Annotated in this window: 39 protein-coding genes; 25 read left to right on the top strand and 14 right to left on the bottom strand. The window is 72.7% G+C overall.

Annotation, left to right across the window (positions count from 1 at the left end; translation table 11 throughout):
* Window positions 1–263: 263 nt before the first annotated feature.
* Together ACFVUY_RS41745 and ACFVUY_RS41740 are read left to right on the top strand one after the other, a co-directional pair.
* Window positions 264–671, top strand: a complete 408-nt coding sequence (locus ACFVUY_RS41745) for a YciI family protein (RefSeq protein ID WP_359908576.1) — start codon at window positions 264–266, stop codon at window positions 669–671.
* An 8-nt stretch (window positions 672–679) separates the two neighbouring features.
* Window positions 680–1,837: an RNA polymerase sigma factor gene (locus ACFVUY_RS41740; protein ID WP_387737166.1), complete on the top strand. Its 1,158-nt coding sequence runs from the start codon at window positions 680–682 to the stop codon at window positions 1,835–1,837.
* 45 nt (window positions 1,838–1,882) lie between these two features.
* On the opposite strand, the gene ACFVUY_RS41735 is transcribed toward ACFVUY_RS41740, so the two are convergent.
* From ACFVUY_RS41735 to ACFVUY_RS41715, 5 genes are all read right to left on the bottom strand, one after another.
* Window positions 1,883–3,193, bottom strand: a complete 1,311-nt coding sequence (locus ACFVUY_RS41735) for a DUF58 domain-containing protein (protein ID WP_387737165.1) — start codon at window positions 3,191–3,193, stop codon at window positions 1,883–1,885.
* Window positions 3,194–3,298: 105 nt separating this feature from the next.
* Window positions 3,299–4,309, bottom strand: a complete 1,011-nt coding sequence (locus ACFVUY_RS41730) for an AAA family ATPase (RefSeq protein ID WP_387694793.1) — start codon at window positions 4,307–4,309, stop codon at window positions 3,299–3,301.
* Entirely contained in the window at window positions 4,306–5,526 is a 1,221-nt protein-coding gene (locus ACFVUY_RS41725; RefSeq protein ID WP_387737164.1) for a DUF4350 domain-containing protein, read from the bottom strand. Before ACFVUY_RS41725 ends, ACFVUY_RS41730 begins: the two co-directional genes overlap by 4 nt.
* Complete coding sequence (locus tag ACFVUY_RS41720; RefSeq protein WP_359908566.1) at window positions 5,523–6,224, bottom strand: DUF4129 domain-containing protein; 702 nt, start codon at window positions 6,222–6,224, stop codon at window positions 5,523–5,525. Before ACFVUY_RS41720 ends, ACFVUY_RS41725 begins: the two co-directional genes overlap by 4 nt.
* Before the next feature lie 5 nt (window positions 6,225–6,229).
* Window positions 6,230–7,429 carry a hypothetical protein gene (locus tag ACFVUY_RS41715; protein ID WP_387737163.1) on the bottom strand — a complete coding sequence of 400 codons (1,200 nt, stop codon included), beginning with the start codon at window positions 7,427–7,429 and terminating at the stop codon, window positions 6,230–6,232.
* 320 nt (window positions 7,430–7,749) lie between these two features.
* Between ACFVUY_RS41715 and mtrA the strand changes: the two genes are divergently transcribed.
* From mtrA to ACFVUY_RS41700, 3 genes are read left to right on the top strand one after another with little or no spacing between them, the layout of a single operon-like run.
* The gene (gene mtrA, locus ACFVUY_RS41710) at window positions 7,750–8,427 is read left to right on the top strand and encodes an MtrAB system response regulator MtrA (protein WP_030247322.1); all 678 of its coding nucleotides are present in this window, start codon (window positions 7,750–7,752) and stop codon (window positions 8,425–8,427) included.
* A 1-nt stretch (window position 8,428) separates the two neighbouring features.
* Window positions 8,429–10,540 carry an MtrAB system histidine kinase MtrB gene (mtrB, locus tag ACFVUY_RS41705; RefSeq protein ID WP_387694790.1) on the top strand — a complete coding sequence of 704 codons (2,112 nt, stop codon included), beginning with the start codon at window positions 8,429–8,431 and terminating at the stop codon, window positions 10,538–10,540.
* Entirely contained in the window at window positions 10,515–12,404 is a 1,890-nt protein-coding gene (locus tag ACFVUY_RS41700) for an LpqB family beta-propeller domain-containing protein (protein ID WP_387737162.1), read from the top strand. The genes mtrB and ACFVUY_RS41700 overlap by 26 nt, the downstream gene beginning before the upstream one ends.
* Window positions 12,405–12,481: 77 nt before the next feature.
* Here the strand turns inward: ACFVUY_RS41700 and ACFVUY_RS41695 are convergent, their stop codons facing one another.
* Window positions 12,482–13,210 carry a ComF family protein gene (locus ACFVUY_RS41695; RefSeq protein WP_387737161.1) on the bottom strand — a complete coding sequence of 243 codons (729 nt, stop codon included), beginning with the start codon at window positions 13,208–13,210 and terminating at the stop codon, window positions 12,482–12,484.
* A 369-nt stretch (window positions 13,211–13,579) separates the two neighbouring features.
* Here ACFVUY_RS41695 and hpf point away from each other — a divergent pair, with 369 nt between their 5' ends.
* A complete protein-coding gene (gene hpf / locus ACFVUY_RS41690) occupies window positions 13,580–14,275 on the top strand; it encodes a ribosome hibernation-promoting factor, HPF/YfiA family (RefSeq protein ID WP_359908558.1) in 696 nt (231 codons plus the stop codon).
* 195 nt (window positions 14,276–14,470) lie between these two features.
* Complete coding sequence (locus ACFVUY_RS41685) at window positions 14,471–15,223, top strand: response regulator transcription factor (RefSeq protein ID WP_359908555.1); 753 nt, start codon at window positions 14,471–14,473, stop codon at window positions 15,221–15,223.
* 12 nt (window positions 15,224–15,235) lie between these two features.
* On the opposite strand, the gene ACFVUY_RS41680 is transcribed toward ACFVUY_RS41685, so the two are convergent.
* The gene (locus ACFVUY_RS41680) at window positions 15,236–16,438 is read right to left on the bottom strand and encodes a winged helix-turn-helix domain-containing protein (RefSeq protein ID WP_387694786.1); all 1,203 of its coding nucleotides are present in this window, start codon (window positions 16,436–16,438) and stop codon (window positions 15,236–15,238) included.
* A 91-nt stretch (window positions 16,439–16,529) separates the two neighbouring features.
* Window positions 16,530–17,087 carry a GNAT family N-acetyltransferase gene (locus ACFVUY_RS41675; RefSeq protein ID WP_380357171.1) on the bottom strand — a complete coding sequence of 186 codons (558 nt, stop codon included), beginning with the start codon at window positions 17,085–17,087 and terminating at the stop codon, window positions 16,530–16,532.
* A 265-nt stretch (window positions 17,088–17,352) separates the two neighbouring features.
* Between ACFVUY_RS41675 and secA the strand changes: the two genes are divergently transcribed.
* Entirely contained in the window at window positions 17,353–20,115 is a 2,763-nt protein-coding gene (gene secA, locus ACFVUY_RS41670; RefSeq protein ID WP_387694785.1) for a preprotein translocase subunit SecA, read from the top strand.
* A gap of 101 nt (window positions 20,116–20,216) precedes the next feature.
* On the opposite strand, the gene ACFVUY_RS41665 is transcribed toward secA, so the two are convergent.
* The gene (locus ACFVUY_RS41665) at window positions 20,217–20,684 is read right to left on the bottom strand and encodes an Rv3235 family protein (protein WP_387694784.1); all 468 of its coding nucleotides are present in this window, start codon (window positions 20,682–20,684) and stop codon (window positions 20,217–20,219) included.
* A 334-nt stretch (window positions 20,685–21,018) separates the two neighbouring features.
* Between ACFVUY_RS41665 and ACFVUY_RS41660 the strand changes: the two genes are divergently transcribed.
* The 14 genes from ACFVUY_RS41660 (at window position 21,019) to ACFVUY_RS41595 (ending at window position 39,386) form a co-directional block, all read left to right on the top strand.
* Complete coding sequence (locus tag ACFVUY_RS41660) at window positions 21,019–22,170, top strand: patatin-like phospholipase family protein (protein WP_387737160.1); 1,152 nt, start codon at window positions 21,019–21,021, stop codon at window positions 22,168–22,170.
* A gap of 146 nt (window positions 22,171–22,316) precedes the next feature.
* The gene (locus ACFVUY_RS41655; protein WP_359908538.1) at window positions 22,317–22,826 is read left to right on the top strand and encodes a DUF6912 family protein; all 510 of its coding nucleotides are present in this window, start codon (window positions 22,317–22,319) and stop codon (window positions 22,824–22,826) included.
* Window positions 22,827–22,873: 47 nt separating this feature from the next.
* A complete protein-coding gene (locus ACFVUY_RS41650; RefSeq protein WP_387737159.1) occupies window positions 22,874–23,530 on the top strand; it encodes an HAD family hydrolase in 657 nt (218 codons plus the stop codon).
* A 183-nt stretch (window positions 23,531–23,713) separates the two neighbouring features.
* Window positions 23,714–25,339, top strand: a complete 1,626-nt coding sequence (gene pruA, locus ACFVUY_RS41645) for an L-glutamate gamma-semialdehyde dehydrogenase (protein ID WP_387737167.1) — start codon at window positions 23,714–23,716, stop codon at window positions 25,337–25,339.
* 284 nt (window positions 25,340–25,623) lie between these two features.
* Window positions 25,624–30,570 (top strand): NAD-glutamate dehydrogenase, encoded by a 4,947-nt coding sequence (locus tag ACFVUY_RS41640; RefSeq protein ID WP_387737158.1) that lies wholly within the window; start codon window positions 25,624–25,626, stop codon window positions 30,568–30,570.
* Window positions 30,571–30,990: 420 nt separating this feature from the next.
* Window positions 30,991–32,277: an ATP-binding protein gene (locus ACFVUY_RS41635; protein WP_387694780.1), complete on the top strand. Its 1,287-nt coding sequence runs from the start codon at window positions 30,991–30,993 to the stop codon at window positions 32,275–32,277.
* Complete coding sequence (locus tag ACFVUY_RS41630) at window positions 32,274–32,675, top strand: roadblock/LC7 domain-containing protein (protein WP_359908526.1); 402 nt, start codon at window positions 32,274–32,276, stop codon at window positions 32,673–32,675. Before ACFVUY_RS41635 ends, ACFVUY_RS41630 begins: the two co-directional genes overlap by 4 nt.
* Window positions 32,672–33,046, top strand: a complete 375-nt coding sequence (locus ACFVUY_RS41625) for a DUF742 domain-containing protein (protein ID WP_387694779.1) — start codon at window positions 32,672–32,674, stop codon at window positions 33,044–33,046. Before ACFVUY_RS41630 ends, ACFVUY_RS41625 begins: the two co-directional genes overlap by 4 nt.
* Window positions 33,021–33,611 (top strand): ATP/GTP-binding protein, encoded by a 591-nt coding sequence (locus ACFVUY_RS41620; protein WP_359908521.1) that lies wholly within the window; start codon window positions 33,021–33,023, stop codon window positions 33,609–33,611. The genes ACFVUY_RS41625 and ACFVUY_RS41620 overlap by 26 nt, the downstream gene beginning before the upstream one ends.
* Window positions 33,612–33,684: 73 nt before the next feature.
* Window positions 33,685–35,061, top strand: coding sequence for a cytochrome P450 (locus tag ACFVUY_RS41615; protein WP_387694778.1), 1,377 nt, complete (start codon window positions 33,685–33,687; stop codon window positions 35,059–35,061).
* 262 nt (window positions 35,062–35,323) lie between these two features.
* Complete coding sequence (locus ACFVUY_RS41610; RefSeq protein ID WP_387694798.1) at window positions 35,324–36,595, top strand: cytochrome P450; 1,272 nt, start codon at window positions 35,324–35,326, stop codon at window positions 36,593–36,595.
* Entirely contained in the window at window positions 36,592–37,554 is a 963-nt protein-coding gene (locus tag ACFVUY_RS41605) for an enoyl-CoA hydratase/isomerase family protein (protein ID WP_387737157.1), read from the top strand. The genes ACFVUY_RS41610 and ACFVUY_RS41605 overlap by 4 nt, the downstream gene beginning before the upstream one ends.
* Before the next feature lie 120 nt (window positions 37,555–37,674).
* Window positions 37,675–38,481 (top strand): hypothetical protein, encoded by an 807-nt coding sequence (locus ACFVUY_RS41600; RefSeq protein ID WP_387737156.1) that lies wholly within the window; start codon window positions 37,675–37,677, stop codon window positions 38,479–38,481.
* Window positions 38,482–38,552: 71 nt separating this feature from the next.
* Window positions 38,553–39,386 carry a hypothetical protein gene (locus ACFVUY_RS41595; protein WP_387737155.1) on the top strand — a complete coding sequence of 278 codons (834 nt, stop codon included), beginning with the start codon at window positions 38,553–38,555 and terminating at the stop codon, window positions 39,384–39,386.
* A gap of 255 nt (window positions 39,387–39,641) precedes the next feature.
* On the opposite strand, the gene ACFVUY_RS41590 is transcribed toward ACFVUY_RS41595, so the two are convergent.
* Both ACFVUY_RS41590 and ACFVUY_RS41585 read right to left on the bottom strand, forming a co-directional pair.
* Entirely contained in the window at window positions 39,642–40,478 is an 837-nt protein-coding gene (locus tag ACFVUY_RS41590; RefSeq protein ID WP_387737154.1) for a hypothetical protein, read from the bottom strand.
* A gap of 278 nt (window positions 40,479–40,756) precedes the next feature.
* Window positions 40,757–41,230, bottom strand: a complete 474-nt coding sequence (locus tag ACFVUY_RS41585; protein WP_387737153.1) for a DNA-binding protein — start codon at window positions 41,228–41,230, stop codon at window positions 40,757–40,759.
* 216 nt (window positions 41,231–41,446) lie between these two features.
* Between ACFVUY_RS41585 and ACFVUY_RS41580 the strand changes: the two genes are divergently transcribed.
* Window positions 41,447–41,686, top strand: a complete 240-nt coding sequence (locus ACFVUY_RS41580; protein ID WP_387737152.1) for a hypothetical protein — start codon at window positions 41,447–41,449, stop codon at window positions 41,684–41,686.
* 192 nt (window positions 41,687–41,878) lie between these two features.
* Here the strand turns inward: ACFVUY_RS41580 and ACFVUY_RS41575 are convergent, their stop codons facing one another.
* From ACFVUY_RS41575 to ACFVUY_RS41565, 3 genes are all read right to left on the bottom strand, one after another.
* Entirely contained in the window at window positions 41,879–42,424 is a 546-nt protein-coding gene (locus ACFVUY_RS41575; RefSeq protein WP_387737151.1) for an NUDIX hydrolase, read from the bottom strand.
* Window positions 42,425–42,560: 136 nt separating this feature from the next.
* Complete coding sequence (locus ACFVUY_RS41570) at window positions 42,561–42,752, bottom strand: DUF397 domain-containing protein (protein ID WP_380359432.1); 192 nt, start codon at window positions 42,750–42,752, stop codon at window positions 42,561–42,563.
* Window positions 42,749–43,579, bottom strand: coding sequence for a Scr1 family TA system antitoxin-like transcriptional regulator (locus ACFVUY_RS41565; protein WP_387737150.1), 831 nt, complete (start codon window positions 43,577–43,579; stop codon window positions 42,749–42,751). Before ACFVUY_RS41565 ends, ACFVUY_RS41570 begins: the two co-directional genes overlap by 4 nt.
* 197 nt (window positions 43,580–43,776) lie before the next feature.
* Between ACFVUY_RS41565 and ACFVUY_RS41560 the strand changes: the two genes are divergently transcribed.
* Together ACFVUY_RS41560 and ACFVUY_RS41555 are read left to right on the top strand one after the other, a co-directional pair.
* Window positions 43,777–44,211: an ATP-binding protein gene (locus tag ACFVUY_RS41560; RefSeq protein WP_387737149.1), complete on the top strand. Its 435-nt coding sequence runs from the start codon at window positions 43,777–43,779 to the stop codon at window positions 44,209–44,211.
* Window positions 44,212–44,226: 15 nt separating this feature from the next.
* Window positions 44,227–44,621, top strand: a 395-nt coding sequence (locus ACFVUY_RS41555) for a hypothetical protein (protein WP_387737148.1), incomplete at its 3' end; no start/stop codon positions are given.

The raw sequence follows: 44,621 nt of genomic DNA, 5'->3' as shown, positions 1-44,621 counted from the left end.
GCGCCGATGGTACTGCAGGGGGGACCCTGTGGGAGAGTAGGACGCCGCCGAACAATTATTCAGAAGAACCCCCATCCGGGATCCGGATGGGGGTTTTTCGCGTTTCCGGGCTCAACGGGCCCAACGAGGCCAACAGGCCCGACAGGCCGGCCGCGGGGAGGGCCGAAGAAATCTCGGCCGGCCGTGTCGAGAACCCGTGCCCGGCACCGTCCCCGGGGTGAACGCGGCCAGAATGGGTCGCACCAAGCTCCGAGGAGACGACGATGGCCAAGTACCTGCTGCTGAAGCACTACCGGGGTGCCCCGGACGCGGTCAACTGCGTGCCGATGGACCAGTGGACGCCGGAGGAGGTCACGGCGCACATCACCTACATGCAGGACTTCGCGGACCGGCTGGAGAAGACCGGCGAGTTCGTCGACGGTCAGGCGCTCGCACCCGAGGGGACGTGGGTCCGGTACGACGGCGAGGGGCGTCCGCCGGTCACCGACGGTCCGTTCGCGGAGACCAAGGACCTCATCGCCGGCTGGATGGTGATCGACGTCGACAGCTACGAGCGCGCCGTCGAGCTGGCGGGGGAGCTGTCGGCCGCGCCCGGGGCCGGGGGGAAGCCGATCCACGAGTGGCTGGAACTGCGCCCGTTCCTCGCCATGCCGCCGACCATCACGGAGTGACCTGCCCGATGAACGAGGCCCTGTTGAGGAGCCTCACGCCGAGCGTCATCGGTGTCCTCGTCCGCCGCGGAGCGGATTTCGCGGCGGCCGAGGACGCCGTGCAGGAGGCGCTGGTCGAGGCGGTCCGGGTCTGGTCCGCCGGGCAGCCGCGCGATCCCAAGGGCTGGCTGGTCACCGTGGCCTGGCGCAAGTTCCTGGACGCGGCCCGGTCGGAGGCCGCCCGGCGCCGTCGGGAGGACCTGGTCGAGCAGGAGCCGGGGCCGGGGCCCGCGGCCGGTACGGACGACACGCTCCAGCTCTACTTCCTGTGCGCCCACCCGTCGTTGACGCCCTCTTCGGCCGTCGCGCTGACCCTGCGCGCGGTGGGCGGGCTGACCACCCGCCAGATCGCCCGGGCCTATCTGGTGCCCGAGGCGACGATGGCGCAGCGGATCAGCCGGGCCAAGCGCACCGTCTCCGGCGTCCGGTTCGATCAGCCCGGGGACGTCGCCACCGTGCTCCGGGTGCTCTACCTGGTCTTCAACGAGGGATACTCCGGCGATGTCGACCTCGCGGCCGAGGCGATCCGGCTCACCCGTCAGCTCGCGGCGGTGATCGATCACCCCGAGGTGGCGGGGTTGCTGGCCCTGATGCTGCTGCACCACGCCCGGCGGGCCGGCCGGACCGGGCCCGACGGCGCGCTGGTGCCGCTGGCCGAGCAGGACCGCGCCCGCTGGGACACCGGACTGATCGCCGAGGGCATCGGGATCCTGTACGGGGCCCTGGCCCGGGACCGGCTGGGCGAGTTCCAGGCCCAGGCGGCCGTCGCGGCGCTGCACGCCGACGCCCCCACCGCCGAGGAGACGGACTGGGCGCAGATCGTCGAGTGGTACGACGAGCTCGTCCGGCTGACCGCCAGTCCGGTGGTGCGGCTCAACCGCGCGGTGGCGGTCGGCGAGGCCGACGGTCCGCGCGCCGGGCTGGCGGAGCTCGCCGAGCTGGACGACGCGCTGCCCCGGTACACGGCGGTGGCGGCGTACCTCCACGAGCGCGACGGGGACGCGCCGACGGCGGCGCGGCTGTACGCGGAGGCGGCGCTCAAGGCGTCCAACCTCGCCGAGCGCGAGCACCTGACCCGTCAGGCGGCCCGGCTCAACGCGGGGTTGAGGGGGCGGACCCAGGAGTGACGGGACGTCGGAACCGCCTGGGCGGCATCCGGAGGGGCGAGCGGCTCAGAGCCGGCCGGCGGCCTTCAGCGCCAGGTAGGTGTCGGCCAGGGCCGGGGCGATCCGGGCCGGCGGGGCGTCCAGGACGGTGACGCCGTGACGGGTGAGGCGCTCGGCGGTGGCCCGGCGGTCGGCGCGGGTCTGTTCGGCGGCCGCCGCGCCGTAGACCGCGTCCAGGGTGCCCCGCCCGGCGGCGAGGACGTCCAGCTGGGGGTCGGCGACGGAGGCGAGGACGACCTCGTGGCGCTTGGTGAGCATGGGCAGCAGCGGGCGCAGCCCGTCCTCGACCGGGGCCGCGTCGAGGCCGGTGAGCAGCACGATCAGCGAGCGCTGGGGGGCCATCTTGAGTGCGGTGGCCACCAGCGAGCGCATGTCGGTCTCGTGCAGGGCGGGTTCCAGCCCGGCCATCGCGTTGGTGAAGGCGGGCAGGACCTCGTGGGCCGAGCTGCCGGCCACGGTGACGCGCTTGCGGGAGTCGTGGGCGAGCAGGTCGACCCGGTCGCCGGCCCGGGTGGCGAGGGCGGTGAGCAGCAGCGCGGCGTCGAGGGCGGCGTCGAGGCGGGGTGCGTCGCCGACCCGGCCGGCCGAGGTGCGGCCGGTGTCGAGGACGACGAGGATGTGCCGGTCGCGTTCGGGGCGCCAGGTGCGGACGGCGACGGTGTTCCGGCGGGCGCTGGCGCGCCAGTCGATGGAGCGGACGTCGTCGCCGGGCAGGTACTCGCGCAGGGAGTCGAACTCGGTGCCCTGGCCGCGGGTCAGCACCGAGGTGCGGCCGTCGAGTTCGCGCAGCCGGGCGAGCCGGGAGGGCAGGTGCTTGCGGCTGGCGAACGGGGGCAGTGCGCGGACCGTCCAGGGGACGAGGTGCGAGCCCTGGCGGCCGGCCAGGCCGAGCGGGCCGAGCGAGCGGACCGTCACCCGGTGGGCGTGGTGGTCGCCGCGGCGGGTGGGGGTGAGCACGGTGGTGATCCGGCGCCGTTCGCCGCCGGGGAGGGTCAGGGCGTGCCGGGAGGCGGCCTCGGCGGTGCCGGGGCGCCAGGCGGACGGGGCCCAGGCGTCGCGGACCAGGCCCCGGAGCAGTCGGCCGGACGGGTTGGTGACGGTCAGTTCGACCGTGGCGGGTTCGCCGAGCCGCACGGTGGTGTCGCCGCTCCGTCCGAGCCGCAGGCCGCGGACCGGGGCGGCGAGCACCAGGTCGACCGCGACGGCGACCAGCACCGCACCGGTGACCAGGCCGATCCCGGTCCAGGACGGCAGCAGCAGGCCCACGACGAGCGCGCCGAGTGCGGCGAGCAGGGCGGTTCGCCCGGTGAGGGCCATGCGGTGCGCTCCTTCGGAAGCCCGTGAGTCGGTAGCCCGTGGGCCGGTACCCCGTGGGGCCGGAAACGGGTGTGGTGCGGTGGGGTGCGGTGGGGTGTGCCCGGGTCAGCGGGGTGCGGGCGTCTGGGCGAGGACGGCCTGGATGACGGAGTCGGCGGTGACGCCCTCCATCTCGGCCTCGGCGCGCAGCGCGACCCGGTGCCGCAGGGTGGGCAGGGCGAGCGCCTTGACGTCGTCCGGGGTGACGTAGTCGCGGCCGGCCAGCCAGGCCCAGGCGCGGGAGGCGGCGAGCAGGGCGGTGGCGCCGCGCGGGGAGACGCCGATCGACAGCGACGGGGACTGCCGGGTGGCCCGGCAGAGGTCGACGATGTAGGCGAGGATCTCGGGGGAGACGGTCAGCTTGGCGATCTGCTCGCGGGCGGCGACCAGGTGCTCGGGCCCGGCGACCGGGCGGACGCCGGCCGCGCGGAGGTCCCGCGGGTCGAAGCCGGCGGCGTGCCGGGAGAGCACCTGGAACTCCTGGTCGCGGTCGGGCAGCGGCAGGATCAGCTTGAGCAGGAAGCGGTCCAGCTGGGCCTCGGGCAGCGGGTAGGTGCCCTCGTACTCGACCGGGTTCTGGGTCGCGGCGACCAGGAACGGGACGGGCAGGGCGCGCGCTTCGCCGTCCACCGTGACCTGGTGCTCCTCCATGGCCTCCAGCAGGGCGGCCTGGGTCTTCGGAGGGGTGCGGTTGATCTCGTCGGCGAGCAGCAGGTTGGTGAAGACCGGGCCGGGCTGGAAGGAGAACTCGGCGGTGCGGGCGTCGTAGACGAGCGAGCCGGTGACGTCGCCGGGCATCAGGTCGGGGGTGAACTGGATGCGCTTGGTCCCCAGGCTGAGCGCGGTGGACAGGGTGCGCACCAGCAGGGTCTTGGCGACGCCGGGGACGCCCTCCAGCAGTACGTGGCCGCCGCAGAGCAGGGCGACGACCAGGCCCGTGACGGCGGCGTCCTGGCCGACCACGGCCTTGCCGATCTCGGCGCGCAGGGCGGTCAGCGCGGTGCGCGGGTCGGTGGCGGGGGTAGCGGGTGCCGTGCCGGGGACGGAGCGGAGCTGGGCGGTTGCCTGGTCGGTCACGGGTTCCGTACCTGCCTTTCGAGGGCGTCGAGGTCGTCGGCGAGCCGCAGCAGTGCGGCGTCGTCGGTCGGGGGCGGGCCGTACAGCAGGGCCCGGACGTCCCCGGCGGGCCGGGCGGGAAGCCGGTCGGCCACGGCGACGCAGAGCGCGTCGGAGTCGGGTGCGCCGGCCCGGAGCGGGACGCCCAGGGCGGGGGCGAGGCGGTGGGCGGTGGCGCCGCGCAGCGCCTCGGCGGCGCGGCCGCGGGCCCTGGCACGCCGGTACAGGCGGGCGCGGCCCTCGGTGGTCTCGGCGGCGCGGACCACCACGGGCAGGTTCTCGCTGACCACCGGGCCGAGCCGGCGCCCGCGCCAGAGGGCGGCGAGCACGGCGGCGACGGCGAGCTGGTAGGCGGCCCAGTGCCAGCCGCTCGGCAGGAAGTCGCCGAAGGTCTTGGTGCGGGCGTCCTCGGGGAGCGGGGCGGAGTAGTCGGGCAGGTGCCAGGTGAGGCGGGGCTGCGAGCCGAGCAGGCCGAGGGCGAGGGAGGCGTCGCCGTCCTTGGTCAGTTCGCCGTTGTGCAGGAAGGTTCCGCTGCCGAGCACGATGACGTCGTGGTCGCCGTCGCCGGCCGGGAGGGCGACCAGCGGGTAGCCGTGGCCGCGGGAGTAGCAGCCCTCGCCGCGGCTGCCGCTGGTGTAGAGCATGCCGCCCTGCTGGGCGCTGCCGGCCCGGACGGCCTCGGTGAGCGAGCACTCGGCGGGGGTGGAGCGGACGGAGGCGTAGGCCGGTCCGCCCGCGTCGTCGGACAGCCGGATGCCGGGGGCGAGCGCGGTGAGCGCGGCCGGGCCGGGGGCGACCAGGACCAGCCGCCGGTGCCGGGCGGCGGCGACGGCGCGCAGCTGGGCGGGGTCGAGGAGGTCGGGTTCGGGCAGCACGAGGGTGTCCGGTCCGGCCGGGGTGGTGGTCGGGTCGGTGCTGAACTCGGCCTTGATGCCCTGGCGTTCGAGCAGGGCGACGACGGCGTGGGCGCCGTCGCGGTCGTACGAGCGCGGGTCCAGCGGCGGGTAGCGGCGGTCCTGGTCGAGGGCGGACACGGCGGCGGCGCCGATCAGCAGGGCGGCGAGGACGGCCAGGTACCAGCGGGCCCGGCGCCACAGGCCGCGCGTGGTGGGGGTGAGGCTGGTCGGGGCGCCGGGCGCCTCGGTGCCGGGCGGGGGCGTGGGGACGGTACCGGTCATGCCGCTCCTCCCGGGGTCGGGGCGGGGACGGCGGCACCGGCGGTGTCGGGCGCGAGGACCGGGCGGGTGCGCTCCAGGGTCCGGTCGAGCTCGTGCAGCAGCCGGTAGGCGTCCTGGTCGGCGGTGCGCTCGCCGTACGCGATGTCGTCGAAGGTCCGGGCGGCCGCGGCCAGTGCGGCGGCGTGCTCGGGCAGTGCCCGGCCGGCCTCGGTGGCGGCCTCGTCGGCGGTGCGGCCGGGGCGGATGTCGAGCAGGGTGCGCTCCTCCAGGCTGCGCACCAGGGCGCGCATCTGCTCGCGGACGGCTTCGGTCCAGCGTCCGGCGGCGGCGTGCCCGGCGGCGTCCGCCCGGTACTGGTCGGCGCTGCGCGGGCCCTCGGCGCCGTAGACGTCCGGGACGGTGCGGGCGGCGCGGCGGGGTGCGCCGAGGCGCCACCAGAGCGCGGCGCCGATCAGCACCGCGACGATCAGGAAGAGGATCAGTCCGGTGGTGCCGGTGGTGCCGTCGCCGGAGATGCTGTCGAGCGCTCTGGCGATGTGGTCGTAGATCCAGTCCGTGATCCGCTGCAGCACGGACGGGTCGTGCTTGTGGTACTCCGCGTCGAGCAGTTCGTCGCGGGCGGCCTCGCGCGCCGGGTCACGCGGCACGGTGACCGGTGCGCCGCCCGCGGCGAGCAGCCCTTCCCCCCAGTTCGGCATCCGGCTCAGCGCCTCGCTGACGTCGGGTCGCCCGGGCCGCCCCAGCCGGTGCCGCCGTGCTCGGGCAGGCCGGCCGCGCGGGCGAGCTCGATGTCCAGGGCCTCGCGGCGGATCCGCTGGTCGATGTAGACCAGCACGCCGACGGCGGCGATGAACGGGGTGGTGAAGGTGCCGGCGATGATCCCGGCGACCGCCAGCAGGAGCAGCATGGCGATGCCCTGGTCGGCGGCGTCGGGCAGGCCCTGGCGGCTGAGCTTCTCGAAGCCCAGCATCAGTCCGATGAGCTGGGCCGGGACCACGACGACCATCGCGACGACGAACGCCAGCACGTAGCCGAGCACGGTGATGCCGAGGACCCGCCACCAGGCGCCGCGGACCAGGCGCCGCGAGCGCGACAGCGCTGTCAGCACGCCCTGCTTCTCCAGCATCAGGGTCGGGGCGGCGAGGCTGAAGCGGATCCACAGCCAGGCGGCGACCGGCAGGGTCAGCAGACCGAGCAGGCTCAGCAGGCCGGTGACGGCGGCGGAGCCCTGGCCGGCGAGGCCGTACCCGACCATGGGCGCGAAGCCGAGCAGGACCACACCGGGGCCCAGCAGGGCGGTGAGCAGGGTCAGCCCGAGCAGCTGGAGCAGCCGGGGGCGGGCGTCGCGCCAGGCCTCCCCGGCGGTCACCGACCGGCCGAGGACGGCGCGGCTGACCACGATGGTGAGCAGCGCGGTGGCGAACACGTTGAGCAGCAGCTCCAGCGGCAGCCCGGCCAGCATCCGCAGGGTCTGGGTGGACTCGCCGGTCTTCCCCTTGACCAGCAGGTTGACCACGACGGAGCCGGCCTGGGAGAGCACAGCGAGGCCGAGCGAGAGCGCGAGCACGGTGCGCCAGTGCCGGCGGACGGTGGTGACGGCACCGTCCAGCAGTTCGCCGAAGCTCAGCGGGCGCAGCGGGATGACGCCCGGCTTGGGGCTCGCCGGGGCGCCCCAGCCGTACGGGCGGTGGCCGCCGGGAGGCTGCTGCCCCCACTGCTGGCCCCACTGCTGTCCCCACTGCTCTCCGGGCCGGGGGGCGCCGGCCGGGCCGGGGCGGTCCGCGGTGGCCTGTGGTGGTGCCGACGGCCCGGGCACGGCGGCGGGCGCGTCGGCCGGGGGCCGGGCGTCGTCGCGGGGCGGCTCGGACGAGCTGGGCGAGGCCCAGCCCGGGGTGTCGGTCATCACTGCTCCTCGGAGGGCGTCACGGGCGCGACTGCGAACGGATCTTCCGCCCGCGCGCAGCGCCCATCGTGCCATGGGGCCGGAAACCAGCCCCATGGCGATCCGGTTGCTGATCGGCAACGGTCCCCGGCGGCGGGTCGGGTGGTGGTCCGCAGCGGGTCCGGAGGGGGTCCGCGGTGGGTCCGGAGGCAGTCCGGGGGCGTTCCCGGCAGGCACATTCGCCCGGTATGGCCGGAATGCACCGGTGGGGGAGTTGGCCGTTCTGGAGCATTGGCACTGCTGTGCGGCAGGTCACAATCCGGTAATGAGAAGATGGACGCATGAAGGGACGCGTCCTCGTCGTTGATGACGACTCCGCACTGGCCGAGATGCTCGGCATCGTGCTGCGGGGTGAGGGTTTTGAGCCGTTTTTCGTCGCGGATGGGGACAGGGCGCTAGCTGCGTTCCGGGAGACCAAGCCGGACCTGGTCCTGCTGGACCTGATGCTGCCCGGTCGGGACGGCATCGACGTGTGCCGGCAGATCCGGGCGGAGTCGGGCATCCCGATCGTGATGCTGACCGCGAAGACCGACACGGTCGACGTGGTGGTGGGTCTGGAGTCCGGCGCCGACGACTACGTCACCAAGCCGTTCAAGCCCAAGGAGCTGGTGGCCCGGGTGCGTGCGCGGCTGCGCCGCGCCGAGGAGCCCACGCCCGAGCAGCTGACCATCGGCGACCTGGTGATCGACGTGGCCGGTCACTCGGTGAAGCGGGACGGCCGGGGCATCCCGCTGACCCCGCTGGAGTTCGACCTGCTGGTCGCGCTGGCCCGCAAGCCCTGGCAGGTGTTCACCCGCGAGGTGCTGCTGGAGCAGGTCTGGGGCTACCGCCACGCGGCGGACACCCGCCTGGTCAACGTCCATGTGCAGCGCCTGCGTTCCAAGATCGAGAAGGACCCGGAGCGCCCCGAGATCGTGGTGACCGTCCGCGGCGTCGGCTACAAGGCCGGACCCAGCTGACGTGACGGACCGGGCAGACGACACCCCGCCGGGCTCCGCGGCCGGCGGGGCCGGTGCCGTGCGCGGCGACGTGCTGAGTTCGACCACCCGCCGCCGGCGAGGCCCTTCCGCCGTGGTCGCGCTGGTGAAGCGTCAGCTGCGCCGCCCCGTGCACCGGGTGGCCACGCTCTACCGCCGGTCGATCCAGCTGCGCGTGGTCGCGGTGTCCCTGCTGGCGTCCATCGCGGTCGTCCTGGTGCTGGGTGTGGTCGTGGTGGCGCAGGTGCGCACCGGCCTGCTCGACACCAAGATGGACGCCGCCCGCGCGCAGGCCCGGATCGGCTTCCAGGTCGAGCAGAAGAAGATCGACGAGGCCCGGGACCAGAAGCTGCGGGGCACCGCCGACCCGACCGTCGACGAGACCGGCACCTGGCTGCTGCGGCAGGTCAACGACCTGGCGGGGAGCGGGCAGACCGTCTACTCGGTGATCGCCATGGCCCCCGGCACCGGCGCCGTCGTCCCCGACACCGCCGGCTTCGCGCCGCGCTACTCGGGCGACATCCAGCCGATCAGCATCCCGGACGCCCTGCGGGCCAAGCTCGCCTCCGAGCCCGGCCAGATGTTCGACCAGCCGACCCGGATCCACCGCTCGCCCGAGAGCGGCGGCAAGTCCGAGCCCGGGCTGGCCCTCGGCATGCAGTTCGTCGGTCCGGCCGCGGCCGGGAACAGCTACCAGATGTTCTACGTGTTCTCCTTCGGCCAGGAGACCGACACCCTCAACCTGGTCACCGGCACCCTGGCGACCGCCGGGGTGTTCGTGGTGATCCTCATGGGCGGCATCGCCTGGGTCGTGGTGCGCCAGGTGGTCACCCCGGTCCGGATGGCCGCCGGAATCTCCGAGCGGCTCGCCGACGGCCACCTGGAAGAGCGGATGAAGGTCACCGGGACGGACGACATCGCCCGCCTCGGCGAGTCCTTCAACCGGATGGCCAACGCCCTCCAGGCGCAGATCCGGCAGCTGGAGGAGCTGTCCCGGGTGCAGCGGCGGTTCGTCTCGGACGTCTCGCACGAGCTGCGCACCCCGCTGACCACGGTCCGGATGGCCGCCGACCTCATCTACGACAGCCGCGAGGACCTGGACCCGATGGCGGCCCGCTCGGCGGAGCTGCTCCAGGGCCAGCTGGACCGCTTCGAGTCGCTGCTCGCCGACCTGCTGGAGATCAGCCGCTTCGACGCCGGCGCCGCGATCCTGGACGCCGAGCCGGTCGACCTGCGCGAGATCGTCGCCCGGGTGGTCGAGGCCGCCGAGCCGCTCGCCGAGGCCAAGGGCAGCGCCGTGGTGATCCGCGGCGACGGCGAGCCGGTGCTGGCCGAGGTGGACTCCCGACGGATCGAGCGCATCCTGCGCAACCTGGTGGTCAACGCCCTGGAGCACGGCGAGGGCCGTGACGTGGTGGTCCGGCTGGGCTCCGCGGACGGCGCGGTCGCGGTCGGCGTGCGCGACTACGGCATCGGACTCAAGCCGGGCGAGGCGTCCCGGGTGTTCCACCGCTTCTGGCGGGCCGACCCGTCCCGGGTGCGGACCACCGGCGGCACCGGTCTCGGCCTGTCCATCGCCGTCGAGGACGCCCACCTGCACGGCGGCTGGCTGCAGGCCTGGGGCGAGCCCGGCGGCGGCTCGCACTTCCGGCTCACCCTGCCGCGCACCCGCGGCGGCGAGATCGCCCGGGCGCCGTTCCGGCTGGAGCCGGAGGACTCCCGCAACAACCGGGGCCTGGGCGCGCAGGGCACGCCGTACCGGCGGGCGATCAGCCCGTCCGGGGCGACGGCGACGGCCGCGGTCGAGGACCAGGCGGAGACGCCGGAGGCCGTGGGCAGCAGCCTCGGCAGCGGGCTCGGCGGGGTGCTGAACATCGGCCCCGGGCTGGGCCGGAGCCGACTGCCGGAGGGGCCGCGCGCGGACCCCTCGGGCGTGTGGACGGCCGCCGGGTACGGGGCCACCGGCGCTCAGGTCATGGTGGACCCGACGCCCGGACGGCCGTCGGTGGCACAGCGGACGGCGGAGCCGGACGTGACGGGCGGGACGACGGACGCGGAGGGGTCGCAGCGTGCGAGGGACGAGCAACAGGACTGAGCCGAGGCTCCTCGCGGCGGTCGGCACGCTGGTCGGCGCCCTGGTGGTGAGCGGCTGCGCGACCATGCCGGATTCCGGCGGCATCGCCCGGGTGGAGCTGCCCCAGGGGTCGGCCGACAAGAACCTGCAGGCCCGGGTCTATCCGGTGGCACCCGGCCGGGGCGCCAAGCCGCGCGAGCTGCTGACCGGGTTCCTGGACGCGGTGACCGCCGACGAGGGGTACGACACCGCGCGCAAGTACCTCACCGAGAGCGCCGCCGCGGAGTGGAAGCCCGAGGCGGAGATCCGGGTGCTCTCGTCCACGACCATCCCGGGCGGCCAGGACGTCACCGACGCGGACACCACGGTCTCGGTGCCGGTGAGCGGGCAGTTGGTCGCCACCGTCGACGAGAAGCACTCGTACCAGCTGGTCGCCGGGCAGAACAACGTCTCCTCCGACTTCACCTTCGTCCGGGAGAAGGACGAGTGGCGGATCGACAAGCTGCCGACCGGCGTGATCATGAACGAGACCAACTTCCGGAACAGCTTCCGGCAGGTCGCGCGGTTCTTCTACACCGCGCCCGACCCGTCGGCGGTGGCCTCCGGGAACGTCGGCCAAGAGGTGCTGGTCGCCGACCCGGTCTACCTGCGGCGCCGGATAGACCCGCTGGCCACGGCGGCCCAGGCGGTGGCCGACGGGCCCTCGACCTGGCTCTCGCCCGTGGTCCGGACGGCGTTCCCGAGCGGCGTCAGGGTCGAGCGGGTGACCATCGACGACGGCAGGGTCGCCCACCTGCAGATCGGGGGGGCCGACCTCGGCGAGCCGATGGCCTGCCGGCGGATGGCGACCCAGTTCTTCTACACCCTCGCCGACCAGGGCAAGGGCCAGGTCGAGCGGCTGGAGCTGAAGGGGCCGCACGGCTCCTGCACCGTCGGCCGCGGCGACGAACCGCCCACCGGCCCCGGTGCGCTGGCCGGGCCGACGCCCGGGAAGCAGTACTACCAGCGTGCCGACGGCGCCCTGGTGGCGACCGACGAGGGGGGCCCCGGCGATCCGGTCCGCGGCGTCCTCGGCAAGCCGCAGTCGAACACCAAGCCGCCGCTCGGTGCCGTCGCGGTCGGCCGCAGCGGCACCCAGGTCGCGGCGATCAGCGAGGACGGCCACCAGGTCTACTCGGTGCCGCTGTCGGACAGCGCGGTGACCATGGGCGAGCCGGTGCTCAGCTCGCCAGCCAAGGGCGGCGACAAGGAGGACGGCTTCGCCTCGCCCACTTGGGACGGCCGCGGCGACCTCTGGGTGGTGGACCGCAACAAGCAGGCCCCGCGGGTGGTGATGGTGCGCGGCGCCAAGTCGTACACCGTGCCGGTCGAGGGGCTGACCGGGCAGACCGTGCAGTCGCTGAAGATCTCCTCGGACGGCGTCCGGGTCGCCCTGGTGGCCAGGACCCCGGGCTCGGCCGTCCGCTCGCTGTGGTTCGGACTGGTGGTGCACGACGGCACCCCGCAGGCGCCGACCGTGAAGATCACCGGGCTGCGCCGGGCCGCGCCCACGCTCACCGACGTCGCCTCGGTGTCCTGGGCGGAGACCGACCAGCTGCTCGTGCTCGGCAAGGAGGCCGACCGGACCCAGCAGCTGTACTTCATCAGCACCGACGGCTCGCAGAGCACGGACACCCAGCTGCAGAGCGCCGAGAGCATGACGACCGTCGCGGCCTCGGAGTCCCGGGGGGACAGCCTGACCCAGGCGCCGCCGGTGCTCGCGATGGGCGAGGTCAAGCAGGCGGACGGCAAGCCGAGCGAGATCAAGGCCTTCCGCCTGGTCAACCACCAGTGGCGGGAAGCCTCGCTGATCGACAAGCCCCGGTCCTTCCTCTACGCGGGCTGACGGCGCGTCCGGGCGGGCCGACGGGCCTTCCCGGGGGCCCGCCGCGGGAGCTGACGCGCGAGCTGATGCGGCGGCGGTCAGCCGGCCGGGCGCGCGGTGGCCGCGACCGTGGCCCCGGCCCGGGCCGGCAGGCCGGCGTCGGCCAGCGCCCGGGCGGCCTCGGCGAGGCTGGCCCCGGTGGTCACCAGGTCGTCCACCAGTACCGGGTGACGGCCCGCGAGGCCCGTGGGCCCGGTCCGGGCGCGCGGCAGCACGGTCAGTGCTCCGCGCAGGTTGCGGCGCCGCTCGGCCGCGTTCAGCCCGGCCTGGTCGGCGACCGGCCGGGTGTGCCGCAGCAGCGGCGCGGCCCGGACGTCCAGGCCGGTCCGGCGCAGTGAGCGGGCGGCCGCCCCGGCCAGCCGCAGCGTCGGATCGTGCCCGCGGGCGCGGACGGCCGAGCGGGCCGAGGGCATCGGGACCAGCAGCAGCGGCGCGGCCCCGGCCCGTGCTCCCAGGGCTGAGCGCACCGCCCGTCCGAGGGCCTCGCCGAGCGGCCCGGCCAGCCGCAGCGCGCCCCGCTCCTTGTGGGCGAGCAGCAGTTGCCGGACCGCACCGGTGTACGGCGCGGCGGCGTGCGTCCAGGGCAGCAGGGTCGGGGCCGGCCGTGCGGTGGCCAGCAGGCGCCGGCAGGCCGGGCAGAGCTGGGTGCGCTCGCTGCCGCAGCCCGCGCAGTCCGCGGGCAGCAGGACGTCCAGCAGCCCGGCCAGTGCGTGACCGAACGGCCCTTGGGCGGTCGGCGGGCGGGTGGCGGAGGGGGACGACGGCACGGCTGCTCCTGGCGGTGGCAGGCACGGAGAGTCAGCACAGGATCCGCCGTATGGGGGGCGTTGTCCAGGTATTTACCCATACTTCACCCGCGAGAGGGTAGACAGGGTGGACCAGCTTGACCGCCCGACCGCAGTATCGGGTCATACCCTCCTCATCGCCTGGGGAGGCGGAAAACCCGTGTGAGGTGTTCGATAAGGCCCAGGGGGTTTCAACCGTCCCTGGTGGGGAGGAAGTGAGGTGAGGGCCAGTCGTTTCCCGCCGCTGGCGGCGGGGGCGGGGGGCCGGCAGTGGATGGGCTGGTCCAGCTGGGTCTCAGTCCGGTCCGGTAGCACCCGGATCGGCGTCAGCACGAGGGATCGGAGTTCTGCGTGGACATCGTCGTCAAGGGCCGCAAGACCGAGGTGCCCAAGAGGTTCCGCGAGCACGTGGCCGAGAAGCTGGAGAAGGTCCAGAAGTTCGACGCCAAGGCCATCAGCCTCGACGTCGAGGTGTCCAAGGAGCACAACCCGCGGCAGGCCGACCGCTCCGATCGGGTCGAGATCACTCTCCGCAGCCGCGGCCCCGTGATCCGGGCCGAAGCCGCCGCCGCCGACCCGTACGCGGCGCTCGACCTGGCCTCGGCGAAGCTCGACGCGCAGCTGCGCAAGTCCGCGGACCGGCGTCGGGTGCACAAGGGCGGCGCGAACGGCCGCACCCCGATCAGCGTCGCCGAGGCGACCGCGGCCCTGGCCGCGCTCCCGGCCACGACGGCGCCGGAGGGCGAGACGAACGGCGCCGTCCGCAAGACCATGATGGGATCCCTGGAAGTGGAGGGCGAAGGCCCGCTGGTGGTCCGGGAGAAGACGCACCCGGCCGCCCCCATGGCGTTGGACCAGGCGCTCTACGAGATGGAGCTGGTCGGCCACGACTTCTACCTCTTCGTGGAGAAGGACAGCGGCCTGCCGAGCGTGGTCTACCGCCGGCACGGTTACCACTACGGCGTCATCCACCTGCAGACCGACCTCGCGGCCGGGCCGGGCAGCGGGGCGGGCGGCGCGATCGGCGGGTCCGACGACGAGGACTGACCGTCCGAACGGTGATGGAGGGGTGACCCCGGCGGCCCTGGCCGCCGGGGTCACCGGCGTTCGGGCGCGTCCGCCGGTTCGGGGCGCCGGTGAAGGGGTCACCCGATGCGGGGGAATCGACACCGGAGGGTGACCGCAGCGGGTTCGGGGCGTGGAATGATTGGCGCACGACGACCCGCGAAGGGGGAGGAGCGGATGGGGGATCACTTCGGGCTGGGGCCCGGGTCCGGGCCAGGGCTGCCGTTGGGGGCGGAGGACGAGTCCGCGTACGAGCCGCGCCGGAGTGAGCCGATCCGCGTCCTGGTGGTGGACGACCACGCGCTGTTCCGCCGCGGGCTGGAGATCGTGCTCGCGGAGGAGCCGGACATCAAGGTCGTCGGCGAGGCGGGGGACGGTGCCGAGGCCGTGCTGAAGGCCGCCGACCTGCTGCCCGACATCATCCTCATGGACGTCCGGATGCCGCGCCGCAGCGGGATCGAGGCCTGTACGGCGATCAAGGACGTGGCGCCCAGCACCAAGATCATCATGCTGACGATAAGCGACGAGGAGGCCGACCTCTACGAGGCGATCAAGGCGGGGGCCACCGGCTACCTGCTCAAGGAGATCTCCACCGACGAGGTCGCCACCGCGATCCGCGCGGTCGCCGACGGGCAGTCGCAGATCAGCCCCTCGATGGCGTCCAAGCTGCTCACCGAGTTCAAGTCGATGATCCAGCGCCGCTCGGACGACCGGGACCTGGTGCCCGCGCCCCGGCTCACCGACCGGGAGCTGGAGGTGCTCAAGCTGGTGGCGACCGGGATGAACAACCGGGAGATCGCCAAGGAGCTGTTCATCAGCGAGAACACCGTGAAGAACCACGTGCGCAACATCCTGGAGAAGCTCCAGCTGCACTCCAGGATGGAGGCCGTGGTGTACGCGATGCGGGAGAAGATCCTCGAAATAGGGTGAGCCGGGCGGGACTCAGCGGTCCGTCAGCAGTTTCTCCAGGGTCGGGCGCAGCCGCTCGTCGTGCAGCGTCCCGACCCGCACCCCGTCGCAGCCGACCCAGTCGGCCGCCTCGCGCAGCGCCGTCGCCAGGGCCTCGACGTGCCGGGCACCGCCGCCGTCCAGCGAGATCTGCCGGGCGACCAGGGTGCGCCCCTCGCGGGCCGGGTCGACCCGGCCGACCAGCCGGCCGCCGGTCAGCAGCGGCATCGCGAAGTAGCCGTGCACCCGCTTGTGCTTGGGCGTGTACGCCTCCAGTCGGTGCGTCATGCCGAAGATCCGCTCGGTGCGGGCGCGGTCCCAGACCAGTGAGTCGAACGGCGAGAGCAGCGTGGTGCGGTGGCGCCCGCGCGGGGCGGTGGCGAGGGCGGCCGGGTCGGCCCAGGCCGGGGCCGGGGCGCCGTCCGGGCCCCAGCCGGCCACCTCGACCGGGACGAGCCCGCTGTCGGCGAGCACTGGGTCCAACTGCTCGGCGCGCAGCCGGTGGTAGTCCAGCAGATCGGCCCGGGTGGCCACGCCGAGCGCGGCGCCGGCCTGGCCGACCAGGGTGCGCAGGCAGTCCTCGTCCGACCGGTCCTGTCCGAACAGCTCGGCCGGGACGGCCTGTTCGGCCAGCGCGTAGACCCGCTTCCAGCTCCGGCGCTCGGTGCAGACCACGTCCCCGAAGGCCAGCGCCCGCTCGACCGCGATCTTGGTGTCGGACCAGTCCCACCACTCGGCGGTCCGCTTGGCGCCGCCCAGCTCGGTGGAGGTCAACGGCCCCTCGGCGCGCAGCTTGTCGAGCACGGCGCGGTAGGTCTCGGGCGCGACCTGGTGGCCCCAGAGGTGGCCGCGGTCGCGGTAGCGGCGGCGCCGGAAGGCGAACAGCGGCCACTCCTCGACCGGCAGGACGCAGGCCGCGTGCGACCAGTACTCGAAGCTCGTGCCGCCGCCCCAGTAGGCCGCCTCGACGGCCGGGCGGCCGACCGCGCCGAGCCGGGCGTACGGCACCAGCTCGTGCGAGCGGGCGAGCACCGAGATGGTGTCCAGCTGGACGGCGCCCAGGTGCCGCAGCACTCCGCGCACCCCGCCGCGGCGGTCCGGCGCGCCCAGCAGGCCCTGGGCGCGCAGGGCGATCCGGCGGGCGTCGTCCGCGCTGAGGACGGTGACGGGGGCGGGGCGGGCGTCGGCGGCGGTCATGCCGGGGAGCGTAGCCCCGGGCACCGACAGTGCGGGCCGGGGGCGGGGTGCGGACCGCAGCGGCCCGCGGGCCCGGGCCGGCCCCGAGGCCTCAGGCCAGGTCGGAGGGCAGCAGGGAGGCGATCCAGGCGTCGTGGAAGACGCCGCGCTGCTCGGCGTACGAGCGCAGGGTGCCCTCGAAGCGGTAGCCGGCCTTCGCGGCGACCGCGCGGGAGCCCTCGTTGCCGACATAGGCCTGCCACTCCAGGCGGCGCAGGCCGAGCTCGCGCAGGCCGAAGAGGGAGACGGCGCGGGCGGCCTCGGTGGTGTAGCCGCGGCCGCGGAACTCCTTCACGGCCCACCAGCCGATCTCGGCGGAGCCCGGGTCGTGGGCGCGCAGGACGAGCCCCTGGGACCCGACCAGGGCGCCGGACTCGCGCTCGAACACGCACCAGATCCGGTTCGCTCCGGTGCGCCAGCCCTCGATGGCGAGATCGCGCACGAAGAACTCCGCGTCCTCGCGCCGGTACGGAGACGGAACGACCGTCCAGCGCTGGATCTCCGGATCCTGGCACGCCGCGAAGACGGCGTCGACGTCGGATTCCTGCGGGGCGCGCAGGACGAGCCGCTCGGTGGTCAGGACGACCGGTTCGGTGCTGGTTTCTTCCATGAACGGATTATTTCGCCGGGTGAGGCGGCCGGGCATCCGAATATCCCGCCGGTCCGCCCGCCCGGCAGGAGGCCGATTCCGGGGCTCGCCGACCGTTTTGCCCCGGTGGGCGGTGCTATCGGGCCATGTGCCCGCGGGGGTGACACGGGAATACCGTGCTGACGCACCTCCCGGGGGGTTGGACTCCTCGCATACGATGGCCCGTGCGGTGGGGTGACCCGCCGTGCAGTCGTCCAGTGCCAATACAGGCAAGGAGCCCGCTCACGTGTCCGTCTTCGACAAGATCCTGCGCGCCGGCGAGGGCAAGATCCTTCGCAAGCTGCAGCGGATTGCTGCCCAGGTCAACTCCATCGAAGAGGACTTCGTCAACCTCACCGACGCCGAGCTGCGCGCACTGACCGACGAGTACAAGCAGCGGCTTGTCGACGGCGAGAGCCTGGACGACATCCTCCCCGAGGCGTTCGCCACCGTCCGCGAGGCCGCCAAGCGCGTGCTCGGCCAGCGGCACTACGACGTCCAGCTGATGGGCGGCGCCGCCCTGCACTACGGGTACGTCGCCGAGATGCGCACCGGTGAGGGCAAGACCCTCGTCGGCACCCTGCCCGCGTACCTGAACGCGCTGACCGGCAAGGGCGTCCACCTGATCACGGTCAACGACTACCTCGCCGAGCGCGACTCGGAGTGGATGGGGCGGGTGCACCGCTTCCTCGGCCTCGAGGTCGGCGTGATCCTGGGCAGCATGACGCCCGTCGAGCGCAAGCGCCAGTACGGGATGGACATCACGTACGGCACGAACAACGAGTTCGGCTTCGACTACCTGCGCGACAACATGGCCTGGTCGCAGGACGAACTCGTCCAGCGCGGCCACTACTTCGCGGTCGTCGACGAGGTCGACTCGATCCTGATCGACGAGGCCCGCACCCCGCTGATCATCTCCGGCCCGGCCGACCAGGCGACCAAGTGGTACGCCGACTTCGCCAAGCTGGTGCAGCGCCTGAAGATCGACCGCGACTACGAGGTCGACGAGAAGAAGCGCACCGTCGGCATCCTGGAGGACGGTGTCAGCCGGGTCGAGGACTACCTGGGCATCGACAACCTCTACGAGTCGGTGAACACCCCGCTGGTCGGCTTCCTGAACAACGCCATCAAGGCGAAGGAGCTGTACAAGCGGGACAAGGACTACGTCGTGATGAACGGCGAGGTCATGATCGTCGACGAGCACACCGGCCGCATCCTGGCCGGCCGCCGCTACAACGAGGGCATGCACCAGGCGATCGAGGCCAAGGAGGGGGTGGAGGTCCAGAACGAGAACCAGACCCTGGCCACCATCACCCTGCAGAACTTCTTCCGCCTGTACGACAAGCTCGCGGGCATGACCGGTACCGGCACCACCGAGGCCGCCGAGTTCCACCAGATCTACAAGCTCGGCGTGGTGCCGATCCCGACCAACAAGACGCCGCTGCGCATCGACCAGCCCGACCTGATCTACAAGTCGGAGCCGGCCAAGTTCGCCGCCGTGGTCGAGGACATCGCCGAGAAGCACGAGAAGGGCCAGCCGGTGCTGGTCGGCACCGTGTCGGTCGAGAAGTCCGAGTACCTGTCGCAGGAGCTGCGCAAGCGCGGCATCCCGCACGAGGTGCTGAACGCCAAGCACCACGAGCGCGAGGCGCAGATCGTCGCGCAGGCCGGCCGCAAGGGCGCCGTCACCGTCGCCACCAACATGGCCGGCCGTGGTACCGACATCATGCTCGGCGGCAACTCCGACCACCTCGCGGCGGCCGAGCTGGCGCAGCGCGGGCTGACCCCGACGGACACCCCGGACGAGTACGAGGCCGCCTTCCCGGCCGCACTGGAGAAGGCCAAGGCCTCGGTCAAGGCCGAGCAGGACGAGGTCAAGGAGGCCGGTGGCCTCTACGTCCTCGGCACCGAGCGGCACGAGTCCCGCCGGATCGACAACCAGCTGCGCGGCCGCTCCGGCCGTCAGGGCGACCCGGGCGAGTCCCGCTTCTACCTGTCGCTGGGCGACGACCTGATGCGCCTGTTCAAGGCCGGCATGGTCGAGCGCGTGCTCTCGATGGCCAACGTCCCGGAGGACGTGCCGATCGAGTCCAAGATGGTCACCCGCGCCATCGCCTCCGCGCAGACCCAGGTCGAGCAGCAGAACTTCGAGATCCGCAAGAACGTCCTCAAGTACGACGAGGTGCTCAACCGCCAGCGCGAGGTCATCTACGGCGAGCGCCGCCGGGTGCTGGAGGGCGAGGACCTCCAGGAGCAGGTCGGCCACTTCATGGACGACACCGTCGAGGCGTACGTCCGGGCGGCCACCGGTGAGGGCTTCGAGGACGACTGGGACCTGGAGAAGCTCTGGACCGCGCTCAAGCAGCTCTACCCGGTCACCCTGGACCTGGAGGAGCTGGAGGAGGAGGCCGGCGGCCAGGCCGGTCTGACCCCCGAGCTCCTGATCAAGTCCATCCAGGAGGACATCCAGGGCCAGTACGGCGCCCGCGAGGACCAGCTGGGCGCTGAGATCATGCGCGAGCTGGAGCGCCGGGTCGTGCTGTCGGTGCTGGACCGCCGCTGGCGCGAGCACCTCTACGAGATGGACTACCTCCAGGAGGGCATCGGCCTGCGGGCCATGGCGCAGCGCGACCCGCTGATCGAGTACCAGCGCGAGGGCTTCGACATGTTCACCGCGATGATGGAGGGCATCAAGGAGGAGTCCGTCGGCTACCTGTTCAACCTGGAGGTCCAGGTCGAGCAGCAGGTCGAGGAGGTCCCGGTCGAGGACGCCCAGGTGGTGCTCGACAAGCTGGAGAAGGACGCCGCCCGCCCGGAGATCAAGGCCAAGGGCCTGGAGGCCCCGAAGCCGCAGCGGCTGCACTACACGGCCCCGTCGGACGAGGTCGGCGGCGGTGTCATCGAGGGCGACTTCGAGGACCTCGCGCCGGAGGACGAGGGCGACGGGCTGACCCGCGCCGAGCGCCGCAAGGCCGCGAAGTCGGCCAAGGGCCGTCGCCGCAAGGGCTGAGCCGGCCGCCGGACACCAGCCAGGACGCCACGCAGGGCGCCGTTCCCGGACCGGGACGGCGCCCTGCGCCGTCGTGTACCGCCGGGGGTGCGGCGGGGCGCTCACCGGGCCTCCACGGCGGTGCACTGCCACTGCCCGGCCGGGCCGCGCTGCTCCAGCCGGAAGGCCACCACGTGGTGGCGCCGGCCGAGGTCGACCCGCACGCAGGCCTCGACCGCGTCCGGGGCGGGCGAGCGGTCGTGCACCGGGCCGAGCCGGGGCCGGTCGGCGGGGCCGCCGCGGCGCAGCGCTCCGGCCCGGACCAGCGAGGCGAGCTGTCCGTAGCCGGCCAGGCTGGTGTGCCGCATCAGCTGGCCGGAGGGCCGTGCGCCGGTGAGCACCTCGACCAGCCGGTGGGCGAAGCGGGCGGCCAGCGCCCCGGAGTCGGGCCCGGGGGAGTCGGGTCCGGGGGAGGTGGTGCAGGCGGCGCGCGGGTGGCGCGGCCGGCGGCCGGCCGGGTCGCAGCCGCCGGTGTCGCGCGGACGGCGGTGCGGGTGGGCGGTGGGACGGGCGGTGAACCGGACGGTCACGGCGTGGCTCCTCGGCTGGGTGGTGCGGGTACGGACGGGTCCAGGCTGGAGGCGTCCGGCATGGGGTGGCAACGGGTTTCCGGGATGCCCGGGGCAGGCTTCGAAGTTCACCTATCCGGGGGAACCAGCCAGTGCGGCGACGGGCCGCACGGGCCCGTCGGCGGCGCCCGGTTGACGTGCGGGGACGGACCGTACGGCCCGAAAGGGGACGTTGCGACTGGGCGGACCGGGTGGCGGCGCGCGGCCGCCGCGTTGCGCCGTACCGGCCCGGAGCGCACCATCGGAGCCTGACCGGGAGCGGACGGCCGGGCTCCCACGACGAGGGGCGGCCGGTATGGCGACACGGGTGGTTGCGGCGTCGGCCGCGGGCACCGCTCCGCCCGCCGCGGGCGGTCCCCGGCGCGGCCTGGTGCTGGGCGGCGGCGGGATGCTCGGCGCGGCGTGGACGGTCGGTGCGCTGTGCGCCGTCGAGGAGGCCACCGGGCGGCAGCCGGGCGAGGCCGACGTCCTGCTCGGCACCTCGGCGGGCGCGATCCTCGCCGCGATGCTGGCCGGCGGCGTCCGCCCCGAGCACCTGCGCGACCACCAGCGCGGCCTGCCGATCACCGAGGGCCCGCTGGCCGGGGTGGCCTTCGACTACGACACCGCCGTCGGCGGCGCGCTGCCGCCCCGCCCGCGGGCCGGCATCGGCTCGCCGGGGCTGCTGCGCGACGCCGTCCGGCACCCGCGCGAGTACCCGCTGCTGACCATGGTCTCGGCGCTCGCACCGCACGGCCGGGGCTCGCTGGCGCCGGTCGGCGAGCTGGTGCGCGGCCTGCTCGGCGACACCGGCCTGCTCGGCGACACCGGACCGCTCGGCGGCGGTGGACCGGCCGGCGACGACGGCCGGCCGGAGCCCGGCGGCGGGGGATCGCCGCTGCGGGTGGTGGCCGTGGACTACCGCAGCGGCCGCCGGGTCGTCTTCGGCGACCCGGGCGCCCCGGCCGTCCCGGTGCCCGACGCCGTGATGGCCTCCTGCGCGATCCCCGGCTGGTTCGTGCCGGTGCGGCTGGACGGCTCGGCGTACGTGGACGGCGGCTGCTGGTCCGCCACCAACGCCGACCTGATGCTCGGCCGGGGGCTGGACGAGGTGTACGTGCTCGCCCCGATGGCGCTGCGGCTGGACCCCCGGCCGGGGCGGGCCGGGCGGCGGGGCGGGCTCGCGTCCGGCCGCGACACCCTGGCCGCCCTGCGCGAGTGGCGCGCCCGGGAGCGCCCCCGCGGCGTGCTCGCCCAGCTGGTGAGCCGCTACCGCCACGCCGTCACCCGGCAGCTGCTGCGCGAGGCCGCGCTGCTGCGGGCCGAGGGCGTCCGGGTGCTGCTGCTCGCGCCGACCCCGGCGGACCTCGCGGCGATGGGCCCGAACATGATGGACCCGGCCCGCCGCGGCGAGGTCCTGGAGAGCGCCCTGCGCACCGGCCGGGAGGCGCTGCGGCCCCGGCGGTGACGGCCCGGCCCGGGACCAGAGGCGATCACGGGCCGTCCGGCGGCGCCTATTCTTGGGGCGCTGGAGTCTTGGGGCACCGGAGAATCCGTGCCGCTGGACGAACCCCGCTGGACGAACCCTGCTGGACGAACCGGAGAGTGCCACCGATGCGCGTGTACGTGCCCACCACCCTGACCGGCCTGGCGGCGGCGCGCGAGGGCGGCGCCCTGGATCAGTCCGCCGCGTACGCCGTGACGCCCGCGCTGCGCGAGTGGTACGTGAGCGACGACCTGGAGGAGCTGGAGTACGCGGCGCTGAACCGGGCCGCGCAGTCCTCGCTGCGGCTGCTGGCCGCCGACCCGCAGGCGCCGTGCCGCCGGGTGGTGGTGGCGCTGGACGTGGCCGACGCGTCGGTGCGGCCCTTCCCCGGGGACGAGTACCAGGACCAGGCCTCGCTCGGCCGGGTGGTGCTGGCCGGCCCGGTGCGGCTGGCCAAGGCGGCCGCGGTGCACGCCGACGTGGCCGACGACGAGGTGGTCACGGACGTGGCGGCGGCGGTGGCGGCGGTGGCCGCGGCCGACGCGGGCGACCAGGACGCCCAGTTCACCGTGGACGGCGCGGAGGACCACGACCTGCTCTGGTACGCGACCCAGGAGATCCCCGCCCTGCTCGCGTGAGGTCCGTCCTTCCGGCGGGTCACCCGGTCGGGTTACCGTTTCACCCTGTGCGCACTCACATCGTTTGGGACTGGAACGGCACGCTCTTCCACGACATGGAGGCGGTGCTCGGGGCGAGCAATGCCGCGTTCGCGACCGTCGGCATCGAGCCGATGAGCCTCCAGGAGTACCGCGAGCAGTACGAGATCCCGATCCCCCGCTTCTACCAGCGCCTGCTCGGCCGGATGCCCTCCACGCAGGAGTGGCTGAGGCTCGACGACGCGTTCCACGACCGCTACCGGGAGCTCAGCTCCTCCTGCGGGCTGACCGAGGGCGTGCGCGAGCTGATGGACGGCTGGCGGTCGGCCGGGAACAGCCAGTCGCTGCTGTCGATGTACGAGCACGACGCGCTGCTGCCGCTGGTCGACACCTTCGGCCTGACCGGCGGCTTCCTGCGGGTGGACGGCCGCAGCGGCCCGTCCGGCGGCCAGAAGGCGGAGCACCTGACCCGGCACCTGGCCGCGCTCGGCGAGCGGGTGGACCCGGCCCGTACGGTGCTGATCGGCGACGCCGCGGACGACGCCGTGGCGGCGCTCGGCGCGGGCGCCCACGCGGTGCTCTACACCGGCGGTTCGCACACCCGGGAGAAGCTGGAGCCGGTCGGCGTCCCGGTGGTGGACAGTCTGGCCGAGGCGGTCGAGCTGGCCGGCCGGATCGCGGGCTGAACCCCGGGCCCTTCCGTCCCGGGCCGGACCGCGGGCCCTCCCGCCGTCCCGGGCCGGACCGCGGGCCGCCGGAAGTGGCGGGCGCCACGTCCGCCGTCCGCGTGTCTGAACGGGCGGATCGCGCCCCGGCTGGTCAGGCTGGTGTCACACCCGACCAGCCGCCAGGACGGAGCCACCATGCCCATCGACGCAGTCACCGAGGTCCCGGTGCCGGTCAACGAGCCGGTGCACGCGTACGCGCCCGGCAGCCCGGAGCGGGGCCGGCTGGTCCAGCGGCTGGACGAGCTGGCCGCCGAGCAGGTCCCGCTGCCGATGACCATCGGCGGCGAGCAGCGCTTCGGCGGCGGCGAGCGGATCGAGGTCGTCCAGCCGCACCACCACGCCGCCAAGCTGGGTGTGCTCGGCAACGCCACCCGGGAGGACGCCCGGGCGGCGGTGGACGCGGCGCTGGCCGCCGGGCGGCAGTGGCGCTCGCTCTCCTTCGACGACCGCGCGGCGGTCTTCCTGCGTGCCGCCGACCTGCTCGCCGGCCCCTGGCGGGAGACGCTCAACGCGGCCACCATGCTCGGCCAGTCCAAGACCGCTCAGCAGGCGGAGATCGACTCCGCCTGCGAGCTGATCGACTTCTGGCGGTTCAACGTCCACTTCGCCCGGCAGATCCTGGCCGACCAGCCGGCCTCCTCGCCCGGCGTGTGGAACCGCACCGACCACCGCCCGCTGGAAGGTTTCGTCTACGCGGTCACCCCGTTCAACTTCACCGCGATCGCCGGCAACCTGCCCACCGCCCCGGCGCTGCTGGGCAACACCGTGGTCTGGAAGCCCGCGCCGACCCAGACCCTGGCCGCCCACCACCTGATGCGGCTGCTGGAGGCGGCCGGCCTGCCGCCCGGGGTGATCAACCTGGTGACCGGCGACGGCCTCCAGGTCTCCCCGGTGGCGCTGGCCGACCCGGCGCTCGCCGGGCTGCACTTCACCGGCTCCACCGCCACCTTCCAGTACCTGTGGCAGACCATCGGCGCCAACATCGGCGGCTACCGCACGTACCCGAGGATCGTCGGCGAGACCGGCGGCAAGGACTTCCTGCTGGCCCACCGCTCGGCGGACCCGGAGATCCTGAGGACCGCGCTGATCCGCGGCGCCTTCGAGTACCAGGGCCAGAAGTGCTCGGCGCTCTCCCGCGCCTACCTGCCGCGCAGCCTCTGGCAGCGGATCAAGGACGACTTCCTGGCCGAGGTGGACGCGCTCGCGGTGGGCGACGTGACCGACCTGTCCAATTTCATGGGCGCCCTCATCGACCGGCGCGCCTTCGAGCGGAACCGGGACGCCATCGACCGGGCGAAGGCCGATCCGACGATCGAACTGGCGGCCGGCGGACAGTACGACGACGCGATCGGATGGTTCGTCCGGCCGACCGTGCTGGTCTCCTCCGACCACCGGGGCGAGATCTTCCGGACCGAGTACTTCGGCCCGATCCTCGCCGTCCACGTCTACGAGGACTCCCGCTGGGACGACGTGCTCCGCCGGGTCGACGACGGCGCTCCGTACGGCCTGACCGGCTCGGTGATCGCGCAGGATCGTTACGCCATCGCCCAGGCCGTCGAGGAGCTGCGCTTCACGGCCGGCAACTTCTACATCAACGACAAGCCCACCGGAGCCGTCGTCGGCCAGCAGCCCTTCGGCGGCGGCCGGGCCTCGGGCACCAACGACAAGGCGGGGGCCGCGCAGAACCTGCTCCGCTGGACCTCCGCACGGTCGATCAAGGAGTCCTTCGTCCCGCCGACGCACCACGGCTACCCGCACATGGGCTGAGAGTGAACACCGGACTCCGGTTTGGACATGCTGTCCAGGACGGACCCGACTTCCTGCGGGTTTGCGCCTACCTGTCCCTGTGCACCTTCGATTGATCCGGTTAGGCTGGCTGGCGTCGTCGGGTGGCTGCAGGACGAATGAGTCGTCCTACCCGCTGGGAGGACGTTTCATGCGTGCCATGAGCCCCTTTCAGTCGGATGGTGCGGCAGGATTGCGGTGACCCGTCGGTGTACATCCACACACCACCGAGTCACGCAACGGCGCGCGACAGGAGCCAAGAAGTCATGCAGACCAAGCTGGACGCAGCCAAGGCCGAACTGCTCAAGAAGGCAGCCGCAGCCGCTGAGAACAGCCAGGTGGGGGGAGCGGCGCCGGGGGAGGGTCTGAGCAATGGCGCTCTGACCGCGTACCTGCACCACTACTACCTTCACACCGCGCCCGAGGACCTGGTCGACCGCGACCCGGTCGACGTCTACGGCGCGGCAGCCTCCCACTACCGGCTGGGCCTCAAGCGCCCGCAGGGCACCGCCGAGGTGCGGGTCCACACCCCCTCGGTCGAGGAGAACGGCTGGTCCTGCGGCCACACCGTGGTCGAGGTCGTCACCGACGACATGCCCTTCCTGGTCGACTCCGTCACCAACGAGCTGTCCCGCCAGGACCGCGCGATCCACATCGTGATCCACCCCCAGCTGGTCGTCCGCCGTGACATCACCGGCAAGCTGCTGGAGATCCTGGACGTCGACGCCTGCTCCCGCAGCCAGGCCGCCGGCACCGACTGGCCGGCCGACGCGACCGTCGAGTCGTGGATGCACATCGAGGTCGACCGCGAGACCGACCGCGAGGACCTGCGCTCCATCGAGGCCGACCTGCGCCGCGTGCTCGGCGACGTCCGCGAGGTCGTCGAGGACTGGGGCAAGATGCGCGAGAGCGCGCTGCGCCTGGCCGACGAGCTGGCCGAGCAGCCCCCGGCCGGCCTGCCCGAGCAGGAGGTCGGCGAGGCCTGGGAGCTGATGCGCTGGCTCGCCGACGACCACTTCACCTTCCTCGGCTACCGCGAGTACGACCTGGTCGAGCACGAGGGCGAGGAGGTCCTCAAGGCCGTCGCCGGGACCGGCCTCGGCATCCTGCGCGCCGACCCGCACAGCCACGACGACGCCCACCACGCGGTCAGCGAGGCCTTCGGCCGGCTCTCCGCGCCGGTGCGGGCGAAGGCCCACGAGAAGAAGCTCCTCGTCCTGACCAAGGCCAACAGCCGGGCCACCGTGCACCGCCCGTCCTACCTGGACTACGTCGGCGTGAAGAAGTTCAACGCCGCCGGCGAGCCGATCGGCGAGCGCCGCTTCCTCGGTCTGTTCTCCTCCGCCGCCTACACCGAGTCGGTCACCCGCATCCCGGTCGTGCGCCGCAAGGTCCAGGAGGTGCTGGAGGAGTCCGGCTTCTCCAGCGAGAGCCACGACGGCCGCGACCTGCTCCAGATCATGGAGACCTTCCCGCGGGACGAGATCTTCCAGACCCCGGCCTCCGAGCTGCTCTCCATCGCGACGAGCGTGCTCTACCTCCAGGAGCGCCGCAAGCTGCGGCTGTTCCTGCGCCAGGACGAGTACGGGCGCTACTTCTCGGCGTTCATCTACCTGCCGCGCGACCGCTACACCACGCGCATCCGGCTGCTGATCACCGACATCCTCAAGGAGGAGCTGAACGGCGCCACCATCGACTACACGGTGTACGCCACCGAGTCGGTGCTGACCCGCCTGCACTTCGTGGTCCGGGTCGCCCCGGGCACCGAGCTGCCGCACCTCTCCGACACGGACATCGAGCGGATCGAGAACCGGCTGGCCGAGGCCGCCCGGTTCTGGATGGACGGCTTCCACGACCAGCTGCACACCGAGCTGGGCGAGGAGAAGGCGGCCGAACTCGGCCACAAGTACGCCAACGCCTTCCCCGACGGCTACCGCGCCGACTTCCCGCCGCGCACCGCCGTCGCCGACATCAAGCAGATCGAGTCGCTGCACGGCGAGGGCGACTTCCGCCTCAACCTGTACCAGCCGGTCGGCGCCGGCGACGACGAGCGCCGCTTCAAGATCTACCGGGTCGGCGGCCCGATCTCGCTCACCGAGGTCCTGCCGGTGCTCCAGCGCCTGGGCGTCGAGGTGCTGGACGAGCACCCGTACGCGCTGCGCCGCTCCGACGGCACCACCGCGTGGGTCTACGACTTCGGCCTGAAGCTGCGCGAGGCCACCGAGCTCACCGACGAGGCCCGCGAGCGCTTCCAGGAGACCTTCGCCGCCACCTGGACCGGCAAGGCCGAGAACGACGGCTTCAACGAGCTGGTGCTGATCGCCGGGCTGACCTGGCGCCAGGCGATGATGCTGCGCACGTACGCCAAGTACCTGCGCCAGGCGGGCTCCACGTTCTCCCAGGACTACATGGAGGACGCGCTCCGCAACAACACCCACACCACCCGCCTGCTGGTCAACCTGTTCGAGGCCCGGCTGAGCCCGAGCCACCGTTCGGGCGCCCTGGAGCTGACCGAGGGCATCCTGGAGGAGCTGTCCGGCGCGCTCGACGAGGTCGTCTCGCTGGACGAGGACCGCATCCTGCGCTCCTTCCTGAACCTCATCAGGGCCACCCTGCGGACCAACTTCTTCCAGCGCACCGCCTCCGGCGAGTGGCACTCCTACGTGTCGATGAAGTTCGACCCGAAGGCCATCCCGGACCTGCCGGCCCCGCGCCCGGCGTTCGAGATCTGGGTCTACTCGCCGCAGGTCGAGGGCGTCCACCTGCGCTTCGGCAAGGTCGCCCGCGGCGGCCTGCGCTGGTCCGACCGGCGCGAGGACTTCCGCACCGAGATCCTGGGCCTGGTCAAGGCGCAGATGGTCAAGAACACCGTCATCGTCCCGGTCGGCGCCAAGGGCGGCTTCGTCGCCAAGCAGCTGCCGGACCCGACGGTCGACCGCGACGCCTGGCTGGCCGAGGGCGTCTCCTCGTACAAGACCTTCATCTCGGCGCTGCTCGACATCACCGACAACCTGGTCGGCGGCGAGGTCGTGCACCCGGCCGACGTGGTCCGCCACGACGAGGACGACACCTACCTGGTCGTCGCCGCCGACAAGGGCACCGCGACCTTCTCGGACATCGCCAACGGCGTCGCCGAGTCCTACGGCTTCTGGCTGGGCGACGCGTTCGCCTCCGGCGGCTCGGCCGGCTACGACCACAAGGGCATGGGCATCACCGCCCGCGGCGCCTGGGAGTCGGTCAAGCGCAACTTCCGCGAGCTCGGCGTCGACACCCAGACCGAGGACTTCACCGTCATCGGCATCGGCGACATGTCCGGCGACGTCTTCGGCAACGGCATGCTGCTCAGCGAGCACATCCGCCTGGTCGCCGCCTTCGACCACCGCCACATCTTCCTGGACCCGAACCCGGACGCGGCCTCCTCGTACGCCGAGCGCCGCCGGCTGTTCGAGCTGCCGCGCAGCTCCTGGGACGACTACGACAAGTCGCTGATCTCGGCCGGCGGCGGGGTGTACCCCCGGTCGGCCAAGGCGATCCAGCTGACCCCGCAGGTCCGGGCCGCGCTCGGCGTCGAGGCGGCCAAGCTGACCCCGGCCGAGCTGATGCGGGCGGTCCTCCAGGCCCCGGTCGACCTGTTCTGGAACGGCGGCATCGGCACCTACGTCAAGGCCTCCACCGAGACCAACGCCGAGGTCGGCGACAAGTCCAACGACGCCATCCGGGTCAACGGCGAGCAGGTCCGCGCCCGGGTCATCGGCGAGGGCGGCAACCTCGGCTGCACCCAGCTCGGCCGGATCGAGTACGCGGCCACCGGCGGCCCGGAGGGCACCGGCGGCTGGATCGACACCGACGCGATCGACAACTCCGCCGGTGTGGACACCTCGGACCACGAGGTCAACATCAAGATCCTGCTCAACCAGGTCGTCGCCGAGGGCGACATGACGGTCAAGCAGCGCAACGTCCTGCTGGCCGAGATGACCGACGAGGTCGGCCACCTGGTGCTGCGCAACAACTACGCGCAGAACGTTGTGCTGGCCAACGCCGTCGCCCAGGCGCACAGCATGGTCAACGTGCACGCCCGGATGATCAGCCGCTTCGAGTCGGCCGGCCAGCTGGACCGCGGCCTGGAGTTCCTGCCCACCGAGCGCCAGATCCGTGAGCGCCAGCAGAACGGCCGCGGCCTCTCGCAGCCCGAGATGTCCGTCCTGCTCGCGTACACCAAGATCATCCTGGCCGAGGAGCTGCTGGCCACCGAGCTGCCGGACGACCCGTTCTTCCGCAGCGCGCTGCACGAGTACTTCCCGAGCGCGCTGCGGGCGAGGTTCGCCGACGCGATCGACAACCACGCGCTGCGCCGCGAGATCATCACCACGCTGATCGTCAACGACACGATCAACCGCGGTGGCTGCACCTTCGCCTTCCGCCTGAAGGAGGAGACCGGCGCGACCTACGAGGAGATCGCCCGGACGCACACCGCCGCGCGGGCCGTCTTCGACCTGGAGCCGATCTGGGCCGAGATCGAGGACCTGGACAACAAGGTCCCGGCCCGGGTGCAGACCAAGATGCGCCTGCACTCGCGGCGCCTGGTCGAGCGCGCCACCCGGTGGATGCTCAACAACCGCCGCCAGCCGCTCGACATCGCCGGCACCATCGAGTTCTTCCACGACCGCGTCAACCAGGTCTGGGCCTCGCTGCCCAAGCCGCTGCGCGGCGAGGACCTGACCTGGTTCGAGTCCGTGTACGGCGAGCTCGCCGCGGCCGGGGTGCCGGAGGAGCTGGCCACCCGGATCGCCGGCCTCTCCTCGGTCTTCCCGACCCTGGACGTCGCCGAGGTCGCGGACCGCTCCGGCAAGGACGTCGCCGAGGTCGCCGACCTCTACTACGACCTGGGCGACCGGCTCCAGATCTCGCACCTGCTCGACCGCATCATCGAGCTGCCCCGCACCGACCGCTGGTCGTCGATGGCCCGGGCCGCGATCCGCGAGGACCTCTTCGCGGCGCACGCGGCGCTGACCGCCGACGTCCTGGCCTGCGGCGCCGAGGGCGCCACCCCGGAGGAGCGGTACACCGCCTGGGCCGAGCTCAACTCGACCCTGCTGAACCGCGCCAAGAGCACCCTCGACGACATAAGGGGTTCGGACAACTACGAGCTGTCCAGCCTCTCGGTCGCGATGCGCGTCATCCGCACCCTGCTGCGCACCGGTTCGATGCGCTGACGGACGGCTGTACCGGAGGGGCCCGCGTCCACGGACGCGGGCCCCTTCCGCATGCGCGGCCGTCGTGTCCGGCGGGCCGCCGATTCCGGGGTGTGACGGCGCAATCACCCTGCGCGCGAATCGAAGTGTGGTCGGGACGTGTCCCTGTGGTTAACGCGGCGTCACGAATGCCGTCATTTCTTGTCAGAGTTCCCAGCAAGTCGTGGAATTTCGCCCCAACTGCCCTTTTTGGTATCTGTTCTGACATGGCATGAGTTGCAGTAGGCTGACTCCGCGATAGGCGTCGCCGCAGGTCTCGTGCCGGAATGCACTTCGATGTGATGTGACATCAGGTGCCTTTCGGGGAGGTTCGGGCCGCCAGTCCCATTCGCGTTTCGGGGCCCGGACCGGCTCCACGCGATGCCACCTGAAGAGAGTTTCATGACGTCATTTGTGCAGGAACCCTTTTTCTGGGTCTTCATCGTGGTGATGCTCGCAGCCGTCGGAGCGGCCCTCCAGGCCCGCAGGACGAACCTCGCCCTGCGGCGGCGCAACGCCTCCCTGGAGGAGACGAGCGCCCTGGCACAGCGCCGGAGCGACGAGCTCGCCGCGCTGCACGACCATCTGCGGGGCCAGCACGCGTCCGAGCTGACCGCCGTCCGCCGGGACGCCGAGGAGGACACCAAGGCCGTCCTCAAGGCGGCGATGCGGACGCTGCAGGGCCTGGCCGACGAGCAGCAGGTCGTCATCGACAAGGTGCAGCGGAAGTACGGCGACAGCCCGCAGATCCTCGCCGACCTGATGACGATCGACCACACGAACAGCCAGTTCGGCCGGCGCGCCCAGGGCATCGCGGTGCTCTGCGGCGGCTGGCTGGGCCGCCGCGAGAGCGTCGCCTCGGTCTACGACGTGGTCCGCAGCGCCCAGGGCCGCATCCGGCACTTCGACCGGGTGCGGATCCACTCCCGGGTCAGCGTCTCGCTCGCCAGCAAGGTCGTCGAGCCGGTCGCCGTGGTGCTGTCCGAGCTGCTCGCCAACGCGACCAACTACTCCGCCCCGGACACCCCGGTGGAGGTCAGCGTCCAGGCCGTCCCCACCGGCGTCTGCCTGATCATCGACGACGCCGGCCTCGGCATGGGCCAGGAGGAGAAGGACCGCGCGGCACTGCTCCTCAACCCGGGCGCGCCGATCGGCCTCACCAGCCTGGGCAACCCCCCGAAGTTCGGCTTCGCCGTCTCCGGCATGCTGGCCGCCCGCTACGGCTTCCGGGTCTCCGTCGACTCGGTCTCCCCGTACGGGGGCGTGCGCGCCGTGGTGCTGCTGCCCGCCGAGCTGCTCAGCAGCGAGGTCGCGGCCCCGCCCGTCGCCGAGCACACCGACTACACCGACTACCAGGCCCAGGCCGCGCCGGTGGAGCAGCCCGCGCAGTCCTGGGCGCCGGGAGCCGGCCAGCGGCTGGTGTCGCTGTCCGAGCCGGCGGCGCCCCTGGCCCCGGTGCCGGCGCCGTACGCGGCGACGGCGGGACCGGAGACCACCGCGGACGGACTGCTGCCCCGGCGCCGCCGCCAGCGCCCCGTGTCGGTCGTCCCCAACCCGCTGGACCCCGGTCGGGCCGAGGAGCCGGTGCGGAGCGCCGGCCAGCACACGCCGTCCCGCCTCGGCGCGTTCCAGCGCGGCACGCTGTCCGGGCGCAACACCATGACCACGGAAGGAACCGAGATCCAGTGAGCCGTGATCTTTCCTGGGTGCTCAACGACGTACTCCAGGTACCCGGCGCCCGGCACGCCATCCTCGTCTCCGCCGACGGCCTCCTGCTCGAACGCTCCAGCGAGATCGGACGCGACGAGGCGGAGACCAACGCCGCCGCGATGAGCTCGATGCAGTCGCTGAGCCGCGCGGTCGCCCCGTTCGTCGGCGGAGGCGGCGGGCTCTGGCGCCAGACCCTGCTGGAGTACGACCACGGCTGGATCTTCCTGATCGCGGCCGGCAGCGGCGCGTACCTGGCCGCCTCCACCGCCCCCGACGTCGACATGGAGGCGATGTCCTTCCGGATGCAGCAGCAGGTGGGCGCGCTCGGACGGGCGATGTCGGCGGCGCCGCGCCAGAGCACGCTCAGCGGCTCATGACGGCCGGCGGCGAGGAACAGCGGGTCACCGGCGGCTTCATCCGCTCCTACGTCATCACCGGTGGACGCGAATTACCGAATGCGGACGACCTGTCTCTGATCACCTTGGTCACCATCGCGCCCGAGCAGGACCTCCCCGCCCTGCCGAGCCCGGAAACCCGGGCGATCTGGGAGCTGTGCTCCGGCGGCTACCTCTCGGTGGCCGAGGTCGCGGCCCGGCTGGAGCTGCCGGTCGGGGTCGTGAGGCTGCTGCTGACGGACCTGATCCGGGAGGGACGGCTGCTGCGCCGGTCGGCCCCGCCCCCGGCCCAGGCCCCGGACCCGAGACTTCTAGAGAAGGTACTGCATGGACTTCAACGCCGGTTCGCCTGAGGACATCTACGTCCCGGGCGCGGTGACGACCGCTGTCAAGATCCTGGTCGTGGGGCACTTCGCGGTCGGCAAGACCACGCTCATCGGGGCGCTGTCGGAGATCGCCCCGCTGAGCACCGAGGAGAGCATGACGCAGGCGTCCATCCGCGTCGACGACCTCCGCGGCGTACCGGACAAGAAGACCACGACCGTCGCCCTGGACTTCGGCCGGCTGACCCTCGGCGACGACCTGGTGCTGTACCTGTTCGGCACGCCGGGACAGCAGCGGTTCATGCAGCTCTGGGAGGACATGGCGCGGGGGGCGCTGGGCGCCCTGCTGCTGGCCGACCCGACCCGCCTCGCGGACACCTTCCCCGTCATCGACCTGATCGAGCAGTACGGCCTGGAGTACGCCGTGGCGGTCAACAGCTTCGACCGGCAGAGCGACTACACCGAGGACCAGCTCCGCGAGGCGCTCGACCTGCTGCCGCACACGCCGGTGGTGTTCTGCGACGCGCGGGACCAGCGGTCCTCGGCCGACGCCCTGCTGACGCTCGTCCGGCACCTGCTCGAACGCGCCTCCTGACCTCCCCCACGCCTTCCTCCCCTCACGTCTCCCGGGTCCGCACCCGCCCGGGGCCACCCCCAAGGAACGACCCATGGAATCTCTGCAGCGACCCGTCCCGCAGTCGCCTCCGCCGGGCTGCCCGATGCACGTCGGCGTGAGCACGCCGCTCTACGGGGAGATGTTCTCGGCCGACCCCGACGCGGTCTACGACAAGCTGCGCGCCCACGGTCCAGCCGCGCCGGTGGAGTTGGCCCCCGGGGTGGACGCCACCTTGGTCACCTCGCACGAGGCCGCCCTGCGGGTGCTGCAGAACCCGGGGATGTTCGCCCGGGACTCGCGGCGCTGGGCGGCGCTCAACGAGGGCCGGGTGCCGATGGACAGCCCCGTCCTGCCGATGATGTTCTACCGGCCCAACTGCCTCTTCACGGACGGCGCCGAGCACCTGCGGCTGCGCAAGGCCGTCACCGAGAGCCTGGACCGGCTCAACGACAACCGGCTCAACCGGCACGTCGAGCGGATCGCCGGCTACCTGATCGACCAGTTCAGCGCGCTGGGCCGGGCCGACCTGCTGAACGACTACGCCAAGCTGCTGCCGCTGCTGCTGTTCAACCAGCTGTTCGGCTGCCCGGCCGACATCGGCGACCGGCTGACCCGCAGCATGTCCGCGCTCTTCGACGGCCTCGACGTGATCCAGGCCAACGAGGAGCTGACCTCCTGCCTGATGGACCTGGTCGCGCTGAAGCGCCGCCAGCCGGGCGACGACATCACCTCCTGGCTCATCCAGCACCCGGCCGGCCTGCGGGACGAGGAGCTCAAGGACCAGCTGGTCATGCTGATGGGCGCCGGCGTCGAGCCCGAGCGCAACCTGATCGGCAACGCGCTGCTCCTGCTGCTGTCCGGCGAGGGCGGCCCCGGACTGCGCATCGAGGACGCCCTCGACGACGTGCTGTGGAACAACCCGCCGATCGCCAACTACGCGACGCACTACCCGATGCAGGACCTCAACCTGGGCGGCGTCCCGATGGACGCCGGCAGCCCGGTGGTGATCAGCTTCGCCGCCGCCAACAGCGACCCCGCGCTCACCGACGCCCGGCTGACCCTCAGCAAGGGGGCCCACCTGGCCTGGGGCGCCGGCCCGCACGCCTGCCCGGCCAAGTCGCCGGCCCAGCTGATCGCCCTGAGCGCCATCGAGTGCCTGCTCAACGCGCTCCCGGACGTCACGCTCGCGGTTCCCGCGGAGCGCGTGGAGTGGCGGCCGGGGCCGTTCCAGCGCGGCCTGGTCTCGCTGCCGGTGCGGTTCAGCCCGGTGGCCGCCCGCACCGCGCGGCCGGTCGCGGACCCCGTCCCGGCCCCGGCGCCGGCCGGCTCCGAGCAGGCGCCGGCGTACCCGCAGCCTGCCGCCGCGCCCGCCCGGGCGCCGCAGAAGAAGGGCTGGTGGAGCTCCTTCCTGGACGTCTTCCGGGTCTGAAGCCGGGTCCGATCCCGGGCCTGATTCCGGGCCTGATTCCGGGCCCGGATCCGGGCCTGATTCCGGGCCCGGGCGTCCGGGGCCCCGGGGGTCCCGCTCCGACACGCCGCCGGAAGCCGCACGGTCACCGCGAGGTGAACGGCGTGCGACGGCGGTGCAGTACGTGACGTGGGCAACACGGATCGACGCTTGAGCGCGCTGTTGCTGGGTAGTACGCCGCCGTACTGCCCGCCCGCGTGTTGAAGGAGCCCGTGTGACCGCCATGTTGGAAGCCCGCCCCGCGGAGTCGGAGCGCCCTGACGGAAGGGCCGACCGCCGTGCCGCCGTACCGCTGCTGCGGAGGCTGCGCTCGGCCGAGGGGCTCGCCGATCCGAGCCCGGTCTACGACGAGCTGCGGGCGCTCGGCGACCTCGTCCCGGCGCCCTGGGGCGGCTACCTGGTCACCGGCTACGAAGCGTGCGACCAGGTCCTGCGCGGCAGGACCTGGCTCGTCCCGGACTTCGCCTGGCAGGAGCGGCAGAGCGGGACGGACCGCTGGGAGGCCGTCGCCACCCAGGAGATGAGCCGGACCCTCTCCCGGCTCAACGCCCCCGAGCACACCCGGCAGCGGCGCAGCCTCGGGAGCCTCTTCGACCGGAACACGCTGCGGGACATGGCGCCGGAGATCGAGGCCGACGTCACGGGGCTGCTCGACCGCCTGGCCGAGCGAATACGGACGGACGGGGAGGCGGACTTCGCCACCGTGGTCGCCGAGCAGCTGCCGATCGGCACCGTCGGGCGCTGGCTGGGCATCGCGCCCGCGGACTACCCGCACATCCTGACGATGACCCACAACCAGGTGCATGCCCAGGAACTGCTGCCCACCAAGAGCCAGCTGGCGGTCTCCGAGCAGGCCACCATGGACCTGCGCGAGTACTTCACCCGCCTCGTCCGGGAGCGCCGCGAGAACGACGGCGACGACGTGATCGCTGGCTGGATCCGCACCTGGGACGGGCTGGAGTCCGACCGCGAGGCCACCGACCGGATGGTCTACCAGCTCACCATGTTCGTCACCATCGCCTCGCTGGAGACCACGGCGACGCTGCTCTCCTCGCTGGTGTGGCAGCTGCTGCAGTCGCCGGGCCGGTGGGAGTGGCTGCGGGAGCGGCCCGAGCACATCGACGAGGCGATCGACGAGGCGCTGCGCTACGACCCGCCGATCCGCGTCAACAGCCGCGTCGCGGGCGAGGACACCGTGCTGGCCGGGACGTTCCTCCCCAAGGACACCATGGTCCACGTGATGTACGGCGCGGCCAACCGCGATCCGCGCCGCAACCCGGACCCGCACACCTTCGACCCGCTCCGCCGGGGCACCCACCTCACCTTCGGCGGCGGCGCCCACTACTGCCTCGGCGCGGGCCTGGCCCGGCTGGAGGCGCGCGCCCTGCTCGGCCAGCTGCTGGAGCGCTTCCCGACGCTGCGGGCCGCGAGCCCGCCGGAGCACGCGCCCCGGATGGTCTTCCACCGGGTGACGTCCCTGAGAGTGGCCGCATGAACGTCTCCTCGCAGGCTCCCCAGTACCACCCGTACGCGATGCGGCCCCCGTACCCGGCGAACCCCCCGGCGCCCACCGGCTGGTACGCCGAGCCCGAGCCGGCCTCCGCTGTGGTACCCGCTGTGGCACCCGCTTTTGCCCCCGAGCCGGCCCTCGCTGTGGCACCCGAGCCGGCCCCCGGGCCCGCGCCGGTCCGTACGGTCCGTTCCGAGCTCCGGGGAGCGGTGCTCCACGTCGAGCTGGACAGCCCGGAGACCGGGAACGCCGTCACCTCCGCCATGCTGGACGAACTCCTCGCCGTCCTCGCCGTGCCCGATCCGGCCGTGCGGGTGATCGTGCTGTCCGCGGCCGGCCGGGACTTCTGCCTCGGCGGCGACCGCGAGGAACTCCTCGCGGGCCTGGACGAGGATCCGACCGGCGGCCGGATACGGAGCTATGGAGACAAGGCCCGCCGGGTCTGCGACGCCCTCACCAACAGCCCCGCCGTGACCGTCGCACGGGTCCAGGGCCGGGCGACCGGCGCCGGCTTCGCCCTGGCGCTCGCCTGCGACCTGCGGGTCGGCGCCGACAACGCCGTCTTCCGGCTGCCCGAGCTGGCCCTGGGCCTGCCCGTCGCCTGGGGCGGGCTGCTGCCCCGCCTGCTCCACGAGGTCGGCGCGGCCCGGGTCCGGGAGATCATCCTCACCGGCCGCCCGGTCGGCGCGGTGGAGGCGCGGGAGCTCGCCATCCTGCAGCGGGTCGTCCCCGAGCAGGACCTGGACGGCGCGGTGGACGAGTGGGCCAGGCCCGTCACGCGCCGCCCCGAGGCCGCCCTGCGGGTCACCAAGACGCTGCTCGCCTCGCACGCGTCGGCCACCCGGCTGTCCGACGCCTCCGTGCTCGACTCCGAGCTGATGGCCTCGGTCCTCGCCGCCGCCCACTACACCCGCGGCCTCGCCGCCCGGCCCCCGGTCGACTGACCGGCGCGCGCGAAGGGGCCCGCGTCCTCGGACCCGGGCCCCTTCCGTGCGTGGGGGAACCGGTTGTCGATCGTGCCCGCACGTTCGCTACCGTGTGCGGTCGACGAAGGAGAGATGATCATGGTGGGGACGACGCGCGGCGGGCGCGTGGCCGGGGCCGTACTGACGACGGCGCTGGTCATGGCCGGAGCGGCGGCCTGCGGGGGAGACGGAGGCGGCGCTGCCGAGGCGGCGACCAGTACACCGCCGCAGCCGTTCGGCGCCGCCGGCTACCGCGGGCTCCAGCTCTCGATGACCAAGGAGGAGGCGCTCACCTCCGGAGCCCTGGAGCCGTCGCCGGTCTCGCTGCTCAACGGCTGCACCGACTACGCGTACAAGGGCGGTCCGGCGCCGGACCCGGTCCGGATGGCGGCCGAGGCGGAGGTCCGTACGAAGGTCGACAAGGCCCTGGCCAGGATCGACGAGATCAAGGCGGCCAGGAAGCCGCTCGCGCCCCTGGCCCCCGGGGCCTCGTCGAAGGAGCAGCAGGAGTACCTCGCGGGCCTTCGGGAGCAGCTCGACCAGACCGAGGCGGGGCGGCAGGAGATGGCCGTGCTCTACAAGGACCTGGACCTCCTCGGGCCTGCCCGCAAGAACCGGGACCAGGCCTTCCTGACCACCGGCCGGGTCAACTTCGGCCCCGAGGGCCTGCGCCAGCTGGTCGCCCCGGCGGGCGCCCGCACCGCCGAGGGCATCGGGGCCGGCTCGACGGAGGAGGAGCTCAAGCGCGCCTACGAGGGCAGGGACCTCAAGCCGATCAAGGAGGGCGGTTACGAACTCCCGTCCGAGAGCGGCGGCGGCGGCCCGGACTGGTTCTACGAGTTCACCATGGCCGACGGCAAGGTCGCCGGGCTCGCCCTGGTGAAGCACAACACCTACTGCGCCTGAGAAACCGGTTGTGGATCGTGGCCGCACTCTCGGTACGGTGACCCTTGAAAGATCACGTGGGGGTTTGTGACATGGGGAAGAACCGGGCCACGGCCCGCGCGGTGGGCGTGGGCATCTCGGTAGTACTGCTGGCCGCCTCAGCGACGGCCTGTTCGTCCGACGACAAGAAGGACTCGGCGAAGGCCGGGGGCGCCGCTGCGGCACCCTCGGCGGCGCCCACGACGAAGGGCCCGGAGGCCTTCGCGGCGGCCGGGTACCAGGGGCTCAAGCCGGGCATGGCCAAGGAGGCCGGGCTGGCCACCGGCGCCCTGGAGCCGTCACCGGTCTCGCTGCTCGGCGGCTGCACGGACTTCGTCTACAAGGGCGGCCCGGCACCGGACCAGGCCCGGATGGCCGCCGAGGCGGCCACCGAGGCCCGCTACAAGGACCTCAGCGCCAAGGCCGACGCGGCCAGCGGCAAGGCGCCCGCCCCGGCGGGCACCCTGCCGCCGAACGCCTCCGCCAAGGACGCGGCGGCCGCCGCCGCGGGCTCGGCCGCCGGGGCCAAGGACTCGGCCGCCGCCGCCAAGCTGATCGCCGACTCGACGATGGCCCTGGTCGACCTGAGGGTGGCACAGGAGGCCAAGGACAAGGCGTACCTGACCACCGGCCGGGTCTCCTTCGCGGAGGCGGGCCTGCGCGAGCTGGCCGCCCCGGCGGAGGCGAAGACGGCCGAGGGCATCGGCGCCGGCTCCACCCTGGAGGCGCTCCAGCAGGCGTACGGCGCCAAGGGCCTCCAGCAGGACAAGAGCGGCAAGTACGTGCTGCCGGTCGAGGGCCAGCAGGGCTGGCAGTACGAGTTCACCGTGGACGGCGCGAAGGTCGCCGGGATGGCCGTGGTGAACCGCGACATCAAGTGCGCCTGACGGCCTGACGGCCTGACCGGCTGACGAGGGCCCCGACGAACCGTCCGGTTCGTCGGGGCCTTGCCGTGCTCCGGCGGGAACCCGGCGGCCCGTGCGGACAGGTGGGGGTGTGGAACTGTCACAGCGGGCGCGATTGAGGAGCGGTGACCAGTGGGCGTTCGGGGAGCTGTTCGCCGGCCCCGGCGCCCGCCCGTAGCGGGACCGCAACTGGGGGAGGGGTCGTGGAGTGCTGAACCGGCGCAGGGCGTGCGGAAGTCAGCCGCTGCCCGCCGCGATGAGCGGTTCGTGCCACCCCCGCAGGGCCGAGCGGGCACGGGCGACGCCGCCGGGGGTGGCGGGGGCTCCTGTGCCGACGGCGACGGTTCTCGCGCCGAGGCCCGCGCAGGCGCGGCAGATCCCGGGGCGGGGCACCGGGTCGTGGCAGCGGCCGCACTCGGCGTACGGCGTCGACGGGGGAGCTTCGGGGCGTTCCGGCGGAAGCTTGCGCCGCAGCCGGTCCCGGAGGATCGCCGTGGGGGAGTGCATCGGCTGCGGCAGCCCGGGGAGCAGGGCGTGGGCCAACTCGGCCTCGCTGCTTCCTCGTTCCAGCCACTGCGTGACGAGCGGTGCCAGCGCCTGCGCCTCGGCCTCGCCGAGGCGCAGACGCGGTTCGGGCCGGATCACCCGGAACAGGGTGGCCACGGCGGCCCGCGTCCGTTCATCCGGGAGGGTGGGTTCTTGCTCCGGGTCCTTTACGGGAGGAGTGACAGCGCCGCCGGTGCCTCCTCCACCGGAAGCCGGGCGCTGGGCAGCCGGTTCGGGCTGCGGGGTGTCGAAGACGTGGGCCTCGGACCGGACCGTCCCGTCGGGCATCCGGACCGTGTCGACCCGGTAGTACCCGGCGTCCTTGAGTTCTTTGAGCGCCCGCCGGACGGCGCCCCGCCCCTGCGGACTGCTGTCCGCCATCTGCCGCCCGTCCTCCCGCCACCCGTCGGGGCGGGAGAGCAGGTCGGCGAGGAGGCCTCGGGCGGTGTAACTGAGCCGACGGTCCTGCAACAGGCCGTTCGGAAGCACGGTGAACGCGCGCGTGTGCGCGCTACGATGAATCTGCATCTGGAGGTCTGCTCCTGGTGCCCGACCCCGGGGTGTGTCACCACCGCCGGGGTCTCCTATGTTCTGTTGATGCTGCGGAAAGTAGCACAACGATTACATGGAGTGCGAGTCATTCGTGTGAGGCCCGGGCCCCGCAGCAAGTACGCCCCCCACCCTTGCGTGGGAAGTCGGCCCCGCCGACTTCCCACGCATCCCGTCCCACCCGGCGGCCTTTTTCCGTCCTGTCCGTCTCGGGTGTGGTCGGTGCGGGGCTCGCTGCGCCAGTGCGGTGAGGCGCGCTACGCCTCCGGCGGCATGCTGTAGCGGCTCAACACGCCGTCGGCCGTGGACTTGTCCAGTAGGCGCAGTTCCCAGGGCCCGGTGTTGATGTCGAACTCCTTGCCGAAGCCGACCCACTTGCCTGCCATCCGGCGCCCGGTCGGATCGACCAGCAGCTGAAGGGCGCCGTGGTACCTGGCTCCCTGGTAGTAGCCGTCCTGTGCGGTCTGTTCCACCCATGAGCCCGTCACGACGTTCCGATCGACGGTGAGATCGAACGACAGCGGTGAGTCGGGATTGGACGACGCGCCGGGGAGCGACCGGCCGGTGATCCGGTTCCCGCGCTGGGACAGGATGACGTGGTGCAGGCCGGTGAACGTGTTCTCCCGGCTGCTGCTGAAGAACTCGTAATGGCTGATCCAGATCCCCGAGTAGTCCTCACCCGCGGGAGCGGGTGCGGCCTGCACGGGCAGGTCCGGTTCATCGCTGGTCATGTCATGGCCTCCCGTACCGTCCATGCTGACCCTCGACGGTAGCTGTGGTGATTCGAAGCCGAGGCGGTCCACGGAAAGTTTGGTGACAGCCTCAAGGGCTCGAACGTACACCGGGCGGGGGGGACCTGACCTCCCCTGACTCCCAGCGACGTCCCGGCCTCCCTCACGGACACCGAACTCGCCGTCGTCGACCTCTTCCTGGTCGCCATCGACGCCATGGGCGGCATCCGACCCGGCCACCACCACGGCCTGCACCGCTGGTTCACCACCGGCAACCTCACCGCCGCCTACCTCTCCCTCGCCGCCGCCCGACCCCTCCCCCGCACCGGAAACCCCACCACCTACTGGACCACCCTCGTCACCGCCGGCGAACTCCTCGCGGCCACCCGCCCCTCCGATTGCCGCATCAAATACGCCGTCACCCACTGCCGCACCCAAGCCACCACCCGCCCGTAAGCGCAGGAAGTCGGCCAGGCCGACTTCCTGCGTCGGGAGGACAAGATGGCCGCTCGGCGGTCCGCAGCTTGCTTCGGCGGCCCCGGCCACTTCTGGCCGGGGCCGCCGAGACATTCGTTCCGGGTGGGCTCGTGTGCTCACACACGAGCCCACCCGGTTCCGCAAGGGCCGCTGCCGCTGTCTCCGAGTCGGTCAGGAACGCCGAGCGAGCCGATACGGGCCGAGGAAATAGGACAGGGCGGCGTGCGACGGCCCATCAGCGACCTCGCCGCCCGTCAGGAGCTTCACTACTTCGCTTTCAGGTACCCACGCCACGCGGGTCGCCTCGGACACGTCCTCGGGCTCGCCGACCCGGGCGCAGTCCGTGACGTGGTAGGCGTGGAAGTGGGCGTCGCCGATGCCGGCCATGGCGTCGTACTCGGTCAACAGCTCGACCCGGCCGGGACGCCAGCCGGTCTCCTCCTCTCCCTCGCGGACGATGGCCGCCGCCGGCTCCTCGCCGGGCTCGGTCCATCCGGCCGGCACCTCCCAGCCCCAGCGGCTGGTGATGAACCGGTGCCGGTAGAGGAGGAGGAACTCGCGGGCCTCGTTGGTGACGAAGGCGGTGGTCGAGGCGCGGGGATAGCGGACGACATGGTGGTCGATCCGGCCGACGCCGGGGATCTCGACGTCATCGAGCCAGACCTCGACCCACGGGCTCCCGTAGACCTGCCGACGCCCGAACACTTCCCATTCCACGAACAGCCCCTCCCTTACACGCGCACCAGTTGCGTTCCCGACTCTCTCACCCGTGCGGCGAGCTCCCGAGGCAACAACGGGAAGACCCCATTACCCGCCTGCGGGTAATGGGGTCTCGGACAGCTCGAACGGTGCGTCAGACGTCGTTGAACTCGCCGGAGCGGACGGCGGCAACGAAGCTCGACCAGGCGTCGACCGGGAAGGCCAGAGCAGGACCCTCGGGGTCCTTGGAGTCACGAACGGGGACGATGCCGGGCATGCTGTCGGATACCTCGATGCACTGTCCACCGTTGCTGCTGTAGCTGGACTTGAACCAGTCGAGGGTCATACTCGCCTCCGTAGCTCGCGGATCATCGCCACCGAGTCCGCCTGTGAAAGGGCATGCGTTTGCAGCTGATAGTAGGCCGCCAACTCGGCTGTCACCGCCTTGATATCCCGCTCCAAGCGCCCTTGGTGTGCACTCTCGGCGTAGGAGACCAGCGACCGGTCCGGCAGCGTCAGGATGGACACCGGAAGATCAAAAGCCCTGTTCTCGCCGAGCTCGAACGGGGCTATCTGGAGTCGCACCGTGGGGTCGCCGGCAAAATCAACGAGGTGGTCAAGCTGAGCCGCCATCACAGCATCTCCGCCCACAGGCCGACGAATGCAACTCTCGTCCATGACGACATGAACCAGCGGTGACGGTTCCCGGCGCATACCGGCCTGGCGGTTTATGAGGACTCGCACCCGTTCGTCTGCCTGGTCCTGCGTGATGCTCCTGCGGCGCACAGCACCCGCCGCAATGGCGGTTGCGTACTCCCTCGTTTGCAGCAAGCCCGGCACGATGCCGAGTTCGAAGAGTCGCAGTTCAGCGGCTCGACGTTCTTGGGTGACGAACTCGGCGAACCCTTCCAGCAGCGCGCTGTACTTGACGTCGCCGGCCTTGTGCTTGAACGTGCCCGCCTGCGATGTGTCAAATGCTCTGTCAAGAGCCGCAGCAATCCGTTGAGTTGGTTTCCGCCGACCATTTTCAAGAGCTGAGACGAAGGAGGAGGTGCAGTCGATCAATCCGGCAAGGTGCTCCTGCGTCCACCCCCGCTGCTCGCGCAACGCCCGGAGAAAGGCCCCGAACTCGGCGGAAGGGGAGGCCTGGGGGTCAAGTTCACGTTTGTTCAAGGCGATTCACCCTACCAATCAAACGGCAAAGTCAAGTTGAACAGCTCCGAAGTCTAGAGGACATTGGGCGCACTGGGTAGTCGCATCACTACGGACCGGAGCGAAGCCGTGATGTGCAAGCCCTCAGCCAGACGCCGAAGGCGCACCGCCCGAAGCTGACCGAGCCGCTCAGACCTCACCCCATCCGAGGTGCCTCCATGCTCAAAGCCCCCCGCCCCCGCGCATTCGTCGCCCGCCTTGACTCCCGGGTCGAATTCACGCCTCTGGCGCGGTACTTGCTCCGGGCCTACCTCTCCGGATTGCCCTCCGGGGACCGGTACCGCGACACCGCCGAACTGCTGCTCGGCGAACTCTTCGCCAATGCCGTCCGGCACGCCGACGCGCCCGACGACCGTCGCATCGAGATCCGCTTCGCCCTCGTCCACTCCCGCCTGCGGCTGGAGGTGCACGACGCCGGCAGTGGGCGCCCCTCCCTCCGTGCCGCCGCGCCGGACGACGAGCACGGGCGTGGCCTGTTCCTCGTCAATGAACTCGCCGAGCGCTGGGGCTGCGAATCCCGCCCCTGCGGCATCGGCAAGTACGTCTGGGCTCTCGTCGCGCCCGCCCCCGGCCCCGCCCTCGTCACCGCCTGAAAGTCCGAACCCCCCATGCACCTCACCACCCTCGCCGGCCACGCCCTCTCCCGCGGCCGGACCCCCGCCGACACCTACGCCCTCCTGGCCCGCCGCACCCACAAGCCCGTCCCCTCCGCCCGCGCGGTCTGCCTCGCCCTCACCATCCCCCTGGCCGAGACCGTCCGCCGCCTCGACGACTGCCACGACGCCCTCCTCGCCAACCCCCGCGCGGGTTCCGAGACCGACACCGGCGAACTCCTCGAAGCCCTCGGCGTCTTCGACGTCCCGGCCTCCCTCACGGACACCGAACTCGCCGTCGTCGACCTCTTCCTGGTCGCCATCGACGCCATGGGCGGCATCCGACCCGGCCACCACCACGGCCTGCACCGCTGGTTCACCACCGGCAACCTCACCGCCGCCTACCTCTC

It is taken from the genome of Kitasatospora sp. NPDC058063 (genome assembly GCF_042885395.1).
Taxonomy (GTDB): Bacteria; Actinomycetota; Actinomycetes; order Streptomycetales; family Streptomycetaceae; genus Kitasatospora; species Kitasatospora lactacystinica.
Note: the sequence above shows the minus strand (reverse complement) of the source record. Positions and strands in the feature narration are given on the sequence as shown.

Bases quoted from the DNA above. Each gene is read 5' to 3' on its own strand.
- ACFVUY_RS41570 (WP_380359432.1), bottom strand. From the start codon at position 42,752: ATGACCCTCGACTGGTTCAAGTCCAGCTACAGCAGCAACGGTGGACAG.
- ACFVUY_RS41620 (WP_359908521.1), top strand. From the start codon at position 33,021: ATGGACTTCAACGCCGGTTCGCCTGAGGACATCTACGTCCCGGGCGCG.
- ACFVUY_RS41625 (WP_387694779.1), top strand. From the start codon at position 32,672: ATGACGGCCGGCGGCGAGGAACAGCGGGTCACCGGCGGCTTCATCCGC.
- ACFVUY_RS41735 (WP_387737165.1), bottom strand. From the start codon at position 3,193: ATGGCCCTCACCGGGCGAACCGCCCTGCTCGCCGCACTCGGCGCGCTC.
- ACFVUY_RS41615 (WP_387694778.1), top strand. From the start codon at position 33,685: ATGGAATCTCTGCAGCGACCCGTCCCGCAGTCGCCTCCGCCGGGCTGC.
- ACFVUY_RS41585 (WP_387737153.1), bottom strand. From the start codon at position 41,230: ATGACCAGCGATGAACCGGACCTGCCCGTGCAGGCCGCACCCGCTCCC.
- ACFVUY_RS41740 (WP_387737166.1), top strand. From the start codon at position 680: ATGAACGAGGCCCTGTTGAGGAGCCTCACGCCGAGCGTCATCGGTGTC.
- ACFVUY_RS41590 (WP_387737154.1), bottom strand. From the start codon at position 40,478: ATGCAGATTCATCGTAGCGCGCACACGCGCGCGTTCACCGTGCTTCCG.
- mtrA (WP_030247322.1), top strand. From the start codon at position 7,750: ATGAAGGGACGCGTCCTCGTCGTTGATGACGACTCCGCACTGGCCGAG.
- ACFVUY_RS41580 (WP_387737152.1), top strand. From the start codon at position 41,447: ATGGGCGGCATCCGACCCGGCCACCACCACGGCCTGCACCGCTGGTTC.
- ACFVUY_RS41680 (WP_387694786.1), bottom strand. From the start codon at position 16,438: ATGACCGCCGCCGACGCCCGCCCCGCCCCCGTCACCGTCCTCAGCGCG.
- ACFVUY_RS41685 (WP_359908555.1), top strand. From the start codon at position 14,471: ATGGGGGATCACTTCGGGCTGGGGCCCGGGTCCGGGCCAGGGCTGCCG.
- ACFVUY_RS41745 (WP_359908576.1), top strand. From the start codon at position 264: ATGGCCAAGTACCTGCTGCTGAAGCACTACCGGGGTGCCCCGGACGCG.
- ACFVUY_RS41610 (WP_387694798.1), top strand. From the start codon at position 35,324: ATGTTGGAAGCCCGCCCCGCGGAGTCGGAGCGCCCTGACGGAAGGGCC.
- ACFVUY_RS41725 (WP_387737164.1), bottom strand. From the start codon at position 5,526: ATGACCGGTACCGTCCCCACGCCCCCGCCCGGCACCGAGGCGCCCGGC.
- ACFVUY_RS41660 (WP_387737160.1), top strand. From the start codon at position 21,019: ATGGCGACACGGGTGGTTGCGGCGTCGGCCGCGGGCACCGCTCCGCCC.
- ACFVUY_RS41655 (WP_359908538.1), top strand. From the start codon at position 22,317: ATGCGCGTGTACGTGCCCACCACCCTGACCGGCCTGGCGGCGGCGCGC.
- ACFVUY_RS41600 (WP_387737156.1), top strand. From the start codon at position 37,675: ATGGTGGGGACGACGCGCGGCGGGCGCGTGGCCGGGGCCGTACTGACG.
- ACFVUY_RS41595 (WP_387737155.1), top strand. From the start codon at position 38,553: ATGGGGAAGAACCGGGCCACGGCCCGCGCGGTGGGCGTGGGCATCTCG.
- ACFVUY_RS41640 (WP_387737158.1), top strand. From the start codon at position 25,624: ATGCAGACCAAGCTGGACGCAGCCAAGGCCGAACTGCTCAAGAAGGCA.
- ACFVUY_RS41720 (WP_359908566.1), bottom strand. From the start codon at position 6,224: ATGCCGAACTGGGGGGAAGGGCTGCTCGCCGCGGGCGGCGCACCGGTC.
- ACFVUY_RS41605 (WP_387737157.1), top strand. From the start codon at position 36,592: ATGAACGTCTCCTCGCAGGCTCCCCAGTACCACCCGTACGCGATGCGG.
- ACFVUY_RS41560 (WP_387737149.1), top strand. From the start codon at position 43,777: ATGCTCAAAGCCCCCCGCCCCCGCGCATTCGTCGCCCGCCTTGACTCC.
- ACFVUY_RS41675 (WP_380357171.1), bottom strand. From the start codon at position 17,087: ATGGAAGAAACCAGCACCGAACCGGTCGTCCTGACCACCGAGCGGCTC.
- ACFVUY_RS41715 (WP_387737163.1), bottom strand. From the start codon at position 7,429: ATGACCGACACCCCGGGCTGGGCCTCGCCCAGCTCGTCCGAGCCGCCC.
- ACFVUY_RS41635 (WP_387694780.1), top strand. From the start codon at position 30,991: ATGACGTCATTTGTGCAGGAACCCTTTTTCTGGGTCTTCATCGTGGTG.